This window comes from Streptomyces sp. NPDC001068 (assembly GCF_042897315.1).
Classification (GTDB): Bacteria; Actinomycetota; Actinomycetes; order Streptomycetales; family Streptomycetaceae; genus Streptomyces.
Genome location: NZ_JBIAYD010000011.1, coordinates 1 through 57,671, shown reverse-complemented (window position 1 = coordinate 57,671; position 57,671 = coordinate 1). Strand labels below are relative to the sequence as shown.

Below are 57,671 nucleotides of genomic sequence, written 5' to 3'. Positions count from 1 at the left end.
GGTGGTACATCGCCAATGATATTGCTTCGCATAACTGCCGGTGCATCCTGCGCCTCCAGCGCGCCCCGGACCGCGCTGCCTCCGCCCGAGCGCTCCACCAGCAGGGCATCCTGGCGGCTGGCAGCCTCCCGGACACGGCCCGCGCCCTGGGCCTGGAATCCCTCGCCAACTACCTCGCCGCAACCGCAGGATCTCAGGCGCCCGCCGAGGCGACGTCTTGCGATCCACGGCGAGAGGTCACCGCGGCGGCGACCGAGCACACCGGCGCCATGATCGCGCTCGTGCCCAGCCAGGCCGACATCGAGCGCCTGGCCCTGGAAGACGGAGAGGCCGCCGAGGAGCTGCACTGCACCCTGTGGTTCCTCGGCAAGGCCGCCGACTGGGGCGAGGACCAGCGCCGGGAGCTGATCGACGGCGTCCGCGCCCGCGCCTCCGCCCTGTCCGGGCCGGTCCAGGCCGTGGCGTTCGGCGTCAACCACTGGAACCCCGCCTCCGAGGACCCCGCCTGGGTGTGGGCGGTCGGCGATGACCCCGACGCCGACGAGGACGCCCCCACCCTGCAGGCGGCCCGCGCGGTCGCCCAGGACTCCCTGGAGGACGGCCACAACAACCCGGACCTGCCCCGCCAGCACACCCCGTGGGTCGCCCATGCAACCGGCGCCTACACGCCCGAGACGTGGCCCCTTGAGGCCATGATCGACCGCCTCGGCCCGCTCACCTTCGACCGTGTCCGCGTCGCGTTCGCCGGCGAGGCCACGGACATTCCACTCGGCCCCCAGGAGGAGCCACCTATGGACAACGCCACCGACGAGGAACTGACGGCCGCGATCCCCGTACGCACCTGGTCCACCCCGGACGGCTCGGCCCTGGCCTACGAGAACACCGAGACCGGCGACGGCCGGATCTTCGCGCCCGGCTCCCTGTACTGGGAGGGCGGCCCCTGGCCCCTCCAGTACGCGGAGGAGATGGGCATGGGCCACGAGGGCGCCGAACTGGCCGGTGCCATCGAGAAGTACGGCCGCGACGGCGACCGCCTCACCGGCTCCGGCGTGCTCTACCTCTCCCAGCGCGCCGGGTATGACGCCGTGACCCTGCTGGAGCAGGAGGCGCCCCTGGGCGTCAGCGTCGACCTGGACAGCGTCGACGTCGAGTTCGTGGACCGCACCCTGGAGGAGGACGAGGACGGGTTCCTCGTGCTCGCCGCGTCCATCCCGGCCATGAGCGTGCTCCGCCTCGCGGACGGCGGCTGGATGTTCACCGCCCAGCGCACCGCAGCCTGGACGGCCTCCGGCGTCACCCTCACCCGCCACCAGCACGTCGCACAGTTCCTCACCGCCGCCGACGGCACCGTGACCGCCGACGCCCTGCGCCGCGCGTTCGCCGGCACCGGCATCCTCACCGCGGCCGCCGGCGACCCGGACACCGACGACGGGGTGATCCTGCACTCCGAGCAGGCCGGTGACTTCGTGGTGCGCATCACCAAGGCCCGCGTGCGCGGCGCCACCCTGGTGTCCATGCCCGCCTACGACCAGGCGCGCATCGTCCTGGACCCGCCCGAGACGAGCGAGGACGCCGCCGCGGCGATCAACGCCGCGGTCACGGCCGCCGCGTCGGCGCCGGGGGAGACCCGCCAGCGCGTCATCCGCTACGTGCGCACCTGCCCGGACCCCGTGGGCGCGGGTGAAGTCGCCAGGGCCCTGGGCCTCACCGTGGACACCGCACGCAAGCATCTGCGCGCCGCCTCCAAGGACGGCCACCTGGTGCGCCTCGCCGCCGGCCTGTACGTCGGCGCGTCCACCATCCCGGAAGGCCTGGACGTCACCGTGGCCGCCTCCGCCGCGGACGGCGAAGACCCCGCCCTGACCGAGCTGGTGGCCTCCGCCTGGACCGCCATGCGCGACCTGCCGCCGATGCCCGCCGCCTGGTTCGCGGAGCCCACCCCGGAGGAACTGCCCCCAGGCTCCGGGGGCGTGCACTACGCGGACGGCCGGATCTACGGGTGGGTGGCCCAGGCCGGAGAGCCACACGCCGGGTTCGCCAACCGCACGCTGACCATCGAGAGCCTGGGCGACATCGACCTCACGCACTTCCTGCGCGCCCGGTTCCGTCTCGACAACGGGCAGACCGTCAAGGCCGGCGCCTTCACCATGAACGCCCCCCACTCCCGGGACGGCGCGGAGTGCAACGACGTGGCGTGCCAGTTCGATGACACGCGCACTGTCGCCGGGGTGATCACCTGCGGCATGAACGAGCGCGGCATGTGGTTCTCCGGCGCCGCCGCCCCGTGGCTGTCGGACTGGGACCGCACCGTGTTCATGGGGTGCCAGCCCAGCTACCACATGAAGAAGGGCGGGGACGGGCGCTGGCAGCTTCGGGCCGTGCTGTCCGTCCCCGTGCCCGGGCACTCCTCGCCGCTGCTCGCCGCCGCCGTGGAGCGCGGCAACCTTGCCCTGGCCGCCTCCGTCGCCGCGGTCCTGGACAGCCCGGACACGCTGCCCGGACAGCGTCCGGACACGTCCTCACCGCTGCGCACCCTGGGGGCGCACGCGACCGCCGGGATGCTGTCCGGCCTGCGCGGACACCGTCCGGACGACACGGCCGGACACGTCCCGGACAGCCCGGCCGCCCTGCTCGACGACCCGGCGTTCCTGGACGGCCTTTCCGCCGCCCTGGCCCGCCGGGACACCGAACGCCGGCAGGAGGTAGCGGCCCTGTCCGCTGCCGTCCTCGGCACCACCGACACCAACCCGAAGGGGGACCAGTAGCCATGGGATGCGCCTGCAACCAGCGCGGCCGCACGCAGTTCGAGGTGACCATGGAGGCCGGCCGTGGCCGCGTCGCCTTCACCAGCGGATCCAAGCCGACCGCCACCACCGTGGCCGCCCGCTACAAGGGCAGCGCCGTCCGCATCAAGGGCACCGACGAACTCGTGCACCACACCGAGACGTACGAGGTCGCCACCGCCGCCGGGGCCGTCGTCTTCGCCCACTCCGACCTGGACCAGGCCCTGGCCCACGCGGACACCGTGGACGGCGCGGTCGTCCGGGAACGGGAGACCGGCACCCTCGTCCAGCCCGTCCCCGCCGCCGACCTCACCAAGACCGACGAGACGGCCCAGGCGCCAGCGTAGGTACTGCGGCCGCCCCGGGCCTTGCAGCGGACCGGGGCGGCCGACCCCGCCCACCGGCACACGCACCGGTGCTCGGAATGCTCAGAATCTCCTCAGAAGGGAGACGAACTGAGAGCCAGTCAGTGATGCTTCCCCTCCAGCGTCCAAACGGATGCCGCAACAGGGGGGACTTCGTGGCACAGCCGGACAACGTCGCGCGGATCATTGCGGCAGGAAGTGCACTCGTCGCAGCGGCGAACATGCTTGTCTCGTACTTCGCGTACAGGCGCAAGCGTCCAAAGATCAAAGCTCGTGCCCGCCTTAGCTGGGCACCTCGCGAATACGGGGGATCAGTCCGCAGCTTCGCTGTCTGGCTGGACAACCACGGCGAGATGCCAGTCACCGTCACAGCGGCGGAAGTTCTGTTCCGCACACCTGAGACCGCCGATCCGCCCACGTGGGGGTACTCGCCGGGTGAGCCGTTTCCGTATCCCAGTCGGCGCTATCACTGCGAGACTCGCATGGACCTAGACACCGTTCACGAGGGTGACGTTGGGGGCATCCTCCTGCAGCCTTTCGGTAGAGCTGACGAACTGCTCAACACGGGGGAATGCACGAACAATGTTCATAAGCTCCGGCCAGTGAAGGCCAGACTCCTCCTGCATCTCTCCAACGGGCATGTGGCCCGTACCAGATGGATCAGGCTCCGGCGTGGCACCTTTTTCTGTCACTGCGGCGGCTGCGGGAAGCGGGGGCGACTGGCCGCCTAGCCGCTTGTGACCCGCCTCTAGCACCACTCCAAGACACCACCGTCGCGCGGAAGCTACTATTCCGTTTGATCGCTGGTTTAGGGCCGGATCTCCACCGCACACCGCTGGAGATCCGATCATGGATTTCGACATCCCTGAGGACGTCACCGCTCTCGATGACGAGGCCCTGGCCCAGGCCCTTGACGGGGCCCGCGCCGCGTTCGCCGCCCTCTCCGGTCAGGACGTCATCGAAGGCGACGCCATGACCCGCATGCGCGCCCTGGCCGCCTGCGTCGAGGGCATCCGCACCGAGCAGACCGCCCGCGTGGAGGCCGCCACCCAGGCCGCCGCGGAGATCGAGGCCCTGGCCGCGCAGGTCCGTGGCGAGGAGCCCACCGCCCCGGCCGCCCCGGAAGGCGAGACGCCGGCGGAGCCGACCGCCGCCGCCACCCAGGAGCCCGCCGCCCCCGCCGCGCCAGCAGCACCGGACGCCACCGCGTCCGCCGCGGTCGTACCGCAGCGCCCGGCCCTCAACCTGTCCGCCGTCCGCCGGGCGCAGCCCCGCGTACTGCCGGACGCACCGCCGCCGGGCACCACCATCACCGCCGCCGTGGACGTCCCCGGCTACACCCCGGGCTCCGCCCTGGACTTCGACGACGTGGTCAAGGGCATCAACACCCGCGCCACCGCCCTCAAGACGGCCGGCGGCGGCGTCGGCCAGGTCATCAGCTACCACCACCCCTTCCCGGCGGACAGCATCGTCACGGACTCCTCGTCCGCGCCGGAAGGCACCACGGTCGCCATGACCGCCTCCACCCAGTCCCGGCTGCCCCAGGGCGACCTGGTGGCCTCCGGCGGCTGGTGCGCCCCGTCCGAGACGCTCTACGAGCTGACCGACACCAGCTGCCCGGACATGCTGTGGGACGCCCCGGAAATCCAGCTCGCGCGCGGCGGCCTGCGCTACTACAAGCCGCTCTCCCTGGACGTCTCCGCCCTCACCTGGGTGCACACCGAGGCCGACGACATCGCCGGCAACACCAAGCCGTGCTACAAGATCCCGTGCCCGTCGCCGGTCGAGGTGCGCTGTGACGCGGTCGGCGTCTGCCTGGAGTCCGGGATCCTGACCGCCCGTCACTTCCCGGAGCTCATCGCCTGGTACCTGCGCAACAGCATGGTGGCCCACGAGATCCGGCTGCGGCAGGTGCTGTTCGCCAAGGCGCTGGCCACCGCCACCCCGGTGACCATGCTGGAGTCCATGGGCGCTCTGTCGGCCGTGTTCGGGGCCGTCGCGCTCCAGGCAGCCGACATGATCGAGCGTCACAGCCTGTGCGAGACCACGGCCCTTGAGGTCGTGTTCCCCTGGTGGAGCCGCAATCTCTTCCTCTCGGACCTGGCGCGCCGCAACGGCGTCGGCGTCAATGAGGTCTCCGTCGCGGACGTGCAGGCCCTGTTCTCGCCGCTCGGGGTGCGTATCCAGTGGGCGCGCGGCCTGGCCCCGGCCGTGCCCACCGACATCGGCGGCGTCAACCCCGCGACCGCCTGGCCGGACAGCATCAACTTCATGATCTACCCGGCGGGCAGCCTGGTCATCGGCCGTGGCGAGGACATCAACCTGGGAGTGATTCACGATTCAACAAAGTTCAGTGTGAACGACTACACCGCGCTTTTCGCTGAAGAGTGCGTGAGTCTCGTTGACCGCTCGGTCGACACCAGGATCGTGACCGTTCCGGTCTGCGCCTCGGGTGAGACCGGCGCTCAGACGCTGGTCGCCTGCCCGGCCGCCTGATCCCTCCCCGGCCCGAGACGGCGGCGGGCCCGTGACCAAACACGGGCCCGCCGCCCCCCCACCGAGGAGGTGAGGCTGTGCTACTCAACCTGCTTCCAAGTCTTCCGGGTGACGACCTGATGGATCGTTCCCTGGCTCACGTTGAACCGCCGGGCGAGTGCCCGCTGGCTCCAGTCGCCCGTGGCGTGCAGGGCCCGCATCTCGTGCACCAGGGGTTCGGTGAGTTCGGCGTTCCCATTCGTCTCACCGCGCGCCTGCCGCTCGGCTTCCGTCATGTCCTGCATGTTCTGGGCGTGGTCGCCCAGGTACAGGTGGCGGATGCTGATACAGCCGCCATCCCCTCGGTGGCAGGTGTGCAGCACCTGGCGGTCACCGGGGTCGTTCCCGGTCGCCTCCCACCACACGGCCCGGGTGGCACCCATCGGTTCCTTGCGGTACGTGACGCTGGGGCGGCTCCGCTCGCACGGCGCCAGCACGCAGTCATCGCCGGTGAAGCGCGCGGCGGCGCGAACCAGCGCCTGCATTTCGCCGTTCGAGCGGCGGCGCTTACGCAGGTCCCCGTGCTTCCATTCACGCTGCCAGTGGCGGTTGCACTTGCCCTTGGCCAGGTGCGGCAACGTGCAGCGCTTGCCGTCCTCAACGGCCGTGCAGAGGCCATCCGCTGGGGGTGGCTGAAGTCGGCGCCGTTTCGGGCTCTCTGGGTCCTCGCCGCCGTTGCGGCTGGACCACGTCCAGCACGTGTCGCACAGCCCGCTGGCCGTGTACTTCCTGACGTCCCGGGTGCACCAGCTCACTCGGCACTCTCTAGCCTGGCTCATCGCCGGACTCCTTCGGGCCTCAGTTCCCAGGGGTCATCGGTCAGGGGCGGCGGTGTTTGCGGCACCGTCGCCTCACCCGCCAGGTTCAACGTTCGAATGATGGGTGCGGTTGCACCTGGTGGGGGTGAAAATGCCTGCTGGCCTGCGTCAATCCGTTGAGGGTATCCAGGGGGCGCCGCTCCCTCATGGCCTGCTCAACGCCGCGTGTTCGAATGTCACTGACGTCTCTGAGGACCGCATCCATGAGTTGAACGGTGTGGAGTGGCTGGCGCTGGGCTGCTGTCCGGCGAGGGACTGGCCGGACCCGTGCGAGGACCCCGTGCCCGGGGACCCGACCGCCAAGGAGTTCTGCCGCCCGGGCACCGAGGTGGCCACCCCCATCACCGTGTACGCCGGCGCGGAGTGCAGCGCGCCCGGCTTCTCCTACGAGGACGCCCGCACGCAGGCCCTGGCGGCGCTCACGCTCGGCGAGCAGCACGCCATCGAGGCCGGGTTCATGCGGACCAAGCTGTCCGTGGACGCCACTGACCTGACCCCGGCGGAGGGGCCGCTGGCGATCGCCCAGGGCGTGGCCGTGCTGGAGGGCTGCCTGGCGGAGTCCTACGGCGGCGTGGGCACCCTGCACATCCCCGCGGGCGTGGCCGCCCTCCTCGGCTGCTGCAACGTGCTCCGGGAGGACCCGGCCACCGGCGCCCTCACCACGCTGGCAGGGAACTGCGCCGTCATCGGCGCGGGCTACTCCTTCCTCAACCTGGGCCCCGGCGGCGTCCCCGCCGACCCGGGCGCGGCCTGGCTCTACATCACAGGCCCCGTGGTCGTACGCCGCGGCCCGGTCGACGTGATCCCGGATCGCAACCGCGCCTCCGCGTCCGTGAACATCCGAAACAACGACAGGCGCGTTTTGGCTGAGCGATCGGTCGTTGTGGGCACTACGTGTACCGTCTGTGCGGTTCAGGTGATGGCATGTCCCTGAGCCTCCTTGGCGTCCAGCCAGCCCCAGGTGTCGCCGCGCACCACGTCCATGATGGTGCGCTCACTGACGCCGTACTCGGTGGCGAGCTGGGCACGGTTGCCTCGGTTGTGCCATCTGCTACCTCGGACGTAGCGGCGGCGGATGCTGCGCGCGTCGGCCTCTGTCAGCTTGGCCACGGTGATGCGTTCGCCTCGTGCGCTCGCCTTGGGCACGGGCCCCTGCGCGCCGCCCCAGGTGCGGCCGTGGAGCACGTGGGCGATGGCCTGTCGGCTGACGCCGAACTCGGCGGCAAGGGCGTCTTGGGTCATGGTCCCGGCCAACTCCCGGATTCGGGCTACCTGCTTGGCGGTCAGCTTGGCGTGACCGTTCCGCTCGCCCACTGCATGGCGTCCGGCGTTCACCGTGTCGGCCACGTTCTGCTGCTGGGTGCCCAAGTAGAGGTGGCGGACATTGATGCAGCCCTCTTGCCCCCGGTGGCAGGTGTGGAGCACGTACTGGTCCCCGGGGTCGCCGTGGACGAGGATCCAGACGGCCCGGGAGGCGGTCATGCCCACCCCGTTCAGGCGGACGGTAGGACGCCCGTAGGAGGCCGGGAGCATCACGCACTCGTGCGTGACGGCGGCCGTACCGGCGCCCAGGAGAGCGCGCGTCGACCGGATGAGCGGGTCGCCGTACAGCCGTTCCCGGCGGCGGTGCTTGCTGCACATGTCGTGAGTGGGGTGGTGCTCGTCGCAGCGCCGTCCGCTCTCGATGACCTTGCAGCGGATGCCTGGGCGTGCGGGGCGCCGCGACCTCGGCCGGGGGATGCGCACGAAGGAGCGCCCGGCCGCCACGCGGTCCCGGTGGTTGTCGGCGTCGTCGCCCAGGCGAAGGTGCCTGATGTTGAGGCATCCCTCGATGCCCCTGTGGCAGGTGTGCAGCACGTGCAGGTCGCCCGGGTCGCCGTAGGCGAGGATCCAGACCGCGCGCGACGCCCACATGCCCTTGCCGTTGAGGCGGACGACAGGGCGTCCGGCGTACCCGGTGAGGTCGATGCACTCGTCGGTCGTGGCCCGGGCGGCTGCCTTGAGGAAGGGCAGCACCGTGTTCTTGGAGCGCTGCGGGGTGCGGCCGTTGGGGTCCACCCAGCCATGACGGCGGGTCCACGAGTAGCAGGCGGAACACCACTTCGATCCGCGGTACGGCGCTCGCGTGCACCCGGTGCCGTCCGCGAACACAACGACACACGTAATCTGGACCATGGCGACTCCTATGCAGTCGTCGGAGCCCCGGGCGGACAGGCGCCAACCGACGCCCGGGGTTCATTGCGCCCTCACGCTAACCGGCGTTGCTCCAGGTCAGCGCCGCTTCTGGGGGTGCTTCACACGCATGCGTGACCACATCCGTATCAAGCCCGACCGGTCCCGGCTGCGGGAGTTCGCCCAGTGGGCGACCGCCCAGACACCGAAGATCGGCACCATCGGCCTGGCCGAGTTCGGCGTCCCGGCGGACCAGTTCGTCCAGGCGCCGGAGGAAGTCCTGGTGGGCGCCCTGGTGGACGGACACCGCTACGTGTCCCCGGCCGAGGACGCCGACAACGGGCTACCGGAGCCCGGCCACCAGGAGCTGCTCGGCGTCGCCACCCCGCAAGGCCTCACCCCGCCCGTGCCTGTGGGCGACCCGGAGGCGGACGCCGCCGCGATGGTGGCCGCCACCAGCCCGGCCACGGTCCAGGCCGCCATGGACGCCGTCTTGCTCGCCACCGAGCTGGCCGCCTCCAACGCCGCCAGCGGACGAGCCGAGGAGGGCGAGCCTGCCCGGGCGGCCGACTTCGCGCCGCTGGAGGACGCCCTCGCCGACGAGGAAGCCGACCAGGGCGAGGGCCTGCGCACGATGTACGGCTGCCCGCTGTGCCCGCGTGACTTCGACACCGAGCGCGGCCGGGACTCCCACCGCCGCCAGGCCCACAGGGAGGACTGAGCCGTGCCGGTCGAACCGATTCCCTGCGGGCCGGACGGCGGCACTGGCACACCGGGCGCCTGTTCCTGCTCGCCGTCCATCGCCTCCGCCCCGCTGTGCCGGGCGGACGGCTCCCTGGTGCTGGTCGTCCTGCGCTCCGGCTGCGCGGACTGCGCCGCCACCCCGCAAGACCCCGCGGTCATCGGGTGGGTGGACCCGCTGACGGGCAACTTCACCGCTGGCGCCGTCCCACCGGACGCGGGCCCCTGCTCCATCGGCTGCTCGTGCTCGCCGTCCATCGCCACCAACCAGATGTGCCGCGCGGACGGCTCCACGGTCCTGGTCGTGGTGCGCTCGGACTGCGCGGACTGCGACACCCCGGCCGCCAACCCCGTCGTGGCCGGCTGGATCGACCCGCTCACCGGCGTGTTCACCCCCGGGGCCGCGCTGGCCGACGTCGGTCAGTGCGACACCGGCTGTGTGGACACCATCTGTCGGCAGCTGTGTGACGACACCGACGGCGACGGGCAGGCGGACGCCACCTACAGCGAGTTGTGGTGCATCAAGGCGGACGGCAGCGCCACGTTGGTGCTCACCTACCAGGACGACCCGTCCACGCCGTACGTGCCCACGGCGCCGGTGGACTGCACCTACGGCTGCGCCGACTCCGAGACGGTGACCCTGTGCGACGACAGCGGCCCCTTCCTGCGCCGGTACCAGTTCCTTGACGGCTCGGCGTCCTACGTGGACGTCGCTCTCGACGGGCAGACCCCGCACGTCGTCACCGGCACCGTCGGCGTCTGCACTGACGACTCCAGCAGCGGCACCCAGTGCGCCGAGCAGACCACCCCCGCCGCCACCCTCGGCCTCTGCCTCGCCGATGGCACACCCATCGCCGTGGTGGTCACCCGGGACTGCAACGGCACCGTCACACAGGACGGATGGCTCAACCTCACCACCGGAGCGTGGGCCGCCGGAGACCCGCCGACCGGGACACTCGCGTGCGGCGACTCCCGATCAATCCAGGTGAGCGGCACGTTCTGTGACGTCCTCCCGGACGGCACGATCGCTGGTCTGGTCCTCATCGAGTACCACTACGACGACGCCGGCGCGATCGACTCCGTGCGCCTGGTCGACGCCGTCACCGGCACCACCTACGTCCCCCAAGGCCAGGTGACCACCTGCCCGACCGGGGAGGCCCTGCCGGAGCGGGACCTGGTGCAGCTCTGCGACACCGCAGGCAGCGGCGCCGCCACCCCGTTCGTCCGCGACTACGCCCGCAACGACACCGGGGCGATCACCGGGCACACGGACTACCTCCTCGACGGCACCCCGTACACGCCCACCGGCACCGTGGGCATCTGCGCGCCGGACGCGGAACCGGGCGTCGACGTCGAGCTGCTGCCGATGTGCGTCATCGACAACACCAGCGGCGGCATCCTTCAGCGGATCCTCGCCGAGATCCGCTACGACACCGAGACCGGCACCCGCCTCTCGGTGAACTTCGTGGACCCGATCACCTGGGGCCCCGTCGCTCTCCCGGGCGGAACACACCTGGACGTGTGCCCACCGCCGGACACCGAGGAGTGCGCCACCCAGAACGTGCTCCAGGCGTGCCGCTGCGACGACGCCGACGGCGACGGCATCGCGGACACCGACTACGTCGAGCTGCTGGCCGTCGACTGCACCGGCGCCGTCACCTCCCTCGGCTCGTACACCGCCGACCTCTCCGCCCCGTACACCCCGGTTGCGCCGATCAGCTGCGATGAGACGGACGAGGGCGCGGACCCGGCTGTCGGCGTCCAGGCGCGCCGGGTGGAGCTTGCGGCCGGTGAGACGTGGGACGCCGCCACCTGGCCAACGCTCCAGTCCGTTACGGCCGTCGCGCACGGCGGCACCGGCACCGTCACCACCGAGGACGGCCCGAGCACCCTGCACACCGGCGAGGCGGCCACCTGGTCCGTCGGCCGCGACACGGACGCCCTCCTGACCGGTCCGCTCACCGTCACGGCGGACACCGGCACCGTCACCCTCTCGTACACGATCGGAGTCACCCTGTGAGTGGATGCTGCGGGCAGGGGCCCGTCATCGTGAGCGGCGCCGCCCCGACGCCCCGCGTCGACGTCGAAACGCTGCTCCTGTGCGACGTCCTCCCGGACGGCACGGTCGCCGGCCTCGCCCTGGTCGAGCCGGTCTACGACACCGTCTCGGGGGACCGGGTCGGTACGCGCATCGTCAGCCCGACGACCGGCGCCGCCTACACCCCGACCGGCACCCTGGGCCTGTGCTCGCCGCCGGACACGTGCACGCGGCAGATCAGCACCGTGCACCGCTGCGACGACACCGACGCCGACGGCGAGCCGGACACCCAGTTCACCGAGGTGTGGGCGCTGGACCCGTGCGACGGCGGGGCCCCGGTGCTGGTCGGGACGTTCGCGGCCGACGACTACAGCACGCCGTACACGCCTGTCGCCCCGGTCGACTGCCCGGACGCCACAGCGGACACCCCGGTCGTCCTCGGGCAGATCTGCTACGACGCGGGCGCCGGCGAGACGCGCACCGCGGCGGTCCTCAAGTGCGCGGCCTGCGGCGACCCCACGGTCACGTACCTGGACGTCGAGACCGGCGCCACCGTCACCGCGCCCACCGTGGTCCCCTGCGCCGCCCAGGAGAGCCGCGCGCAGCTCCTGTGCGACGTGGCCACGGACGGCACGTCGACGGCGTTCCTGCGGACGTACACGATCGCCCCGGACGGCGCGACCACGCACGCGGACACCGCCCTCGACGGGACCACCCCGTACACCGTGACCGGCACGGCCGGCGCCTGCCTGCCCGTCTCGGACTGCGCCTCGCCGACCACGCCCACAGCCACGGTCGGCCTGTGCCTCGCCGACGGCACACCGATCGCCGTCACCATCGTCCGGGACTGCGAAGGAGTCATCACCTCGTCCGGCTGGATCAACGCCCTCACCGGCGCCTACAGCGCGGGCGCACCCCCGGCCGGCGCCATGGCATGCGGCGAAAGCCAGTCCATCCAGCTGAGCGGCACTTTCTGTGACGTCCTCCCGGACGGCACGGTCGTCGGCCTGGTCCTGATCGAGTACAGCTACGACGCAGAGGGCGCGATCGACTCCGTCCGCCTGGTCGACGCCGTCACTGGCACCACCTACACCCCGACCGGCACCGTCACCGTGTGCCCGGCCGGAGTCGAGCAGCCGGAACGCGACCTGCTGCAGCTCTGCGACACCGCCGCCGACGGCACGGTCACCGCGTTCGTGCGGGACTACGGACGCGACGAGAACGGCACGATCACCGGCCACAGCGACTACCTGCTTGACGGCACCGCCTACACCCCGGTCGGCACCGTGGGGACGTGCACGCCGCCCTGCCTCACCTGCGAGACGATCGAGCTGTGCGACAGCGCCCCCGGCAGCTGCGCCCCGGTCACCGGCATCACCGACGTCCCGTACGCCCCGCGGTATGTGCTGTCCGGGGACGGTCTCCCCGGTAACCGGCGGAGCGTCCCCGGCGGAGGTGCCGGGTTCTGGTCCGGCGCAAGCACGATCTTCCCGAACCAGGCTTCGGACCCTGACCCCGGCAACTCCGGTTTCCACCTGGGCATCGTCGGTCTCGTGCAGGTTCCCGACGCCTGTCCGGCGTGCCTCCAGCCCGGCGACCAGGTGACCATCACCGCGAGCGGCCAGGCCACCAACAACGGTCCCGGCAACGGCATCATCACCGATGGCCGGTGGCGGATCATCCGCGACGGCGGCGAGGCGGACGGCTCCGTCCCGAACCTCGTGGTGGTCACCGACGCGAACCGGGCGGCGGGGACCACCTGGTCGTTCTCCGTCACCACGACCGTGCCATGGTCTGACGTCCTCGCGGGCCGCATCGGCCTGGCCCTGGACCTGGAGACCAAGAGCAACGGCCAGTTCAAGCAGTGGACAGCGCACAACTTCGTCCTGTGCATCGAGCCTGTGACGCCGCGCACCGGGTGCGGCACCACCTTCCGGCGCACCATCTGCCGGGACTGCACCGGCGACATCGTCTCCACCACCGACTACCAGGCGGACGGCGTCACCCCGTACACGCCGGTCGGCGCCGTCGGGCCGTGCCTGTCTTGCGACCTGGTGGCCTCCAGCCAGACCGAGCAGGACATCGCCGAGCTGTGCGACGTCCAGGCGGACGGCACGGTCGTCGCCTTCCTGCGGGACTACGAGCGCGACGACACGGGCGCGATCAGCGGGCACAGTGACTACACCGTGGACGGGGCGGCCTACACCCCGACCGGGGCCGTGGGCCGCTGCTGTGACACGACGGTCCTGGCCGAGTGCACCTACAGCCTCCCCGATACCAACACCGGGTTCGCTCTGACCGATCCGGCGTTCCCCGGATGCTGGGTCGGCACGGCGGGCACCCCGTCGTACCAGTTCGGGGACCGGGTCACGTCGTGGGAAGGCGTCTACCAGTCCGACACCGGTAGCGCCTCTGTCGTTCTGTTCTCCAGCCCGGACCTCGGCGGCTCGGTCAACTTCACGGCCTTCGCCCCGGCCTTGCCGGTCAACCCGGCCCAGTCCGCGGCCGGGTACGTGGGGACCGCCGTCATCAACGGCATCACGGTCACGCTGACCGCGACGGCCGGGAACGGCCTGGGCATCTGGCAGGCCAACCCCATCGGCCTGTACCTCAACGGCGGCGACGCGTTCCGGATCGAGTTCTCGGAGCCCGTGCGCCTGACCCTGGGCACCTCCGGGTTCGCCGACCCGCCGTCCCTCCACGAGCGGTTCTGCTCGGTCGAGTTCGCCACAGTGCCGTGGACGGCGCTCCGGCTCGCGGACTGCAACGGCAACGTCAGCCTCGTGGACGCGGACACCCGGGAGCCGCTCCCGGACGACGCGACGGTGCTGTGCCAGTCCTCGTCTGCCGGGGTCGACGTCGAGACGATCCCGCTGTGCGTCGTGGACAACGCGACGGGCGCGGTGGTCCAGGCGGTGCGCGCCGAGGTCGTCTACGACGCCGAGGGCGCCCGTACGGCCACCCGGTACGTGGACGCCGTCGACGGCTCCACGGTCGCCCTGCCGGGCGGCACGCGCCTCGCGGTGTGCCCCACGGTCACCTGCGCACGGCAGGTCATCGAGCGGTGCGGCTGCGACGACACCAACGGCGACGGCATCGCCGACGCCTCGTACACGGAGCTGTGGGCGGTCGACCCGTGCAACGGAGCCGACCCGGTCCTCCTCGGCACGTATCTCGACGGCGACCTCAGCCAGCCGTACACGCCGGCCGCGCCGGTGGACTGCATCGCTTCCGAGGTGCTGGCCGGGGAGCCGCTGCTCTTGTGCGACTCCGGCACGCCGTTCCTGCGGCACGTCCAGTACGCGGGCGACGGTAACCCGGTGAGCGCCGTGGACACGACGCTGGACGGCACAACGCCGTACACGGTCACCGGGACCGTGGGGAGCTGCACCGCGGCCTCGACGCCGGACGCCGTGGTGAGCACCGCCCTGTACCGGTACACGGGCGCAGGCGGCCACGACATCAAGGCTCTGCACCCGGGCCTCCAGTCGGTCACCCTGACCGTCCTTGTCGGGACCGTCGAGGTCACCACCGCGGCGGCCGCCGCCCAAGCGGTCCCGGCCGGGGTGACGCTCACCTGGTCCGTCACGGACACGGACGACTCCGTGCTCGACGTCTTCTCGGTCGCCTTGACGGCCGGGGACGACGTGCTGATCAACGCCACCTACAAGGCCAGCGCGGCCGGCTGACGGACGGACAGGAGACGACTGTGAGCGACCCCCAGCCCACCAGCGGCACCCGCTACTACCGCAACCCCCAGGGCGGCCTGTCGACGTACGACGGCCTTGACGATGATCAGGTCCTCATCGAGCACGGATACGAGGAGCTGACCGCCGAGGCCTACCAGGACGCCCTGGCCGCCCTCTCCGACCCGGCCGACACTCCGGAGGGCTGAGCGATGCCAGGGAAGTGCGGCAACACGTACCGCATCGCACCAAAGCTGTCCGCCGACCCCTGCAACGTCCTGGAGCAGCGCCCGTCCGGGCTCCTCGTCGCTCGCACGACGCTAGCGGGTGTTGCTCCGGGCAGTGCGGTGGGCACGGCCCGGTCGGTCGACGTCGACGTCCAGGCGCCGGACCCCGACGCCTGCCCGGCCGTGTGGACGATCGGGGCGCGCCTCACGCCGGTAGGCGGCGAGGTCATCCCGAGCGCCGCCCTCAACCTGCTGCCGCTCGCGGCCGGGGTGTGGGGCAACATCCCCGGCATGTCGTTCGTGGCGCCCGAGGCGGGGATCTACCTCATTACCGCGGACGTCTCGGGCGGCATGACGGCCGGCGCACAGTCCAGCTTCAACCGGCTGACCCAGACCCGGATGACCCTCAACGGCACGCCGATCAACGGGAGTCTGCGGCAGCTCCAACAGCTCGACTTCTTCCTGACGGCCGGACAGACGATGTCGGCCGGTGAGAACGCCTCCAACTCGGCGACGAAGCGGGTCACGCTCGCGGCCGGGGACGTCGTCGCGGTCCAGGCCGAATACCAGAGCACGACGGGGACGGCCGCCTCCCTGTCGGCCGGCAACCCGCTCGGGTCGCTGCTGACCTGGCAGAAGGTGTCCGACTGATGACCGGCACCGACGCCAGCCTGCGCGGGGCGGTGACGATCGACCCCGCGGCGTGCAACGGGCTGGAACTCACGCCGTCCGGGCTCCTCGTCCCCCGTGCCGTCGTCGCGGGCCTGGCCCCCGGCACGGTCGTCGGGACCACCCGCTCGGTCCGGATCGACGTCGACGCCCCCGCGGCCGGGGACTGCCCCGAGACGTGGACCGTCGGCGCCCGCCTAGCGTCCCCGACCGTCGAGGACGTCGCCTCCTCGACGGACCTCCTGCCCCTGGCCGACAACACCTATGGCCCGGTCTCGGGATCCGCGCTGCTGCTCCCGTCCGCCGGACGATGGGCGGTCACGATGGTTGCCCGAGGAGTCTTCAGCTTCACGGGCGTAGCGGGCACGTTCATGGTCGCCCGCATCTTCAACGTCACCGCGGGCGCCGTCGTCGCGAACAGCGAGACGTTCGTGACGCAGGTCCGGCAGAACGTCGCCGGGGCGGGCCAGACCACCGGCGACAACGACACGTCAACCATGATCAAGTACGTGACCGTGACCGCCCCCACCACCCTGCGCATGGAGGCCAAAACCGTGTTTCAGCTGGGGACTCAGCCGACTCAGGCACAGATCGTGTCCGACACGAACGGCCGCTCACTGCTCGCCGCGCACAAGGTGTCCGACTGATGGCGGGCGCCTGCTGCGGCGGCAGCCTGATGCCCGGCATCGACCCGAGCCCCTGCAACGGCCTCGTACGGGCGGCCGGTGGGCTCCTCGTGCCGCGTACGGCGATCGAGGTTGGGCCGGGCCTGACCCTGGACGCGCCGGCCGCCGGGGACTGCCCGCAGACGTGGACGCTCGGCGTGGACGGCTCGTGGGCACAGACCACGTGGGGAGCGGGCGGCTCCCGGACGCTCAGCGCGGCGGACCGGGTGTGGGAGGAGGTCACCGAGGTTGCTCCGCTGGTGGCCCCCCGCTCCGGGGTGTGGGAGGTCACCTATCACGTGCGCGGGGGCGTCCAGCTACCCGCCAACCTGGCCATCGCTCAGTACGTGGTGGCGTCACTGTTCCGGAACGGCACGCTGATCGGCGGCTCGGAGGTGATGGTCGTCGGCCTCTCGCGCGGCCAGGCGTCCGGATCCGCGGCGGGCGCGCAGAACACCGGCACCGCGAGCTTCATGATCAACCTCACGGCGGGGGACCAGATCACCCTTCACGCCTACCAGATCGGCCAGTCCGGGGTGTCCTCCGTCGTCAGCAACCAGGACGGCCGCACCCGCGTGACGGCCCGCTGGACCGGGCCGGTCGGGGACACGCCGTGACCGGCACCGGCGCGAGCACGCGCCTCACCGAACACGGCATCGCGAGCCTGGCCACGGTCCTGGACCTCGTCTCGTCGGCGAGCGGGGCGTGGCTGGCGACAGGCCTGTCCGTGCTGCTCCCCGCGGCCGGAACGTACCAACTGGACGCGACGGTCCGGGCCTCCGTCGCGGCCGTCGACCCGTCCAACGTCTGGGTCAGCGCCCGCCTCTTCGACGTGACGGCCGGGATCGTCGTCCCCGACAGCGAGGTGCTGATCGCGCAGGTCAACGTCAACAGCTCGAACGCGGCCGTGAGCAGCGGCCACAACTGCACGAGTCCGATTCAGGTCGAGTACACGGTCATCCAGCCCACGACGATCCGCGTCGAGGGGGCACGCACCAACAACACGGGGACGGCCACGACGGCGTCCATCCTCGCCAACGCCAACGGGCGCACGACCCTGCGCTACCGGCGTATCGCGTAACTCACAAAGGAGCCAGCCTTGTCCGGGACCAGCGGAAGCGTCTCCGCCGCGGCGGCGGTGGACGCCGAGTACGAGATCCTGTGCGACACCCAGCCGGACGGGAGCAGTACGCCGTTCCTGCGGCACTACACCACCACCGGCACCGGCGCCCCTGCCGTGTCGGACACCACCCTGGACGGCACCACCGCCTACGTGGCCACGGGCACGGTCGTACGGTGCGGCGTCACCCCGACCCCCCAGATCGACAGCAAGGCCCAGAGGCAGACCGGCGCGGGCAACGTCACCATCACGGCCGGCGCGAGGAGTGTGACGCTGATCGTGTTCGCGGGCGCGCCGACCGTGGCCATCGGCGGGGACCCGGCCGTTCCCTTCCCGGCGGGCTCCTCGGGCACCTGGTCCGTCGACCAGGGCGGCAAGAACGGCGAGCGCCTGGCCGACGCGTTCGTATTCACCGGGATCGCCGGGGGCGACTTCCTCGTCCTGTCCACCCGCGAGATCTGACCGGGACGGTCCTGGAGATGGCGACCAGCGGCGACTACACGCCCACCTCGGGCCGCGTCGAGCGTCAGACCGTGGTGACCGACGCCAGCGGCAACGCGGTGTTCACGTGGCCCGCTGGGGCGTTCTCCGTGCCTCCGGTCGTCACCGTGGGCGTCCAGGGCACCAGCGCGTTCCGCTCCCACACGATCACCGCGAACTCGGCCGCGGCGACGACGGTGAACGTCCAGGCGGCGGCCGGTATCACGCTCCTCGGGATCGGGGTCCTGGCCGTCGGTGCCCCCGCCGCCGGCGTCACCGTCCACGCCCACGCCGCAGCCCCCTAGGCCCGGATCAACGCACCCGTACGCAGCGGCCCGGCTACTCACCACGGCCACCGCTAAACTGACACCGTCGCTGGCTTCGGGCCGGACACACGTCGCTGGTTGAGGGCCGGACTTCCTGAATGTAGGAGGTCACGGCATGTCTTGCCCGCTCATCGCGAACGCGGACACCATGCGGATCACCCGGGTTGACCAGTGTGGCAACCCCATCGCCGGCCCGGAAAACGGATACGTCTTCGACTGCTTCTCGTCCCTGGCGATGAACAACAACAGCGACGACGGCGACGACATCGAGTACAAGGCGGCCAACGGGCGCGTCTGCGGCTTCAAGAAGGGCTGCCCCACCTTCAGGGGCTTCGACCTCGAGCTGAACGTCTTCTCCGTCTCCCCGGAGCTGATCGAGATCCTCACCGGCCAGCCGGTGGTGCTCGGCTGGGACGGCAAGCCGATCGGGTTCGACACCTGCTCGGTGAAGTGCGACACGGGTTTCGCCGTGGAGCTGTGGGCGGAAGTCCTCGGCGAGGCGTGCGTGGCCGGCGCTACCGGCCAGTGGATCTACTTCCTGCTGCCGTGGGTCAGCAACGGCGTGCTGGGCGACCTGGAGATCGGCAGCGAGGCGGTCACCCTCCAGGTCACCGGCTCAACCAAGACCGGCGGTAACTGGGGCGTCGGCCCGTACGACGTGGTCGCCGCCGACGCCGCCAACACACCGGGGCCGCTCCTCACCCCGCTGGACGCGGACTGCCACCGCCGCACGTTCATCACCACCATCGAGCCGCCGGCGCCGTCGTGTGACTACGTCGCCGTTCCGGCCTGACCTGGTAACCACCGAGCAGCCGCGCGGCGCCCAACCGCGCGGCTGCCGCGTACCTGACGCCCAGGAGGTGGGCAATGCCGCTGCAGACGACCGCGTGTGACCCGTGGCCGGTTGACCTGTGCTGCGACGTGGAGGGCGTGGACCCGGACAAGGTGGAGCGGTGGCAGCGCGTGGCCACACAGATCCTGTGGCGCCTGTCCGGTCGCCGTATCGGCCTGTGCGAGGTGACCGTACGGCCGTGCCGCCAGGCGTGCCTGGACTTCGCCCCGGTCTCGTTCCAGGCCGGGGCGGGCCTGGGCCCGTGGGTGCCGTACATCGGCGTTGACGGCCAGTGGCGCAACGCGTCGGCGTGCGGCTGCCGCCCCAGGGGCTGCTCCTGCTCGGAGCTGTGCGAGGTGAAGCTGGGCGGGCCCGTCCACTCCGTGGTGCGGGTCAACGTGGACGGCCAGGACCTGGTGCCCGGGGTGGAGTACCGGGTGGACGCGCCGAGCCTGCTCGTGCGCCTGGGCGGGGAGTGCTGGCCGAAGTGCCAGCAGCTCACCGAACCGGAGGGCACCGAGGGCACGTTCACCGTCACCTACCGGTGGGGCATCGAGCCGGACGACTCCGCGATCGCGGCCGTCTCGGCCATGACGTGTCACCTGTTGAAGGGGTGCGGGGGGAACGGCTCGTGTGGATGCCGCGCGAACAACAAGATCACCAGACTTCAGCGGCAGGGCGTCGAGATGGAGATGCCCGACCCCACGGTGTTTTACAGCAGCGGCCTGACCGGGGTTCAGGAGGTGGACCTGTGGCTGATGACGGTGAACCCGGGACGGCTTACCCGTCCGTCCCGGGTGTACTCCGTGGATTACCAGCGCCCCCGGAAGACGACATGGCCGTGACGTCAGCTGAGGAGCGCCCAGTTACCGCCGTTCGCCGCCTCGCGGATGGTGGAGTGGTGCACGCCGTACTGCTCGCCGAGGGACCTGGAGCTGTGCGGGCTCGGGTAGCGGGCGCCCGAGCGGTACGCCTCGCGGATCGCCTTTACCTGGTCCGGCGTCAGCTTCGCCGTGTTGACCTGCGTCCCCCACGCCTGGCGCGACTTCGCGACCTTGTCGCCCTGGTTGGCGGCCGACGTGCCCTCGAACAGGTGGGACGGCTCGCAGCACGCCGGAGTGTCGCAGGTGTGGCACGCCTCCAGTCCCGGACCGATGGGGCGGCCCAGCGCCTGCTCCAGCATCAGCCGGTGGACGCGGACGCGCTTGTTGCCCATGCTCACCTGCGGGTACCCCCCGCGCGCGGTCGCGAAGACACCGGTGGTGATGCGGCAACCGTTGGCGTTCGCCGGGATCGCCAGGGCCCGGGCCACCACGTCCTCCACGCTCTGGGGAGGGCGGCCCGGCTGGAGCACGCCGAGCGGGTCGCCGGTCCGACGCCAGCGGATGTAATGCCGGTTACACAAGCCCTGCGCCCTCGGCGTTGCGGCGCATCTGGCGCCGTCCTCGACCACGGTACAGCGCGTACTCTCGGACATGTCGACTCCTTGTCAGTCGGCGATGCCCCCGGGGCGGCGCCCACCGCTGTCCTGGGGGTCTGCTATGTCGGATTCGACCGTAACGGGAAGGTCTGACAATGGCTTTGCAGCTCAACGCCGTCCAAGAGGCGGCGGAGGCCGTGCTGGCGTGTGTCTGCGCGGCTCTCCAGGATGCAGCCGGGCAGGTGGACGGTCAGCCCGGATGCCCCTGTCGGAGCTGTCTGGTGCCCGGCACGGCCGCGTGGGACTCCTGCGATGACCCGTGCAACGAGAGCCCCGGGGGCGGGGCCGGCGGGCAGCTGACGGTCAACGTGGCGCGGCTGTACCCGTCCACGGAGTTCCCCACCGTGGACCGCACACTGCCCGCGGCCGCCGCCCGGGGCCGGACCCTGTGCACGCCGCCGGCCGCCATGGCCGTGGAACTCGTGGTCACCCTGCTGCGCTGCGCCCCATCCTTCGACGAGGGCGGCTGTCCGCCGCCCTGCGATGCGCTGGGGGAGGCGGCCCGCGTCCTGCACATCGACATGGTGGTCGTGCGCAACGCCCTGGAGTGCTGCCTGCCCACGACAGGCGACCAGCGGCGCGGCCGGGTGGTGTTCGTCGGCGAGCAGCGCACCGTGGGCCCGCAGGGCGGGTGCGTGGGCCTGGAGCAGCGCGTCACGGTGGCGCTGCCGGGCTGTCTGTGCCCCTCGGAGATCACGCCGTGAGCGTGGAGGTACGCCTGGACCAGGGCGCCCTGGCACGGCTGCTGCGGGCTCGTGGTGGGATCGCCCGGCGCAAGCTGGAGCAGCGCGTGGAGCGGGTGGCCCGGATCGCCAGGGCGGAGGCCCCGGACAGCATGGGCGAGTTCATCAGCACCGACATCCAGGAGGGGCCGCGTGGCCTCCAGGGCGTCATCATCTGCGATCACCCCAAGGTGCGCCTGGTCCTGGACGGCACCCGCCCGCACCTGATCAGACCCCGCCGCCGCAACTTCCTGCGGTTCGAGGTGGGCGGGGACGTCGTGTTCACCAAGCTGGTGCGTCACCCGGGCACCCGCCCCAACAACTTCCTAGCCGAGGCGCTCCACCTGGGGCGGTAGCGACGACTGCACTGCTGAGTTGAGGTGCTGTCGGGTCGCCAACTAGGGCACCGGAGCCATGGGCGCGTGGGCAGACGCGATTTCTAGTTGGGGTGCCCGCCGACACGCCTATCGCTTTACCTCTAATTTTCTTCCAATTTGTCATTTCCTGGTTTTGGCTTGAGGGTACACCCTCTCTTTGTGGGCGGAGATTTCCATTTGATGACCAGTTGATCTCTGTTTCTTTTGGCTAAATTTTCCCCTCTTTGCCTCAAGGTGGCGTGCGGTTCGGGCGTCGTGCGTGGATTCGGCGAAATCTGCTCAGTCTGCATGTGGTTGACAGGTGAAATCTGCTGGGTTTTGATCTTGCGGCTGTGGAAATCGTGTGACTGCGGAGTGGGGGACATGAGGTCAACTCGGATGCTTTGCCGTGCTGTTAGGGGACGACGTGCCGAGCGGGTGCGAGGGCGCCGGGTCTGGCTGGCGGCATCCGTGCTCATCGTTCAGTTGGTCGGTACCGTCGGCGTGCAGGCGGCTGCTGCGCAGGCGACGACCGGTGACGCGCCGTCGGCTGTCGACAGTGACCTGTCGCCCGAGGCGGCCGCGTCGCAAAAGGCGGCGCTGTCGGGTTTGTCCGTTCCGGTTGATGCCGAGACGACGCCCACGCAACTGGTCATGGCGCAGCCGGACGGCACATTCACCGTTGAGTTCGACGCCGAAGCGGTGCGCGTGCGGCAGGCATCGGGCTGGGTGCCCGTCGACACCGATCTCGCGACGACCTCCTCCGGCGAGCTTGTGCCGAAGGCCGTCCCCGTGGACATCTCCTTCTCCGGGGGCGGTGCCCACTACCCCCTGGCGCGCATCACGAAGGACGGCAAGACCTACAGTGTCGGCTCGCCCTGGACGTTGCCACCGCCCACGCTCTCCGGTTCCACGGCCACGTATCCAGATGTCATGCCCGGTACAGACCTGGTGGTCAAGGCGACGGCGGACGGCTTCAGCGAGAACCTGGTCGTCAAGTCCCGCGAGGCAGCATCCGATCCGGATCTGGCGAGCGTCCGCTTCCCCGTCTCGGTCGACGGCGTTTCCGCGTACGACACCCACTCCGGGGGCGCGGCCTTCGTCGACGCCGGGGGACAGCCAGTGTTCACCACAGGCAGCGCGCTGATGTACGACTCCTCGACGTCCGCCACCACCTCCGGGACCTCGGCGGCGGCCACGACGGCGTCGCGCACTTCGTACGCGGTGTCGACCGCCGCCCTGCGTACGGCCGTTGCCGAAGCCGGTGCCCTCGACGGACCCCTCCCCGGCGCCCGCGCGACCGCCATGGACGTGACCGCCTCGGACGACGCGCTGACGTTCAAGCCGGACCAGGCTTTCCTCGACGACCCGGACACCACCTACCCCGTGGTGCTCGACCCCCAGACGACCAGTGCGTCGCTGTCGGGGTGGACCACGGTGTGGACGAGCTCGCCGGACACCTCGTTCTGGAAGACCTCGCACGCGCTGGGTGTCGGCTACGACGCGTGGGTGGACAACAAGAAGGCGCGTTCGCTGTATCAGTTCGACACACACACCCTTGGCGGCAAGAAAATCCTCTCGGCGACATTCACGGCGCTTGAGGTGTGGTCGGCGAACTGCACCGACAAGGCCGTGCAACTGTGGCGTACGGGAACCATCTCCTCCAGCACCAAGTGGTCGGCACAGCCGGCCTGGTCCGCCCAGGTGGACTCCGTCAGCACCGCCAAGGGTTACTCATCCTCCTGCCCCGGTGGGAATGTCGACTTCGATGCCACAGACGCCGTGAGCTACACCGCTGGGCAGTCGTCCTCGACCACCACACTCGGGCTAAGAGCCGCCGACGAAGGCGACGACATTGCCTGGAAGCAGTTCGCCTCCCCGTCGGACCACAAGCCCACCCTGTCGGTGACCTTCGTGTCCAAGCCGTCCGCACCGACGGGGGTGAAGCTGTCCAACCCGAACCTGGCGTGTGCGACGACCCGCGCCACGGCCGCCGTGATCCGGGACACGACGCCCACGCTGGGTGCGGCGCCGAAGTCGGCGGACGGTTCGCAGTCGACGCTGCGGCCCAACTTCGAGGTGTACAAGTACGACGCCGACGCCACCGACCCGCTGGCCGGCTCGGGCAGCCCATCGGCCTACACGACCTCCGGGACGACCAGCACCTGGACAACCCCGGCGCTGACGAACGGGCAGACATACTGGTTCCGCGCCCGCAGCCAGTACAAGTACTCCTTCGACGGCATCACCGGTTACATGTACTCGGGCTGGACCGCCGGCTGCTGGTTCCGGATCGACTCCTTGGCGCCGGTGCAGCCGGACGTCGACTCCACGACGTACCAGGAGTGCGCAAGCCCGGACAACCCGGACGACTGCACGGCCTACGGCGGCGTGGGCGCGCCCGCGCCATTCACGCTCAAGGCCAACGGGGCTTCGGACGTGGTCAAGTACACGTACCAGCTCAACGACAACCCGGTGCGGACCAAGACCTTCACCACCGCGACCACCAGCTACGCGGTGTCCCTGGCGCCGGATGTGCGAGGCGTGAACACCCTGACCGTCCAGACCTGGGACGCAGCGGGCAACGGGTCGCTCAGCTACACCTACTCCTTCAAGGTGGCGCCGGGCGCCGGTCCGGTCGATCAGTGGTCGATGGACGAGGGCACCGGGTCCACTGCGGCTGACTCCGTGAACGGCAAGAACGCGACCCTGAAGAGTGGAGCAACCTGGAGCGACAAGGCCCGGCTCGGCAAAGCCCTTCAGGGCGATGGCGCGGCCGCATACGCAACGACGGACTCCTCTGCTCTGGACACGACGAAGAGCTTCACGGTGGCTGCCTGGGTCCGCCTGACCGGCAACGCCCACAATGCTGTGGCCGTCGCGCAGTCGGGAGTCAACGGGTCAGCATTCGCGCTGTACTACTCGACCTCTTATCAGGCGTGGATCTTCAACCGGTACACCTCGGACGTTGCGTCGCCGACCATCGTCCGTTCCATCTCGACGATGACCCCGGCGGTCGGAGTCTGGACGCATCTGATGGGTGTGTACGACGCGCAGGAGCAGACCATCCAGCTCTTTGTCAACGGCGTGCCACAAGGCGATCCGGTCGCTTTCACCACTCCCTGGCAGGCCACCGGCGGGCTGCAGATCGCCCGCGGTCAGGCAGGAGGGACCTTCACCGACTACTTCCCGGGACAGGTGGACGAGGTGACCGCCTGGAACCGGATCCTGTCCGAGGAGGAGATCGCCGACCTCCAGGCGATGACGAACGCGAGCACGGGCCACGCACAGCCGGCTCTCGCTGCGGACTGGGGCATGGGGGAGACCTCAGGCACGACGGCCTCGGACTCCTCGGGATACGGCCACACCGCCACCGTCGCCTCCGGCGGAACCTGGACCACGGACACCGACGGCGGTAAAGGCAACGTGCTGTCCCTGAACGGCACTTCGACGGCCAATGCCACGGCCTCCGGCCCGATCGTGGACTCCCAGGGCGACTTCACCGTGGCGGCCTGGGCCAACCTCGACACGGGTGCCCTGTCCGACACGAGCGTGGCCCATCACATGAGGATCGCCACCCAGTCCGGCGGCGTACGCGACTCCTGGGGCCTGTGGTACGACCAGGCGGCGGGCTCCACTCAGGGCATGTGGGTGTTCGGCCGCACCAGCGCCGACACCACCAGCGCCTCGGTCGTCAAGGTGCCCGCCGATATCGCATCCGCCCAACTCGTGGACCCGGGTTCCTGGACGCTCTTGACCGGCGTCTACGACGGTGCCCACCACCAGCTGTTCCTCTACGTCAATGGAGTCCGGCAAGGGGCTCAGGGCGACACCGACACCGACGACAGCACTGGGGACGGCGTCGTCTTCGACACGCCCTGGCAAGCCACCGGCACCTTCAACATCGGCCGCGGTCGGATCAGCACCGGCGCGTACAGCGACTACGCGCACAGCCTCGTGGACGACGTACGGGTGTGGACCGGCGTCATGTCCGACACCGACATCGACCAGATGTACAACACCGAAGCGCCCATCCCGCTGTAGCACCATCCCGCCGACACGGCGGGCGTGACCGAACCTCAGCGGACTTTCACACGAAACGGGAGAGCAGTCATGGATGGGCTACGGCGGACACGGCTGTGGGTCGTCGCTGTCACCACGAGCGCCCTGGTGGCCACGGGACTGGGCACCGCCCCGGCGGTGTGGGCAACCCAGCCACACGGGCACCACACGGTGCACGCACCGGATGTCAAGAACGGCACCGCGGTGCCCTTCAAGGCCAAGAAGGCCACGAGGAAGGACCCGGCCAAAGCGGCCGCCACCCGTACCGCGAGGCAGATTTCGCAGCCGGCACACTGGCCGACCGCGTCCGCTGTCACGGTGCCCGTGGCAGCCGAGAAGACCCGTGCCCAGGCCACTTCGGTGGGCGGCATGCGGGTCCAGGTGAGCGCGCCGACCACCGGCGCAGCCCCGGCGAAGGTGGCAGTCAAGGTGGCTGCACACCGCACCGCAGCCGCCCTCGGCATCAACGGCACCGTACTGTCTCTCGCCCGCGCCGACGGGAGCCAGAGAACAGGCAAGACCCGGGTGACCCTGGACTACTCCGGCTTCGCCCACGCCTACGGCGGCGACTACGCCTCCCGGCTGACCCTGATGCGTCTGCCCGCCTGCGCGCTCACCACCCCCAGCGTCAAGAAGTGCCAGGCCACGACCCCGATTGCTACCCAGAACGACGTCACACACCACACCCTCACGGCCACCACCGCCGTCAGTGCCTCCGCTGTGACGGCCCTCGCCGCGACCGCCGCCGCCAAGTCCGGAACGGGCTCCTTCCAGGCGACCCCCCTCAACCCGTCCGCCTCCTGGAGCGCGGGCGGCTCCAGCGGTGACTTCACCTGGTCGTACCCGCTTCCGGTACCCCCGTCTAACGGCGGTCCGTCCCCCAACCTGGCTCTCACCTACGACGCGCAGAGCGTCGACGGGCGGCTGCCGTCCACCAACAACCAGCCGTCCTGGGTCGGCGAAGGCTTCGACCTCACCACCGGATACATCGAACGCTCATACGACTCCTGCGACGACGACGGACAGACCGGCAAGAACGACGAGTGCTGGGCAAACGACAACGCCACCCTGGTCCTCGGCGGCAAGTCCAGCCCGCTCATCAAGGACAAGACCACCGGCGACTGGCACGCCAAGACCGACGACGGCGAGCGGGTGGTGCGTTCCACCGGTGCCACGAACGGTGACAACGACGGCGAGTTCTGGACGGTCACCACCCCGGACGGCACCCAGTACGTCTTCGGCAAGAACCGCCTGCCGGGCTGGGCCACCGGCAACCCCCTCACGAATTCCGTCGACACCGTTCCCGTGTTCGGCGACGACTCCGGTGAACCCGGCTACGACCAGGGCACCAGCTTCTCCGGACGGGCACTCACCCAGGCCTGGCGCTGGAACCTGGACTACGTCGTAGACCCGCACGGCAACGCGATGTCGTACTGGTACACCAAGGAGACCAACTACTACGCCGAGAACGGCACCACCACCGGCAACGGGACGGTGTACGACCGCGCCAGCTATCTCAGCCGGATCGACTACGGCATCACCTCCTCCACCGTGTTCGGCACCGCACCCGAGAAAGTTTCCTTCACCACCGCCGAACGGTGCCTGGTGACCAGCAGCGAAAACTGCTCCTCACTCACCTCCACCACCGCCGCACACTGGCCGGACGTCCCCTACGACCAGATCTGTGCCTCGGGCAAAGTGTGCTCGGCGACCGGACCGACGTTCTTCTCCCGCAAGCGCTTGACCGGCGTCACCACCAGCATCTGGGACGCGAGCCAAACCCCACCCGCCTACCGGGACGCCGACACCTGGGCTCTTGACCAGTCCTTCCCCGACCCCGGCGACGGCACCTCCGCAGGCCTGTGGCTGAAGTCCATCACCCGCACCGGCAAAGACGGCTCCACCACGGCCATGCCGCCGGTCACCTTCGCCGGCGTCCAACTGTTCAACCGGGTCGACACCACCCACGACGACATCGCCGCGCTGGTCAAGTGGCGGGTGCGGACGATCACCTCCGAGACCGGCTCGGTCCTCACCGTCAACTACTCCAACCCACAGTGCGTCGCCGGCACGACCATGCCCAGCAGCCCGGACTCCGACACCCTGCGCTGCTTCCCCACATACTGGCAGCCGCCATTCACGCCTGATCCTCAACTGGACTGGTTCCACAAGTACGTCGTCACCCAGATCACGGAGTCCGACCCGACCGGCGGAGCACCGCTGAAGGAGACCGACTACACCTACAACGGCCCGGCAGCCTGGCACTACGACACCGACAACGTCACCGCCCCCGCCAAGCGCAAGACCTGGTCGCAGTGGCGCGGCTACGGCAGCGTCACCACGACCACGGGCGACGCACAGTCCACACGGACGAAGACCGAAGCCACCTACTTCCGCGGCATGGACGGCGACAAGCAGTCCGACGGAACCACACGCAGCGCCAAGGTCACCGACTCCACCAAGACCTCGGTGACCGACGACGATCCGCTCGCCGGAAACGTCCGCGAGTCGATCACCTACAACGGCTCCGCCGAGGTGTCCGGCACCATCACCGACCAGTGGATCCACCAGACAGCAACGGACGGCACCCGCAGCAGCTACTTCACCCGCCCTGCGGCCGTGCACTCCCGTACTGATCTGTCCTCCGGCGACCCCCGCAACACGCTGGTCTCGACGACGTACGACCCGACGACCGGTGCGGCACTGACAGTCGACGACCAGGGCGACACGGCCGCCCAAGGCGACGAGCAATGCACCCGCACCACGATCGCCAACAACACCACCGACTGGCTGATGGCCTTCCCCACCCGGGTCGAGACCGTCGACGTGCCCTGCGACGCCAACACCACCCGCCCCGACGACGTGATCTCCGACGTCCGCACCCTCTACGACAGCCAGACCTACGGCACCGCCCCGACCCTCGGCGACGAAACGTCGACACAGCGCCTGTCCTCGTACAGCAACGGCAGCCCCGTCTACCAGACCGTCTCCACCAGCCACTACGACACCCAGGGCCGAGTCGACTCCGTCCAAGACGCGGACGGGACGACGGTCAGCAAAACCACCTACACCCCGACCACCGGCGGCCCGCTGACCAGCACGGTCACGCAGGACGCGAAGCTCTACTCGACCACCACCACCTTCGACCCTGCACGCGGCCTCGCCACCTCGGTCGTCGACCCCAACAACAAGCGCACCGACTACGCATATGACGGCCTCGGCCGCCTGACCAGCCTGTGGCTGGCCAACCGCAACAAGTCCTCTGGGCAGTCCGCCAGCCTGGTGTACACGTACTCGATCTCCAACACCGCTGCCTCCGCGGTCTCAACCGGCAAGCTGAACAACGACGGCTCGACCTACGACACGACGTACGCCCTCTACGACGCGCTGCTGCGCCCCCGCCAGACCCAGACTCCGGCACCGGGCGGCGGGCGGGTCATCGCCGAGACCAAGTACGACAGCCGCGGCCTGCCAGTCGAGGCGGACACCGACTACACCGACAACACCTCCCCGTCCGGAACCCTGGCGAACATCACCTCCGCAGTCCCGTCCCAGACCCTAACCACCTACGACGGCGCGGGCCGCGCCACGGCGGCCGACTTCTACGCCCCTGGTGACAAGCACTGGACGACGTCGACGACGTACGGCGGCGACCGCGTCACGGTCACCCCGCCCCAGGGCGGCATCGCGACGACGACCCTCACGGACACCCTCGGGCGCACCACCGAGACCCGGCAGTACGATGACGGCACCCCGACCGGGACCTACACGTCCATCAAGTACCACTACGACGCGAAGAGCCGGCTCAAGGAGGTCGTCGACGACGACGGCAACACCTGGTCGTACGGCTACGACCTGATGGGCCGCAAGACGACGTCGACGGACCCCGACGCGGGTACGACGCAGACGACGTACGACGAACTGGACCGGGTCGCCACGACCACGACGGCGCTCGGTACGGCCGACGAGAAGACGCTCAGCTACAGCTACGACATTCTCGGCCGCAAGACCGACATGTACGACGGCAAGACGAAGGACGCAGCGCACGAACTGGCCAAGTGGACTTACGACTCGGTGGCCAAGGGGCAGCCGACGTCGGCGATCCGGTACGTCGGCGGCTCGTCCGGCAGTGCGTACATCAGCCAGATCGGCGCCTACGACTCCCTCTACCGGCCGACCCTGACCCGCGTCACCATCCCCTCGGTCACCGGTGAGGAGGCACTGGCCGGTCAGTACACGTCGACGACCGGCTACAACCTCGACGGCACCATCCAGGTCACCTCCGACCCGGCGGCCGGCGGACTGCCCGCCGAGTCCTTGGAGTACGGCTACAACGACCTGAGCATGCCGACGACGCTGAATGGCGCCACCGGCTACGTCCAGAACACCGACTACACCAAGCTGAGCGACATCAGCCAGATCACGCTGGGGGTTTCCTCCTCGGACACCGCCAAGTGGCTCCAGATCAGCAACACGTACGAGGACGGCACCCGCCGCCTCCGGCGTGAACTGGTCACGGATGATGTGCAGAGCGCCCCCGTCCAGGACACGATGTACACCTACGACGACGCGGGCAACCCGACCAAGGTCGCAACGCACGCCGACAGCACCGACGACGTGCAGTGCTACCGCTACGACGGCCACGACCGGCTCACCGAGGCCTGGACTGCCACCGACGGCTGTGCCGCCGCCGCGTCCACGGCGGTCCTCGGCGGCCCGGCGCCGTACTGGCACAAGTACGACTACGACGACCTGGGCAATCGCAAGACCGACGTTGACCACGCGACCACAGCGGGCGGTTCCGACACCTCGACGTCGTACGGGTATCCGCCGAAGGGCGATGCCCAGCCGCACACCCTGTCGTCGTCGACGACAACCACGGGCTCCACGACGACCAAGAACAGCTACTCGTACGACGGCGCGGGCAACACCCACACCCGCACGCTGAACGGCAAGACCCAGATATTGGACTGGGACAGCGAAGGCCACCTCGCGAAGGTGACGAACGTGGACGGGACGGCGGCCTCGTACCTGTACGACGCTGACGGCAACCGCCTCCTCTTGCGTGACGACTCGGGAACCACGCTGTATCTGGGGGACACGGAGGTCCACCTCGCCAAGGGGGCGACGACGACCACGGGTACGCGCTACTACTCCTGGGCGGGACAGACAGTGGCGGTGCGCACGAGCTCCGGCGGCCTGCAATGGCAGGTCACGGACGTGCACAACACGGCCGAGACTTCTGTGGACGCCACGACACAGGCAATCACCCGGCGCCGCCTGGACCCGTTCGGCAACCCGCGCGGTACACAACCGGCTGCGGGATCGTGGCTCGGCGACACGGGCTTCGTGAACGGGGTGGTGGACGCCACGACCGGGCTCACCCACCTCGGCGCCCGTGAGTACGACCCGACGATCGGCCGCTTCGTCTCGGACGATCCAGTCCTGGAGCTGGCCGACGCCCAGCAGATCGACGGCTACACCTACGCTGCCGATAACCCGCTCACCGGCAGCGACCCCAGCGGGCTGACGCTTGACGGGGGTGGCAACTGCGCTCTCGACCCGGGCGGCTGCAACACGGGCGGCAACGACACCTCCGGAACCTCCTTCCTCGACAACGACAACGGCGGTGGTGGCGGCGGTGGTGGCGGCGGTGGCGGCGGCGGTGGCGGCGGAAGCTCCCACCACAGCTGCGGCTGGTCGCTCTCCTGCCACGCATCCAGCTTCGTCCACAAGGCGTACCACGCGGTCGAGCGGCACCCGGTACTTGCGGCCGTAGTCGCAACTGCGGTGGTCGTCGGCGCGGTCGCCTGCGTGGCGGCGACGGCCGGCGTGTGCGGCGCCGTCCTGGTGGCAGGCGCCGAGGGCTTCACGGCCGGGGCCGAGATCGGGGGCCTTGGAGCCGCGGTAACGGGAGCGGCGGCCGGAGTGATCGGTGAAGGCGGGGCCGTGATCGCGGGCGCTGCGGGCGCCGCTGGGCTGGGTGTTGCGGCCGTGGTCAAGGGGGCGAAGACGGCTGTCAGATCCGAGGCGGCAGAATCGTCTGGTGCGGCTGCCGCCAGCTCGGACGCGGCGTCGACGGCCAGCAACGGTGTCCGTACAGCGGGCGCGTACCGAGGGAGCTCCCAGAAGGCGCCCGGCGGTCAGAAGGGGGGCGTGAGCGTCAAGCACGTCAAGATGGCGTTGGGGCGAGTCGGCATGAGCGTGGACCACTTCGACATCGTGCATGTCCCAGAGATCACGACGCCGGACGGCCTGGTCGCGTACGGCTACAGCCCGCACCCGGGAGGTGCGCCGGAACTGGGCCCCCGGGGGCGACCGGTGATCCAGATCTCGGACGCGGGCCTCGCCGACATGGACACCGCCGTCCTCACGATCTTCCACGAGGCTTATCATCACCAGAGCTTTGTCTCGATGGGTACGGCCGACTTCGGTGGCAAGGAATCTGCCGCAGAGGCATACGGACTGAGAATGCTTGAACTCTTCAACAGGAAATCAGGCCGGTGAAGCGATCCAGGACAGGTGAGGGCGACCCGTGAAATCTTATGACTGGAGGCACGTCCAGGCACTGGGCGTCGGGCCGCGGTTCATCGACGAGCCGAGGGAACGGGTGTGCCCAGTCTGCGGAAACACTGCGGTTCGGACTTATATGTACGCCTCCGACCGCGGACCTGGCCGGGAGACCGTCATCAGCTACACGTGGTGTGCCGCCTGTCGGCACTTCAGTGGAAACACGGGCCCGAGACCGACAGGGTTGCTTTTCACGGATCCCCTGGCCGCGCTGTCCCGCGCGGAGAGGATCGACATGGAATCCGACAGCGATCTTTTCTTCGGAAGGCTCGATCGTATGTGGGACTCCGGCGAACTGCCGCAGCGGTTCGAGCGCGCGTAGCGAACGAACAGAATTGTTACGGCAGATCGATCAGCGTTTCCGCGAGCACATGACCCAGGAGGTGAGCAATGGCGTACTACAAGGACCTCAGCCCGTACGAGGACTCGGCCGACCAGGATGAGACGGGCCAGCGCGCCGGGTCCGGAGCGTCTTTGCTGAACGTGGGGTGGCTTGCCGAGGGACACGAGTTCCCCCGGGGTGACGTCCCCGAGGGATTTGTGGAGGCCCTCCTAGAGCTAGCCAAGGACAAGGTGAACGTCTACCGGGGCATGCATATCTGCGACTTCTGCCCGACCTTTGAGGAAGCGCGGAAGAACGTCCGGTTCCGAGACGAGTTCATCGGCAGCGGAGAGGTCCACGTGTGGGGCGGTGAAGGCTGTGTCTACGCCGCCCCGGCACTGGTTATTCATTATGCGGCGGACCACGGCTACCAGCCGCCGCGGGAATTCGTAGACGCGGTCCTGGCGACGTGGGAGGGAAAGTGACGGGCTCGCGCGCGGAACGACGTTCCGCCGGTACCGAGACCTTGGTGGACGTGCTGCTGCGCTGGGCGCGGATCCGGCGCCGCACACCCGCGGGGGACATCGCGGACTTCGAGGCCGGCCAGCCGCTACGGATTGTTGGGTTCACAAAGAGCATCGGCGGGACGGTCAGGGTCTCGGTCGGTAAGGGCAAGGAGATCGCGAGGCTGAGGCAGGGCTACCTTCGGGTCGCTGCCGGTGAGGCGCCGGTCTGGAACGACGCGCGAGGAGGCCGGAGTGCGACCCTTCAGGAACCGTTCCGGTTGAAGCCGGCGGCCGGGAAGGTACGCCTGGCCCGGAAGTTCGAGCGATACGAACTCATTACGGGCGCTGGGACGTATGACCTGGCGGTGCCCAGGAAGGACGGGGAGCTGATACGGCACGCGCTGGGCGGCGTTGTTGGGACTTGCTGTTGATTCTCGGCAAGCCCCAGCAATTCGCTAATCACTTCGGCTTCCACGGCAAGGCATCATGTCGCACGGAGCTTAGTCCCTTGAACACCGTCGGGCCGACGGCTGGTATGTAGTCGAGGGAGGTCCTGCACCAACGGCTACCCTGATCCTCACGCCGACTGGTTGAGGGCCGGGCGAGGCGCGGGAGACAAGGACACGCCCCGTGGCAAGCAAGAACTTCTCGTTCAACACCGAACCCCACGTCGCCACCGTCAACGGCACGGAACTCCGCTTCGAGCCCGAGGTCATGGGCGACGAGTTCATGGACGCGTTCGGCAGCCTGCGCGATGCGCAGATGGCCGCCCAGGGCATCGACCTGGAGGACCTGTCGACGCTGGACCCGAAGAAGCTGCGCGGCGCCGCCCGGGGCCTGCGCGGGTTCCTCGCCCAGTTGATGCTCCAGGAGGACGCCCAGCGGTTCATGGCCCTGGAAGTCGTCAAGGACGGCGTGGTGCTGAGCACCCACCAGGACGAGAGCGAGGCGGAGCAGGCCGCGGGCCAGGCGGACGGGGCGCGGGTGAAGTGGGCCATGCCGATGCCGGACCGCATCCTGGTGCAGCTCATGGAGTGGGTCACCGAGCTGTACGGAGGTGGCGCGGACGCCCGCCCTACTGGGTCGTCTGGCGGCTCTGCGAAAGCATCGCAGCGGGCTGGGAGGGGTGGACCGGCGCGCTCGCGCTCGAAGGGGTAGACGCCCACACCTGGCGCCTGCGCACGATGCTCGCCGCCGCCGAGGCCTCCATGGACAGCGCCGCCAAGGACGACGGGGAACGCGCCCGCAACCGGGCCACGCTGTACGCCCCGCCCGCGAGCGCGCGCCGCGCCGGAGCCACGACGGGCCGGCCAGCCGCGCGGGGGATGCGCCTGGACCAGGCCCAGGCCCTCATGGCCGCAGTGACCGCCGAAGACGCCCAGGTCACCGGCGGCCGTAACGGATAATCTGGACTCAGGCCGGGCCGCGCGCCCTGGCCGCTCGCCGACTGGTTAAGGGCCGGGCAACGCTCACTTCGTGAGGTTGCCCGGTGGCTGGCGAGGAAGAGGACTACGGCTCAGCCCGCATCACGATCGACCTGGACGACACGTCTGCGGTCGCTGACGCCCAGGAGCTCGGGCAGCGGATCCAGAACGCCCTGGAACGCGCGACCCGCAACATCGGCCAGCAGATCCGCCGGAACATCCAGCGGGGCCTGACTGCCGCGATCTCCGTACGGGTGGAACCGGATACCGCCCGGTTCCAGGCACAGCTCCAGCGGGCGTTGCGTGGCCTGTCGGCCACCGTCGACGTCTCCCCGAACGCGACCCGTCTTCAGGTCCGCGTCCAGCGGGCGTTGCGCGGCCTGGTCGCCACCGTCGATCTCGCCCCGGACGCGACCCGCCTGCAGGCGCGGATTCAGCAGGCGCTCCGCGGCCTGGTCGCCACGGTCGACGTCTCCCCGGACCTGGCCGAGTTCCAGACCCGGGTCACCCAGGCGCTCCGCGGCCTGGTCGCCACGGTCGATCTCGCCCCGGACGTCACCCGCTTCGAGACGCGGCTCCAGCGGGCCCTGCGTCGCCTGTCGGCCACGGTCGATGTCTCCCCGGACACGACCCGGTTCCAGGCCCGGCTCAACCGGGCGCTGCGCGGCCTGGTCGCCCAGGTGCGGGTGGAGCCGGACACAACCCGTCTCGCTGCCCAACTCCGCCGGGACCTGCGGGCGCTCGGCGCGGTCACCGTACCGGCCCAGGCGGACGCCGCCCGGTTCCGCGCCCTCCTGGAGCGCGCGCTGCGGCGACTGCCGCCCATCAGCATCCGGGTCGACCCGGACCTGACCCGGCTCAACGCCGCGCTGCGCACCCACCACGCGCCGCCGGTACGCATCCCGATCGACGTCGACCGGGACCAGCTCCAACGCACCCTCACCGGTCTGTCCGGCCTGGCCGGCAAGGTGGGCGGCGTCCTCGTCAAGGCGCTGAAGTTCGGCGCCTTCGCCATCGCGGCGGCCGGCGCCGCCACGGCGGTCGGCAAGTTCGTCGCCGCACTCGCCCCGGCGGCCGGTCTCCTCGCGGCCGTCCCCGCGGCCGTCATCGGGTTCCAGGCCGCCCTGGGCGCTCTCAAGCTCGCCACGCTCGGCGTCGGCGACGCCTTCCAGTCCGCGCTCACGGACGACGCGGACGACTTCGCGGCCTCCCTGGACGCGCTGAGCCCCAAGGCCCAGGCCGCCGCCCGCGAGGTCCGCGCGCTCAAGCCAGCGTTCGAGCAGCTGCGCAACAGCGTCCAAGACGCCTTTTTCACCCAGTTCCAGGGGCAGATCACCGCCACGGCCAAGGCCCTGAACGGGCCCCTCAAGACCGGGCTGGCACAGATCGCCCGCGGCTGGGGGTCGGCGGCGCGCGGCGTCCTCGGCTACATCCAGGGCTCGCAGGGCGTCGCCAACGTCCGGACCATCCTCACCGCCACGGGCTCCGCCGTCACCGGCCTGGCCCAGACGACGAACAAGCTGACGGCCGGCCTGCTCCAGGTCGCCTCCGTCGTCGCCGAGCAGTTCGGCCCGGAGCTCGGCGGCGGCATCGCCAACCTGGGGCAGAAGTTCGGGGACTGGCTCCAGACCATCGCCCAGGGCGGCCAGGCCGTCTCCTGGGTGGACGGCGCGGTCAACACCCTGGCGCGGCTCGGGGACATCGCCGGGAACGTCAAAGGCATCTTCTCGGGCCTGTTCGCCGCCAGCGACGGCGCCGGGGCGGGGGTCCTCAACAACCTCCAGACCGTCACCAAGGCCGTCTCTGACCTGGTGAACTCCGCCCAGGGGCAGACCGCCCTGGGCAACATCTTCACCACGGTCGGCCAGGTCGCCCAGCAACTCGGCCCGATCATCTCGGCCCTGGTGGGCAACGTCGGCAAGATCGCGCCCGCCCTGGCGCCGATCGTGACCGGCCTGGGCCCGGTCCTCGTCGAGCTGATCAACCAGCTCGGCACCGCCGTGCAGGGCGGGCTGCCGCAGCTCGCGGTCGTCTTCCAGGACATCGGCACCGCCGTCATCGCGCTGGCCCCCGCCCTGCCTCCGCTGGCGGTAGCGGCTGCCTCCCTGGTTCGGTCCGCCGCTGACCTGCTCGTCCCGCTGGCCCCCGTGGTCGCGCTGCTCGCCCAACTGGTCGGGCCCGTCGTCAGTCTGGCGGCGCCGCTCATAGTCACCGGCGTGGCCGTGTTCGGCCTGGTCAAGGCCGTCAACGCCGCCGTCGCCATCTTCCAGTTGGTACGCGGGGCCTGGATCGCGCTCAACCTGGCGTTCGCAGCCTCGCCGATCGGCGCCATCATCGTGGGCGTCGTCGCCCTGGTCGCAGCGATCTACCTGCTGTACCAGCGGTTCGCGATCGTCCGCACCGTGGTGGACGCCGTGGGCCGCGCCTTGCGGGACGCATTCCTGGCCACGGTCTCGGCCGTGAAGTCCGCGGCCTCCGGCATCGGTCACTTCTTCGTCAGCGCGTTCGAGACAGCCAAGTCGGCCGTGTCGACCGGGATCGACGCCGTGGTCGGCTTCTTCACCGGCCTGCCAGGCAAGATCACTTCCGGGCTGTCGTCGCTGGGCTCCAGCATCGGCCAGTTCTTCGTTGACGCGTTCGAGACCGCGAAGTCCGGACTGACGACCGCCGTCCAGTCCGTCATCGACTTCTTCGTCGCGCTGCCGGGCCAGATCGTGGCCGGCCTGAAGGCCCTGCCCGGGCTGCTCGTCCAGGCCTTCACCAGCGCCGTCGCGCTCCTGATCATCGTCGCGCTGACCGAGATCGCCGCGCTCGTCTTCATCTTCACGGAACTGCCGGTCCGGATCTACAACGGGCTCGTCTCCCTGGGCCAGTTCCTGCTGTCCGCCTTCGTCGCCGGGTTCAACGCGGTGACGTCGACCGTGTCCGGCTGGATCTCGTCCACCGCTGCGTTCTTCCAGGCGCTACCGGGCCGGATCTTGTCCGCCCTGTCGTCCCTGGGCTCGTTCCTGCTCAACGCCTTCCGATCCGGGTTCAACTCGGTGACGTCCACGGTGTCCGGCTGGATCTCCGCCACGGTGTCGTTCTTCCGGGGCCTGCCGGGCAAGATCGTCTCCGCCCTGTCGTCGCTGGGCTCCTTCCTGCTGCGGAACTTCACCAGCGCCTTCAACTCCGCCCGCTCCGGGATCACCGGGTTCATCTCCACGGCCGTCTCGTTCTTCCGGGGCCTGCCCGGCAAGATCGTCTCCGCCCTGTCGGCCCTGCCGGGCAAGATCGCCAACGCCTTCTCCAGCGCCACCAACCGGGTGCGGTCCGCCGTGTCCGGGCTGATCTCGGGCGTGGTGTCGCTGTTCTCCGGCCTGCCCGGCAAGATCCTCGGCGCGATCGGCAACATCGGCGCCCAGATCATGTCCAAGGTCAAGGCCGGCATCCCGAGCAGCGTCCGCAAGTACCTGCCGTTCGCCAAGGGCGGCATCGTCCTCGGCCCCACCCACGCCCTCATCGGCGAGGCCGGCCCCGAGGTGGTCATCCCACTGACGGACCCGCGACGGGCCGTGCAACTCGCCCACCAGTCCGGCCTGGTGGGCATCCTCGCCGGACAGGCCCGCACCCTGGCCGCCTCCGCGACCGCGGCGACGAGCAGCAGCGGCGCCGCCGTGAGCGGCAGCCTGTCCACCCTGCGCTCCCTGCTCGCCGGTATCGGCAGCCTGCTGGACAACGTGGGCGCGGACGTGGTGCAGGGCATGGTGGACGGCATCCGTACCAACGCCGGCCTGGTGGCGGCCGCCGCCGCGGACATGGCCGACGGCGCCACCGGAGCCGCCCGCAACGCGCTGGAGACACACAGCCCGTCCAAGGTGTTCGCGCGCATCGGAACGGACGTCGGCCGCGGCTTCATCGACGGCCTGACCGGCACCGCCGCCAAGATCAAGGCCACCACGGACAAGCTGGCCAAGGACATCATCAGCGCGTTCTCGGGCAAGAAGACCCGGCTCGATGACCGCCTCGTGGCCCTGGTGGACGCCGGGAACAAGCGCCTGCAGAGCCTGGCCGCCCAGCGGGACAGCCTGGCCCAGCGGATCGCGGACGCCCAGAAGTTCGCCACCGACACGGCCAACCAGGCGCTCCAGTCCTTCAGCCTGCAGAACCTGGCACAGAGCCTCCAGGACGGGGCGGCGCTCACCACCAGGAGCCTTACGGCAGGCCTCCAGGGCGCCGTGGACCAGGTCAAGAAGTTCTCTTCCCAGCTCGCCACACTCCAGCGGCGGGGCCTGGGCAAGGACCTGCTGGAGCAGATCGTGGGCCTGGGCCCGCAGCAGGGCGCCCAGCTCGCCACGGCCCTGTCCACCGCCAACCGGGACCAGATCAAGCGGATCAACAGCCTCCAGTCCCAACTGGCCACGGCCTCCACCAAGCTGGGAGACACCAGCGCCGACGTGCTGTTCGACGCCGGACAGCAGGCAGGGCGCGGGTTCCTCACCGGCCTCCAGGCGCAGCGCAAGAACATCGAAAAGCTGATGCTGGACATCGCCAAGGGGATGCAGACCGCCATCCGTACGGCGCTCAAGATCCACAGCCCGTCCCTGGTGATGAGGCGCCTCGGCGACCACACAGGCGCGGGCCTTGAGCTCGGCCTGGTCGACCGGATCGCCGGCATCATGCGCGCCTCCTCGGCAGCGGCCCGTGCGGTCGTTGACGCCGTGTCCAGCCAGTTCGACCTGCTGCCTGGCCGCATGCCCTCCAGCCTCGGCACCGTCGGCGGGAATGTGGTGCCGCTGACCCGCGCGCAGCGCGCCCGCCAGGACGCCCCCGGAGCAGGGGCGGCATCGGGCGGCACGGGCGGCTCGGTCGTGCACAACCACCACTGGGAGATCCGGGAAGTCGGCGACGCGCACGTAACCGCCCAGCGCGTCATCAACCGCTTCGTGTACGCGGCGGGGATGTGAGGGGCTGATGACGGCCGAGTGGTACATGGAGTACGGCGGCGTGGAGGTGGTGAACCATGCACGCCTGGACCAGTACCTGAAGACGGTGGGGTCCCCGCTGGACTCCGGCGGTGGCTGCGGCTGCCCCACCTTCACCCACGAGGTCCTGGAGCAACTGCCCTACACGACCCCGGACAGCGCAGACAACCCGGCGCCCTGGTACGACCCGGACGTACCGGAGTCCACCGAGTTCACCGGCGTCATGGTGCTGGACGTGGCCGGCATGGACGACTACCCCGTCCAGCGCACCGTCACCGGCGGGATCGCCGGCGGCGGAGCCATCGGCCCCGCACGCGTCCTGCCGCGCACCATCACGGTGACCGCCATCCTGCTCGGCGCCACCTGCTGCGGCGTGGAGTACGGCTACCAGTTCCTCACCCAGGCGTTGCAGGGCTGCGCCTCCGGTGACTGCGACGGGGACTGTCTCGTCGTGTACTCCTGCTGTCCTGGCGACGGACTCACCTCGGCGGAGTTCAACGCCAGGCACCGGCGCACCCTGCGCCGCGTCGCCCTGGTGGACGGCCCCCGGATCACCGCCCGGGCCGGGACCGGCTGCACCACCGGCACCTGCCAGACCGGCGCGGACATCCTCACCGTGGAATGGGTGATGACCGCCGCGGTGCCCTGGCTGTGGACGGACCCGGTCCCGGTGCTGGAGGTCACCCCGCCCATGGACCTTGACGGCACCTGCGTGGACTGGTGCCTGCACCCGGCGGGGGACACCGGCTGCCCGGGCGGCTGCCGATTCGCCGCCTGCACGGACCCCGCCGCGGCCTGCTCGGACACCCGCTGCCTGCCGGAGGCCCCGCCCCTTCCCGGCGCTCCGCTGGCCACCTGCTACTGCCTGCCCCTGGCGGTGGAGCGCGCCTGCTATCCCATGGACCTCACCGACCGCCCCAACTGGTCCAATGACGTACCGGTCATCACCGTGCGCTCCGGCTCCTCCGACCTGCGCAACCTCACCATCGCGATCTACGAGAGCGGCGAACCAGGCATGACCTGCGAGGAGGTTGCCGACTTCAAGCGGTGCGACCCCCACAGCTTCTGGCACATCGCCTACGTTCCCGCCGGCGGCGCGGTCACCCTGGACGGCCAGACCGGCCGGGCCACCGTGGAATGCGGCGGCACCTGCGAGTCCAGCCCCGACGTATACGGCCAGGACGGCATGCCCACCACGTACAGCACCCTGGACTGCGCAACATATTGCCTGTGCCTCGAAACGGATATCGAGAGCCCCCCGGCACCGGACGCCATTGTGACTGTCAACGTGTCTGGCCGGGGCCGCTGATGGAGCGTCAAGACTGCCTCTGACCTGCCGCGACGGTAGAATCAGGCCCACAACTGACTGGCCCCGGCAGGAGGGTAGGAGCTCCACGCCGGGGCCCGCCGACTGAATGGGAGTCGACGTGAGAACCGAGCGTACGTGCTCAGTGCGCGACTGTGGAAAGCGTCATAAGGCCCGCGGCTACTGCGGCGGCCACTACAAGCAGTGGAGCCTGTACGGCGATCCGCTGGCGATATCCCGGCGGGGGCGCGGGGCGGTACTACGCGAACTGGAGGCCGCAGCAACGGCGGAGACTGATGAGTGCATCATCCTGACCGGGTACCAGGGGCGACCGAACGTCCAGTATCAGGGCACGTGGATGAACGCCTCTCGCGCGGTGTGGATCATCGCTGAAGGTGACCCAGGCGACCAGTACGTCCTCCACACGTGCAACGACGGATCGGGGAGCCATGGGTGCATCAACCGGGGGCACTTGGCGCTGGGTGACCACCACGAGAACATGAGGCACCGGGACGCTGCCGGGCGCATCCCCATCGGCCGGACGGACGTGGTCGGGGAGGACAACCCGCGCGCCGTCCTCACCGAGGGAGCCGTGGCGGACATCCGGCGCCGGTACGTGCGATACGCGCGGGCGAACCATCCAGGCTCGGCCGCCGCGCTGGCCCTCGAGTACGGAGTGGATCGAAGCACCGTCTACAACGTGACGCTGGGGCGTGCCTGGGCCACGGTCTAACCTAGCTGCTAGACAGTCGACTGGTTCAGGGCCGGGCTCCATCTCGTACGAGAGGGGCCCGGCCTTGGCCGTAGCAGGGTGCGGCACCCACCAGGCGGTCATCCTTGACCGCGCCGGTGCCACCGTGGCCGTCGCCAACGTGCTGACCGAGATTGAGTGGACCAGGACCCTGGACGAGGTCAGCACGGCCCGCGCCGTGATCATGCCGGACGGCGACTGCTGCGGACGGCTCGGCCGGATCAGCACCTGGCGGTGCCGCCTGGTGGTGTTCCGCGACGGCCGATACTGCTGGGACGGCCCCATCACCGGCATCACCTGGTCCCTGGGCCAGGTGGAGATCCGCGCCCAGGACGTGCTGGCGTGGCTCGGGAACCGAGTGCCCCACGCCGACAAGACGTTCACCGGCGCGGACCTCACCGAGATCGCCGAGTGGCTGATCGAGGACGGCTACGCACCGGACGACCCGGGCCACACCGTGGACGTGGTGGACCGGGCCGGTATCAGCGGCAGCCGCGTCTACAGCACCAGCATCGGCCAGACCCTGGACCACCTGGCGCAGCTCGCCGAGGCAGGCCTGGACTACACGGCCATCGGCTCCAAGATCTTGCTGCTCCCGGAGACCCACCTGGTCCCGGTGGGCCGCCTGTCGGACACCGACCTGCCGGACGGCCTGGAGGTGAGCGAGAACGGATCCTCCCTCGCCACCCGCTGGCTCGTGGCGGGCAGCGACAGCAGCGGGGTCATCGGCGAAGCCGGCGGGGTGGATCCGTACTACGGGCTGCACGAGCGGTACGTGGAGCAGACGGAGATCACCGACCAGACGTCAGCGGACGAGGCGGCCCGGGCGCGCGGCAGGGCGAGCGTGCCGGTGCCGGTGGTCATCGACACCCAGTCCGTGACGATCAGCCCCGAGGCGGCGATCGACGTGCCGTCCCTGGTGCCCGGCTGGTGTCTGGACATCACTTCGGCCTCCACCTGCCGCACGGTGCGCCAGCGGCTGAAGATCACCGGAGTAACTGTGCAGGAGACCGGCGGAGACGACGACAAGCCGGGGTCCGAGAGCGTCAAGGTGCAGGTAGCGGCAAGCGGAGCGGAGACACCCTGATGGTCATTCGTACGTCCCCGGCCCGGAGCATGCCTGGCAACCCCTTGGGCGGGGTGCTGCGCCACCTGGACACCCGCGCCCGGATCGCCGGCCGCACCCGGACCAGCGGCCCGGGTGTGCAGGACGCCCCACCGGCCACCCCGGCCGCGCCCGTGCGGGTGGCTGCTGGGCCTGCTGCGGCCGTGCTGACCACCGGTGAGGATGGGCGGGCCCGGTGGGAGTTCCCGGCGCCGTACGCGGCTGCTCCGGCGGTCCAGGCTGTGGCCGTTGACCCCGAGCCCGAGGACGAGGACCGCACGGTGCTCGTCGCGCTGGAGGAGGTCACCACCTGGTACGTGGTGGTGAGGGTGTGGCGTACCCGGGCCAGGCGCGGGCAGGGCGTGGCCGCGCCGGCCGGGCCGGGCGTGCGCGTGCACCTGGCCGCCGTCGATGTCGCCGGGCCCTAGTAGGGCTTGGTCAGGTTCGTAGTGGTGTGGGTATGTCGCGGTGGCAGGTGGGGCAGGCGCCGGTCCAGGTGGCGAGGAGGGTCTGCAGTTTGCGGACCACTTGGTAGAGGCTCAGTCCTGCGCCGCGCCTTTTGGGTCTTGTGCCAGTCGTCGCAGGGTGCAGAAGGCGTGGGCGGCGGAGACGAGGGTGACGTGGTGGTGCCAGCCGCTCCAGGTGCGGCCCTCGAAGTGGGCCAGTCCCAGGGCCTGTTTCATCTCGCGGTAGTCGTGCTCGATGCGCCAGCGCAGCTTGGCGAGCCGCACCAAAGTGGCCAGCGGTATGCCGGAGGGCAGGTTCGCCAGCCAGAACTGCACCGGTTCGGGTTCGGTGGCGGGCCACTCGGCCAGGAGCCATCGCTCGGGCAGCTCCGGCCCGTCGGTGGCCTGGCGGATAGCGCGTCCGGCTGGGCGCACGCGCAGGGCGACGAACCGCGAGTGCATGCGTTTGAAGCCGCTTCGGCTCTTGCCCGGCCGGGAGCCTTCCCGCCAGGACACCGGCCTCGCAGCCGCTCGTCCGGCCGCGATGACCAGGTCTTTCATGGTCTGAGCAGGCTCGGGATACTGCATTTTCGGTGGCCGGCCGGTGCCCGCGTAGGCGGGCTGGACGGGCTGGGAGTCGGCCGGATGAGCGGTGTGACGAGACGAAACTCCCACCGCGTAGGGCAGGTTGCGTTCTTCCAGGCCGTGGCGGAAGGCGCCGGCATCCCCGTATCCGGCGTCCGCGACGACCAAGGGGATGTCGATGCCCCACGACCGGGTCTCGTCGATCATGTCCAGGGCCAGCTGCCACTTCTCCACATGCCCCACCTGGGCGGGAATGCCGCAGCGGCCCCGGCGGGCGACCTTGTCCGAGTCTGCCTCCCGGGAGGCAGGGTCCCAGGATGCGGGCACGAACAGCCGCCAGTTCACCGCGGCCGAGGCATGATCCCGGGCCAGATGCAGCGACACCCCGACCTGGCATTTGGTGACCTTGCCCGCGGTCCCGGTGTACTGCCGGGACACACACGCCGAGGCGTCCCCGTCCTTCAAGAAGCCGGTGTCATCAATGATCAGCGCTTCGGCCCCGATCACGTCCTGCATCCTCCAGGCCAGGCGGGCCCGCACATGCGAGGGATCCCACGGGCTGGAGGTGATGAAGTGCGCCAGCGCCTGACGGTTGCCGTCCTCACCGAGGCGGGCCGCCATCGGCTCCACCGACTTGCGCCGCCCCTCCAGCAACAGCCCGCGCACATACGCCTGCCCCCACCGCCGCTGATCCGCACGGAAGAACCCGTCGAACAACTCCGCAGCGAATGCCTCCAGGTCCTCCCGGACCCCGGCCATCTCCTCAGGTGTCACACCACCCCAACGACACCCAGGCATCAACAGACACGCCACTCAAAGATGAAGATGACCAAGCCCTACTAGGCCTGTGACGGTGTGATCCCGTGCACAGCGGCGCTCTCCTTCCCACCGATATGCCGGCAGGGCGCTCGTATGGGTGGAACCGCAGTCGGCCGCTAGCTATCTACTCCGTGTCCTCGGCGCGCCTTGCAACGATCACCACGTCGGTCTGAACAGGGGCCGACGCACCACGCGCGAAGGGAACAGCACGGATGGATGCAGCCAGGCTCTACGAGGGCAAGGACCACTCGGGCAAGGTTGTCGAGGTGGCTCATGAGGGAGACGGACCGACTGCCTACTCCCTCAGCCACCTCGGCATCAGCAGGCTTGCCTCGCTGAAGGCCCCCAAGCACATCCACGAGGGCATGACCGTTGAGGACCAGCACTGGGCGACCGAGATCACGGTGTGGGCAGAGAAGCCGAAGTCACGGTACTTCCACGCCGGTCAGGAGTACGCGACGTTCGAGGAGGACGCAGCGGACCTGGGTGAGTGGGCGGACAAGGCCAAGTACGTGCGCGTGGAGCGGGTGCTTCGCGACCCGTCGGACGATCAAGGCGGCTTCATGGCGATGTCCGAGAACGAGGACACGTCGATCAAGGTGATCGAGTAAGCACGCAAGAGACAGATGCCTGCGGAGGGGCGTTGAGCAGCGTGAACGCCCCCCGCTGCAGAGCCCTCTGATCGGTGCCGCGGACGCGCCGCACCGCTGGGTACCCTGCTGCCCGTCGCTGGTTCAGGGCCGGACGCCTATCGAGCACGGCAAGGGGTGTGCCTGGCATGGCGTCAGTGTGCGTGGATTCTGACTACTTCGAGGTGGGCGACGACGGCCGGCTGACGCTGGTGCCCGGCAGCATGGGCGTCCGGCAGATGGTCTATTTCAAGGGTGCCGGCACCTACACGTTCAAGAAGGCCGATTATCCGTGGCTGTCGCGGCTGTTCGTCCAGGTGCAGGCGGGGGGCGGAGGCTCGGCGGGCGCGCGGTCCAGCGCCGGGCAGCTGGCCGCCTCCGGTGGTGGCGCGGGCGGCGGGTACAGCGAGGCCCTGGTGCAGGTGGCCGCGCTCGGCGCCACGGAGTCCGTGGTGGTCGGCGGAGGCGGCACGGCCGGTGGCGCCAACACGGACGGCGGCAACGGGGGCGCCTCCTCGTTCGGCGGGTTCGCCACGGCCAACGGCGGGGCGGGCAGCCAGGTGGTCATGACGTCCGGGACCACCGCGTCCTGCTTCTCGGGGACGCCGGGCCCGCTCGCCGGCACGGGGGACTTCGCGCAGGGCGGCGGCTCCGGTGGCGGTCCCATCCGGCTGAGCGGCGGTGAGGGCCAGTCCGGGGAAGGCGGGGAGTCCCGCCTGGGCCACGGCGGCTACCAGCGCGCGTCCACGGGTGGCGGCGGCAACGGCCGCGGCAACGGCGCCGGTGGCGGTGGTTCCGTCGCCCGGGACGGCGACACCACCACGGGCACCCCGGGTGCGGAAGGCGTCGTCATCGTCTGGCTGTACGGCTGACCCCGAGGGGCGTCCGGACAGGGGCCCGGACGTGTCCGGGGACACGTGCCCGGACAGTGTCCGCGCAGGTCATGACCGGTGTCCTCCTCGTGTCCGGGCGCGTGTCCGTCGCGCGTCCGGACACGCGTCCCGGACACCTGCGGACAGGGCGCGGATAGACTCGACGGTGCGCCGCTGGTTTAGGTCCGGGCCCCGAACGACCCTCCGAGGACGGTGGGACAGTGGCGCGCTGTGGGTGTGCTGGGGGCCTGTGCAACTGCACGGTGCAGGCCGGAACGAACATTGCCGTGAGCGGGTCCGGCTCGCCGGCCAACCCGTACGTGGTGAGCGCCGAGGTGCCATGCAGTGACGTACGGGCCTGTCTGTCCGGCGGCCCCGGGATCAACTACAACGCGGCCACCGGCCAGATCTCCGCCAAGCTGTCGGCCAGTGCCGGGAACAACCTCGTCGCCAATGCGGACGGTCTGTTCGTGCCCACGGGTGCGGCCACCGTCACCGCAGGGGCCGGACTCACTGGCAACGGGGCTGCCGCCAACCCTCTGAAGGCCAACGTGGGTACCTGGCCGTACACGTGCCCCGTGAACACCGCTGGCGGCGTGGTCGTGGTCGACAGCACGGGCAAGCTACGCGGAGAGCCCCGCGGCTCCGCCTCCTTCACGTCGTTCTTCGACGACCGCACATACAACGACGTAGCGGTGCCGGACCCCACCACCGTGGTGGACACGTTCAGCGCCACCCTGACCAACCCGAGCAGCTGCCTGCCCTGCCTGGCCGTCGTGGAGCAGGAGGTGGACATCTACCTCGTGCTTCCGGCCGGAGCCGGGGCAGCAACCGGGTTCGACGGTGACGAGATGTACTACACGCGCAACACCGGCACGAGCAGCATCGTGGGTGCGCACAGCCAGGGCACCAAGGTGCTGTCCCGTGGCGTGATCGCTGCGGGCGCCACGCTGGCCGTCAGCTTCGGCGCCCAGGTGGGCCGTGGCTCGGCCGGCGCCTACTACTACCGGATCCAGTACACCCTGCGTGCGCTGCTGCTCGCCCTGTGAGGAGGACCAGACATGATCGATGAACTCCCGTGGCCCTGGCCGGACGACGGCCTGGAGGACGACCAGCCCGCCCCCCAACCGGTGGTGTCCTACGTCCAGTACGAGGACGGCACGCTGGCCCGCATGACCACAGGACCCGGCGTCGAGGCCGGGCTCTCACGGCCCGGGCGCCTGATCACCGAGGCCGAATACGACAAGTTGCGCGGGGAGATGGACGACGCCCACCACGCGGCCGTGGACGCCCTCAAGGTCGCCGACCAGGAGCGGCAGGCAAGGGCCTTCCAGGACCTGGTGGGCGCCGGCATCCCGGAGGCGACCGCGCGCACCCTGTCCGGCTACGAGGGATCCACCGCGCTGGCCTGACGACCCGCCAGCGCGCAGGGCTAAACTCCATAGTGCCGCCGCTGGTTTAGGTCCGGGCGAGGAACTCCACTCCGGGAGTGATCTCCTTGTCCGACTGCGGATGCAGCCGGCGGTGCTCCTGCACCGTCACAGCCGGGCCCGGCGTCACCGTCGACGGCAACGGCTCCCCAGCCCACCCGTACGTCATCAGTGCGGGCGCGGCCGTACCCACCGAGGTCACGGCCGCCGACACCCCCACCGTGGACACCACAGTGAGCGGGAGTGGCGGTGCCGCTGACCCGTACGTGGTGAGCGCCGCCGTCATCCTGGACCCCACCCCGCCTGGTGGTGGCAGCAACCTGGCCCACGCGGGCCCGGACGGGGTCTACGTCGAGTGCGCGGACGTCCGTCAGTGCCTGAGCGCCGGGGACGGCATCGCCTACGACGCGGCCACGGGCGAGATCGCCGCACGCCCGTCGGCCGACGCGGGCAACGCCCTGGCCCTCGGCACCGACGGCGGCCTGCTCGTGCCGGAACCGGCCGCGCTCGTCACCGGATGCGGGCTCACCGGCGACGGGAGCGCAGCCACGCCACTGGCTGCCGCCGTGAGCGCCTGGCCGTACGTGTGCGACGCCGACGACAACGGCGGCGTCATCGTCTGCGGCGGGGACGGAGTGCTCCGCGGCGAGCCCAGGAGCCACGCGCAGTTCTTCTCCCAGTTCTACGACGAGGACTTCGCCAACGTGCCGGTGCCCGCCGGCTCCAACGTCTTCGTGCGCCGGATGGAGTTCCCGTTCACCAACCCGGACCCCTGCAACGCCGCCCAGGTCGTGGTGTGCCAGGAGATGGAGGTGGAGCTGACCCTGCCCGCGGGCGCCGGCGCCGAGTACGGCTTTGACGGCCCGGACGAGATGATCTACTACCGCAACACGGGCACATCGACGGCAACCGGCATCCACTTCCAGGTGACCAAGGTCCGCGGCGGCGGCATCATCCTGCCTGGTCAGACCGTCACTCTCGGTTTCGACATCCTCATGGGCCGCGGCACGGCCGGAGCCACCTACACCCACATTCAGGGCATCCTGCGCGCCCTCTTCGTCACGCGGTAAGGAGAGGCCATGACCATGCCGGTTGATGACTCAACGACCCAATTCGTCATCTACGACAGCGGATCCGTCGCCAAGTGGACGTACGACGGCGAGACGCCCCCGGAGCTGCCCGAGCCCGGCCGCATCGTGACCGAGGCGGAGTACACGACCGCCCGGGACGAGATCCGCGCGGCCATCGAGCAGACCCGCGCCGAGGAGGAGGCCGCGGCGGAAGCGATGCGCCTGCAGGCGTACCAGGCCCTCATTGGCGCCGGTATCCCGGACGGCCCGGCGCGGCAGCTGTCCGGCTATACCGGCGAGGCCCCGGAGGCGTGACGTGTCGGTACCTATGACCCCAGATGAGTGGAGGGTGGCCCTCACAGCGGAGGGCGTGCCGTTCACGGAGTACAGCGGCTGGACCACCCGCGGCCGAGACGGTGCCACGGGCGAGCCGTTCGGCGAAGTCCACGGCATCCTCAACCACCACACCGCCGGCTCGAACAGCCTGCGCGCCGTCGCGGTCGACGGAGCACCGGCGCTCCCGGCCCCGCTGGCCCACACGTTCCTGCCCAAGTCCGGCGTGGCCGTGCTGGTGTCCTGCCACCGGGCCAACCATGCAGGCCTGGCCGCGCTCAACAGCTACACGGCCATCGTCAACGAGACGGCCATTCCTAAGCCGTCCAAGGCCTCCGGGACCGTGGACGGCAATGATCGGCTGTACGGGATCGAGGTGGAGAACCTCGGCGACGACCGGGACACGTACACCCGCGCCCAGTACGACACGTGGGTCCGGTGGAATGCGGCCCTGTGCCGTCACCACGGGTGGGGCGCCGGGAGCTGCGCCGGCCACCTGGAGACGAGCGTGGAAGGCAAGGTGGACCCCCGGGGGCCGGTGGAGGGGTACGGCCGCCGGGGGCGCTTCACCTTCACCACGGCCCAGCTGCGGGCCGACGTCCACGAGCGCCTGGAGCACCCGGCGAGCTGGAGCCCCGACCAGGCGAGCACCCCGCCCAAGGAGATCACCATGACGGGACCCGCATACCTCAACCTCGGCATCACCGGGTACGAGCTCGCGCCTGACCTGTGGGACGACGTGGAGTTCACCGCCGAGTGGACCGACGAGACCGGCGACCACGCCGCCAACAGCGCCGTGTTCATCAAGGGCCCGGCCCGCTTCAGCGGGAGCCTGTCCCTGCGCCTGGACCACCTGCCCGTCGGCGACAGCGTCCAGGTCCGCATGACGGAGTACGACGGCGACACCGTCGTCCAGGACCACCCGATCCACGAGGTGATCGGCACCCCCGGCGGCACCTACAGCATCGTGTCGCTGGTCAAGCGGCTCGGGGCAGGCCGCAGCATGCGCGTCCGGCTGCTCAACCAGAGCACCGACGGGATCGAGGTAGCGAGCGCGGTCCTCTCCGCCCTCGCCTGGAAGGAGTCCTGACCTCATGACCATCCACGGCTTCGAGCTCCCCGACGGCGACGCGATCGTGCGCACCGCCGAGACCTACGCCCGGGACCTGTTCGAGCGGGTCACCACCACCGCGGCGTTCGGCTTCGTCGCCGCGTTCATCCCGGCCCAGGCCACCGACGCCAGCATGTGGTACGCCGCCGGCGGCGCCGGAATCGGCGCGGTGCTTTCGCTCCTCAAGGGGATGGTGGCCCGGGCATTCGGCGACGAGAACAGCGCGAGCCTGTCACGGAAGGTGTAGATGAACCCGCCCGACTCGGCCGCCACCGTTGCCGTCGAGCTAGAGCGCCTACGAGGCACCGTCGCAACCGGCTTCGCTGAGGTCAAGGGCTCGCTGGCCGTCCTCATGGAACGATCCGCGCGCACCGAGCAGGACCTTGAACGGCTCCGCGAGGAGACGGGCAAGGACATCGACCAACTCAAGGCGGAGGTGGAGGCGCTGAAAGCCCGGCGGTGGCCGCTGGGAGTCCTCGGCGCCGTCGCCGGCGTCGCTGGCGACGCAACGGGTATCGCCTCCCTGTTCATGCACTGACCGGCATGAGGCACGCCCTCACCCAGGAGGACAACGTGGCAGAACCTCTCCACCTCGCTCAGGTCGCCTACGCCGCATACGGCCAGTCGACCGACAACCAGAACTTCCTGGGCGACCCCATGCCGGACTGGAAAGACCTCCCGGAGGCCATCCAGACAGCGTGGGCCGCGGCCGCCACCGCCGTGGCCCAGGAGGTCACCGAGACCGGGCCGTAGGAGCCCGGCCTGGCTCTCCCTGAGCGGGCGCCCACCCCTCTCCGTGTCCGGAGGGGCGGGCGCTCTTTTATGCCATCATGTCCGGCCCAGTGAGCCGGAGGCAGTGGTGAGCGAACAGGAAACAGTGGACCGGATCAACGCCATGCTGGCCGAGCTGCCCTCGGCGACGGCCGCGCAACTGGTCTGGCAATGGCAGCAGGACGCCGCCCGCTTGGCCGCCGAGCAACTGGAACCCCTACCCCTGATGCGCGGCCCGGAGTTCCCCTGGGGACTGCGCGGGCCCAACGCCACGGTGACCGGCTGGGCCTGCCGTCAGCCCGGCTGCCCGATGGCCTACCTGGAAGACGTGGACGAGCTGCCGGGACCGATGACGCTGCCGGTGAACTTCACGGCCGATGACCTGTCGGCGGCCATCAGCGCCCAGGCCAGCGCGCGTCACCAGGCACGGCTGGACCGCATACAGCGGGCGTTCAGAGACCACTACCGCACCGACCACCCCGAAGCGCTGGAGGAGATCCATGGGACACCGACCCCGGCCGCGCGTTGACCGCGCCCGCCACCAGATCGAGCGGGCGACGGACCTGCACCCCTGCTCGTGGTGCACCCACCCGCTCCAGTCCCACGACATCCAGGCCGGACAGCGCGTGTGCACGCGCGGCCACGAGGAGCCAGCCTGCCGGGACTGCCGGACCATCCGGGACAACCTGATCGCTCCAGCCGCGGCGCTGTGGAACTTCGCGCGGATCATGGCGAATCCGCCCCACGTGAAGGTGGCACCGCTGGCGTTCGGCCGACCTGTGCATTCAGCGGTGACGGCCGCCAGCACACAGGCCGCTCGGGACGGTGGAGCTGCTCGCGGTTGATGGTGAGGACCCGGGCAAGGGGGAGTGTCAGACCCCGCCCGTAATGTGAAGGTGTCCATCGGCTGCGCGTGCCGCTCGGACGTATGTGAGGCGCCCCGCCCCGGCGTGGAAAACCGGAGCGGGGCGCACCCATGTTCAGGCGGCGGTGGTAGTCCAGTTGCCATGGGCCCGGCGGCACGCGGGGGCCCAGAGCTCCAGCAGCCGCTGGTACTCCTCAGCGCGGGTCTGGTCGGCAGGCTGGGACATCAGGCGCCGGATCGCCTCATTGACGGCGTCCGCAGACATGCAGGCGTGCCCGCAGCACGGGACAGGGGTGGGCATACCGTCACGTTATGGGCTGGGTCTGACATCCGGACCGCCCGGGTCATGTTTTATGCTGCCTTCGAGGCGGCGGGTGGTCGTCGCCGACAACGGACACTGTGATGAGTACCCCGCCGCCCCCGATCACTGAGCCTGACGCCTCCGCCCTGACCTGCCCCGGCGACGCGGTGGGGCCGTGCGCGTCCTGTCATCGCACGACCCATAAATACGGGACGGGATCGAGCGGACCGCTGCGTAAGTGGTGCCGGGAGGCGGCCCAGGCCGAATGGGGGACTGGTGTACGGCAGCGCGCCTAGATTCGTGCGCCGGGATTTTCTTAACAGTCACGAGGGGCGGCTTGTCGGCTGGCGCAGGTCTTTCAGGTTGTCGCCAATTCCTTGAGGGCGTCGAGAAGAGCTTGCGGATCTCGCGAATGCTGGTCTATCGCGAGGATTTGAATTCGGTTACCAAACCTGGCTGCCCGTGCAATCTCTCTTTCCTGCGTGTGGCTAGGAATTGAAACGTTGGAAACTAGTAGTCCGGTAGAATAGTCCGAATCCAAGAGCTGCTGTACCTTGTTCTTGAATAGCGGGTAAGATACGGTATCCCGCTGGGAGTAAAGCCACTCGATGGCTATTTCCTGGCCCGAATAGGTCACGGCAAAATCTACTGAAGCGCCCAGGCTGGATCGCGGGTGTACTTTGAGGCTATCTCCATATTCTGAATCCAGGACGCTTCCTATCCAGCTATCGAAATTTCTCCGCTCTTGCCTATCCTGTTCAATTCGCCGAACAGTGGTGCTTCGAGTTGATCCAGGGTCGTACGCTTCCATGACGGCGATAGCTGGAGCCACTTCCTCCGGTTCAGAGGCTGCGATTCTTGCCACGGCTTCGCGTCGGGCAGCTAGGGTGACCTCATTATCGCCAAACTTGGCGCGCGTGATGGGTGATCCGGTCACGGACATTACGAGGAGAACTGCGCCGATTGCTATTAGTGCGGTGGGTCCTGCTTCCACATCCCGCATAAAAACGGCAGTAGCCCCCACTCCAGCCATGAGGAAACCGAAGAGCCCGGCTGTGAATCTTTCCCAAGGTGTAAGCGGCCTACTCGGGCGTTGGGGCTCTGATTCGGATTCTCTATCCGCTGTTCCTGCTTCTTCGTTACTCACGCGCCGATAGTACGTGCGGCGCGACAGGCCTCGGGGCGTTACCGCAACTATCGAGGGATTTCCGGTGCAGGAGGATGGGGGGCTGTCTCGATGTCCCGGACCATGCACTCATACAGCGGGGCGTCCGCCCACGGGTGGGAGATCCCGAGCCTGCTGTATCCCCACGCCAGGTAGGCGGAGCGGGCGGGGTCGGCCTCCGGCTCCGGGCGCACTGTGAGCGTCACCCGCTCCGCGTTCAGGCCGTCCAGCAGGCTGTCATGGAGGCCGGCGGCGATACCGCGGCGGCGCCATGCCTTGCGTACCGCTAGCTCCAGGATCGCGAAGGACCGGTGGCCGTCTTCCCGCGTGTACTCCTCGGGCAGTGTGACGTCCTGGAGGTTGTGCCACCAGCGGGTTTCCGGGGCGAGGAAGTAGCCGTACGTGAAGCCGGCCACGTCCTGGCCGTCCTGGGCGATGACCAGGCGCATGCCGGGCCGCTGGACGTGTACTTGGTAGTGGTCAATGAACTCCGCGACGTCGCGCGGGCCTTCCAGGTAGGGCGGTTCGGCGTAGACCTCTTCGTACGCCGGCAGGAAGACGTCGAGCTGCTCGGCGGCGGCGGCCGATCCCTCGTATCGGCGGAACGTCACGTCGGACATCAGGCGGCTCCTCGCTCGTAGATGTACTCACTGAGTTCCTGCGTGGCGTCCCGGGCGCTGCTGGCGTCTCGTCCGTCGAGGAGGTCGACCACCTCGGTCAGGCGCCGCATCACGCGGCCGGATTCGACCTCTTCCAGGTGCCCGAGGCTGTCCACGGCCTGTGCGGCGCCCTCGTCGACGTCGTCGGCGTTGACCAGGCTGCGGGAGAGGGTGAGCCGGTACAGGGCGCGGTTGCGGCCGTAGGTGCGGTCCTGGTGGTCCAGGGCGGCGCGGAGGAACTGGACGGCGCGGTCGTGGTGGCCACTCTCGGTGTAGAGCAGGCCCTGGGCGTAGTCCAGCTCGGCGGCGCCGTGGAACGCTGCCCACTCCGGGGAGGGGCGGCCGCGGCCTCCGCGCTCGGACAGGCGCATGGAGTCCGCGAGGCTGCGGCGGGCGGCGGTGTCATCGCCGAGCAGGGACAGCGCGCGGGCCTCACGGGAGGCGAGCAGGGATTGCAGCACGGGGGAGCCGAAGCGGACGGCGCGTTCCTTGGCGGCGCGGGCGAGGTCGTAGCCGTCCCGGGGCCGCCCCTCGTAGCTGGCCTGCATACTCAGGGACGCGAGGACGAGGATTTCCAGGGAGGCGTCCCGCAGCATGGTGGCGGTGGTCAAGGCCTCGCCCCAGTAGCGGCGTGCGGCCTCCTGGTCGTCGGCGTCGTAGTACAGCCATGCGCAGTGTTCGGCGGTTTCGCCGGCCAGGAGCTGGAGCTGCCGGCCAATGGTCTCCGGGTACTTGCTGGTGTTGATGACGCGCCGGATCCGCCGCAGGTGGCGGACGGCGAGAGAGCGGACGTCGCCCCCGCCGTACGCGTTGTCGAGGTGGTAGAGGGAGCGCAGTCCCTCGCGGAGTTCGATTAGGTGGGCGGTGCCGATGGCGCCCTGTCTGCCGGACGGCGAGAGTGCAGAGACCGGCGCCGGGAGACCAGCAGCTGCCGCAATCCCGATTGAGTCGGCGAAAAACGCCCGACGGTCCACGCTGGTGCCTTCCTGTGCGAGGAGTGGTGCACTCCCCACGGTGACACCGGGCGGCGGGTTGAGGAAACCCAACTCGATCGGATCTACGCCGAGCATGGCATGGATGACGCGCCAGGCACGGGCGCGCGGTGTGGGTGGCGGGATGTCCCGCCACCAGCGCCGGACGTGACGCGTGGTCACCGTGGCCGGCTCACTGAGTAACTCCGCCGTGCCCTCGAACCGGCGGATGAATTTCGACGGAGAGTCCAAGCCCTGGGCGATGCAGGCCCGTTCGAACAGCGTCATCTCGTCGGCCACGCCGTACCTCCGGTGTTCCGCCTGTGTACCGACCGTAGCGGCTGGACCGGACATGGAATGTCCGCTCGCTTCAAATGTCCGCCCAAAGGTCCGCCCTGATGTCACCGGTGTCCCGATGAAAGGGCGTTGGCTCGTATCGGAAGCGCACGGAGGGAGTTCGACCGTGAAGACTCAGGCCATCCAGGGCGACGTCACGACGGGCGCTGAGCGAGCCCTGGCCGTCGAGCACTGGCTGTTGATGGCGGCCGATGACTGGGGGCGGGCACGGCAGGAGTGGCGGCGGGACGGCATCGCTCTCCTGCGCTGCGGTGGCCTGTTCGGCGTCGTCCGCATCACCGCGCACGTCGTCCACGCGGCAGCGGGAAGCACAGACCACGCCGCCGTGGACCGCTACCTGTCGGACGCCCTCATCGGCGGCCCCGTGTTCATGGACACGGAAACCCTGCGGTACTACGTCCTCGTCGGCGCCATGACCGGGTGCCAGCCGGAATGGGGCCGGGCGCGGGACGACGCCGAGTTCATGGGCCACGGGTACTACCTGGGCGTACCGGCCTTGGACGCCACCAGTCCGGACCGACGCTGCTACTGGTGCGTCGAGATGGACAGCGCCGGCGACCTCGCTCCGGCTGACGCCGTGGCCCAGCTCGTTCACACGGGTCGCTTCCGGCTCGCCAGGCGCGAGAGGCAGCACGGTGGCTGAGCCGATGCTCAAGAGACGTCATGACCGGATCGGCCGCCACATGGTCGCCGAGGACGGCGCACCCGTCGTCACCGAAGTTCTCGCGCGGGAGCCCGCGTCGGTGCCCGCCGCCCGCCGGCTCGTACGGCACACGCTCGCGGACTGGCACCTGCCGGAGCTCGCGGACGCGGCCGAGCTGGTCGTCACCGAGCTGAGCACCAACGCCGTTCAGCACGCCCGGCACGCCATGTTCCGCGTGACGCTCCGTCGGATCGCCCCGGACCGGGTGCGCGTGGCCGTCACCGACAAGAGCCACACAGCGCCGGTCCTGTGGCCCCTGGACCAGGGCGCGGAGGGAGGCCGCGGCCTGGCCTTGGTCGCCGCTCTCGCGAGCGAGTGGGGGACGGACCCGCTGGCCTGGGGCAAGCGGGTGTGGGCGGACCTGGCGCCTAACGCGGACGAGAGGCCGCGGCGGGGCGAAGAGGTCCCGATGTACGGCACCTGCTGGGCCCAACTGGTCTACGTCGTCATAGTCGTGGCGCTCGGCGCGTCGATTGCGGCAGCTGTCGTCTCCGCCACGCCGTGAGAGCGGTGTGGTTCACCGGCGACTGCTGGCGCTGCGACGCCGACGCCACCCCCGTGACCTGGGTGGGCCCCGCACAGTCCGAAGGACAGAGCGCCCCCATCCACCTGTGCGCTCCGTGCCTGGACGCGGTGGAGCGCAGGTTCTGGAAGCACGTCATGGACCAGACCCACCGGCCAGCTCCACCGCCTGCCGGCGGTCCGCCCAGCACCAGCCGAAACCGCCCCCGAAGGAGTGCCATGAACCAGCCTCATCCCACCGCCCCGCCGGTCCAGGTCGTGGCCCTGTCGTTCACCGGCCTGGGCGTCCGCGCCACCGCCAACGGTAGGACCGGCCGCGAGGCGTGGCGGATCATCCGCGAGCGCCACCCGCGCGTGGCGCTCGCGGCCGGCGCGTACGCCGTCCTGCTGACCGGCATCGCCGCCGCGGCGGTCCTCCGCCTGCTGTAGCGCACCCGACCGCCCACCCCTGGTGGGCTACCGCGTCCCGTCTGGCCCTCCGTGGGGGAGTGACGGCAGACGGGACCGGGCCCCAGCCGATCTTCCTTCTCGGTCGGCCGGGGCCGCACCCCCAGACTCCCGCCCCAGATCGAGGGCGGGCCAACAGCGGGGACGGATCCCCGCCTGAGAAACACGAGGAGTTCTCATGGACCAGGACCTCTACGCACTGCCGCTCGACGGGGCCACGTTCACCGCCCTGTGCGGCGGCAACCAGGGCGGCGACAACGAGCAGTGCCTGGAGATCGCCGCCATCCCCGGCGTGGAGGACGCGTTCGCGCTCCGCGACAACAAGGTGAAGAACGGGCCGGTGCTGCGGTTCACCGGCTCCGAACTGCGCACCGCGCTCGCCCAGGCCGGGCCGATCGTCGGCGCGTAACGCCGGTATCCCGGCGTTGTCAGTGCCGGGCCCTACAGTCTGAGGCCGCCAAGCCTCGGAGCGTTTCAGGCGGGCCCCCGCTCCCTGCTTGAGTTCTAGTGGTCGTTGCAACACCCCAGCTCAGGGGATGCAATGGACTTCGAGATCCGGGAGAACCGGGGGCCCGGAGGCGGGCGAAGGA

The 57,671-nt window shown here is 70.0% G+C and carries 52 protein-coding genes; 44 read left to right on the top strand and 8 right to left on the bottom strand.

What is annotated here, in order from left to right:
* Positions 1-281 precede the first annotated feature (281 nt).
* From ACFY3I_RS29130 to ACFY3I_RS29120, 3 genes are all read left to right on the top strand, one after another.
* Complete coding sequence (locus ACFY3I_RS29130) at positions 282-2,765, top strand: hypothetical protein (RefSeq protein ID WP_390863949.1); 2,484 nt, start codon at positions 282-284, stop codon at positions 2,763-2,765.
* 2 nt (positions 2,766-2,767) lie between these two features.
* Positions 2,768-3,130, top strand: a complete 363-nt coding sequence (locus ACFY3I_RS29125) for a hypothetical protein (protein WP_390863948.1) — start codon at positions 2,768-2,770, stop codon at positions 3,128-3,130.
* Positions 3,131-3,997: 867 nt separating this feature from the next.
* Positions 3,998-5,644 carry a major capsid protein gene (locus tag ACFY3I_RS29120; protein ID WP_390863946.1) on the top strand — a complete coding sequence of 549 codons (1,647 nt, stop codon included), beginning with the start codon at positions 3,998-4,000 and terminating at the stop codon, positions 5,642-5,644.
* An 80-nt stretch (positions 5,645-5,724) separates the two neighbouring features.
* On the opposite strand, the gene ACFY3I_RS29115 is transcribed toward ACFY3I_RS29120, so the two are convergent.
* On the bottom strand, positions 5,725-6,438 hold the full coding sequence (locus ACFY3I_RS29115) for a hypothetical protein (RefSeq protein ID WP_390863945.1): 714 nt from the start codon (positions 6,436-6,438) through the stop codon (positions 5,725-5,727).
* A 280-nt stretch (positions 6,439-6,718) separates the two neighbouring features.
* Here ACFY3I_RS29115 and ACFY3I_RS29110 point away from each other — a divergent pair, with 280 nt between their 5' ends.
* Entirely contained in the window at positions 6,719-7,435 is a 717-nt protein-coding gene (locus ACFY3I_RS29110; protein ID WP_390864396.1) for a cupin, read from the top strand.
* Here the strand turns inward: ACFY3I_RS29110 and ACFY3I_RS29105 are convergent.
* A complete protein-coding gene (locus ACFY3I_RS29105; protein WP_390863943.1) occupies positions 7,414-8,559 on the bottom strand; it encodes a hypothetical protein in 1,146 nt (381 codons plus the stop codon). The genes ACFY3I_RS29110 and ACFY3I_RS29105 overlap by 22 nt on opposite strands.
* Positions 8,560-8,803: 244 nt before the next feature.
* Here ACFY3I_RS29105 and ACFY3I_RS29100 point away from each other — a divergent pair, with 244 nt between their 5' ends.
* The 12 genes from ACFY3I_RS29100 to ACFY3I_RS29045 all read left to right on the top strand — a co-directional run bounded on the left by ACFY3I_RS29100 (position 8,804) and on the right by ACFY3I_RS29045 (position 20,302).
* Positions 8,804-9,394 carry a hypothetical protein gene (locus tag ACFY3I_RS29100; protein WP_390863942.1) on the top strand — a complete coding sequence of 197 codons (591 nt, stop codon included), beginning with the start codon at positions 8,804-8,806 and terminating at the stop codon, positions 9,392-9,394.
* Positions 9,395-9,397: 3 nt separating this feature from the next.
* Positions 9,398-11,434 carry a hypothetical protein gene (locus ACFY3I_RS29095; RefSeq protein WP_390863940.1) on the top strand — a complete coding sequence of 679 codons (2,037 nt, stop codon included), beginning with the start codon at positions 9,398-9,400 and terminating at the stop codon, positions 11,432-11,434.
* 29 nt (positions 11,435-11,463) lie between these two features.
* On the top strand, positions 11,464-15,141 hold the full coding sequence (locus ACFY3I_RS29090; protein ID WP_390863938.1) for a hypothetical protein: 3,678 nt from the start codon (positions 11,464-11,466) through the stop codon (positions 15,139-15,141).
* A gap of 20 nt (positions 15,142-15,161) precedes the next feature.
* Positions 15,162-15,347, top strand: coding sequence for a hypothetical protein (locus tag ACFY3I_RS29085; protein ID WP_390863935.1), 186 nt, complete (start codon positions 15,162-15,164; stop codon positions 15,345-15,347).
* Positions 15,348-15,350: 3 nt separating this feature from the next.
* The gene (locus ACFY3I_RS29080; protein ID WP_390863933.1) at positions 15,351-16,016 is read left to right on the top strand and encodes a hypothetical protein; all 666 of its coding nucleotides are present in this window, start codon (positions 15,351-15,353) and stop codon (positions 16,014-16,016) included.
* The gene (locus tag ACFY3I_RS29075; RefSeq protein ID WP_390863931.1) at positions 16,016-16,681 is read left to right on the top strand and encodes a hypothetical protein; all 666 of its coding nucleotides are present in this window, start codon (positions 16,016-16,018) and stop codon (positions 16,679-16,681) included. The genes ACFY3I_RS29080 and ACFY3I_RS29075 overlap by 1 nt, the downstream gene beginning before the upstream one ends.
* Positions 16,681-17,316: a hypothetical protein gene (locus ACFY3I_RS29070; protein WP_390863929.1), complete on the top strand. Its 636-nt coding sequence runs from the start codon at positions 16,681-16,683 to the stop codon at positions 17,314-17,316. The genes ACFY3I_RS29075 and ACFY3I_RS29070 overlap by 1 nt, the downstream gene beginning before the upstream one ends.
* Positions 17,313-17,780: a hypothetical protein gene (locus ACFY3I_RS29065; RefSeq protein ID WP_390863927.1), complete on the top strand. Its 468-nt coding sequence runs from the start codon at positions 17,313-17,315 to the stop codon at positions 17,778-17,780. The genes ACFY3I_RS29070 and ACFY3I_RS29065 overlap by 4 nt, the downstream gene beginning before the upstream one ends.
* An 18-nt stretch (positions 17,781-17,798) precedes the next feature.
* Positions 17,799-18,281: a hypothetical protein gene (locus ACFY3I_RS29060; protein ID WP_390863926.1), complete on the top strand. Its 483-nt coding sequence runs from the start codon at positions 17,799-17,801 to the stop codon at positions 18,279-18,281.
* Positions 18,282-18,298: 17 nt separating this feature from the next.
* Complete coding sequence (locus ACFY3I_RS29055) at positions 18,299-18,604, top strand: hypothetical protein (protein ID WP_390863924.1); 306 nt, start codon at positions 18,299-18,301, stop codon at positions 18,602-18,604.
* A 136-nt stretch (positions 18,605-18,740) separates the two neighbouring features.
* Positions 18,741-19,418, top strand: a complete 678-nt coding sequence (locus ACFY3I_RS29050; RefSeq protein WP_390863922.1) for a hypothetical protein — start codon at positions 18,741-18,743, stop codon at positions 19,416-19,418.
* A gap of 74 nt (positions 19,419-19,492) precedes the next feature.
* A complete protein-coding gene (locus ACFY3I_RS29045; RefSeq protein ID WP_390863920.1) occupies positions 19,493-20,302 on the top strand; it encodes a hypothetical protein in 810 nt (269 codons plus the stop codon).
* 2 nt (positions 20,303-20,304) lie between these two features.
* Here ACFY3I_RS29045 and ACFY3I_RS29040 read toward each other — a convergent pair whose 3' ends face one another.
* The gene (locus tag ACFY3I_RS29040) at positions 20,305-20,862 is read right to left on the bottom strand and encodes a hypothetical protein (RefSeq protein WP_390863919.1); all 558 of its coding nucleotides are present in this window, start codon (positions 20,860-20,862) and stop codon (positions 20,305-20,307) included.
* Between the two features lie 170 nt (positions 20,863-21,032).
* On the opposite strand from ACFY3I_RS29040, the gene ACFY3I_RS29035 reads away from it, so the two are divergent.
* The 13 genes from ACFY3I_RS29035 to ACFY3I_RS28975 all read left to right on the top strand — a co-directional run bounded on the left by ACFY3I_RS29035 (position 21,033) and on the right by ACFY3I_RS28975 (position 43,453).
* Complete coding sequence (locus ACFY3I_RS29035; protein WP_390863917.1) at positions 21,033-21,641, top strand: hypothetical protein; 609 nt, start codon at positions 21,033-21,035, stop codon at positions 21,639-21,641.
* On the top strand, positions 21,638-22,015 hold the full coding sequence (locus ACFY3I_RS29030; RefSeq protein WP_390863915.1) for a hypothetical protein: 378 nt from the start codon (positions 21,638-21,640) through the stop codon (positions 22,013-22,015). Before ACFY3I_RS29035 ends, ACFY3I_RS29030 begins: the two co-directional genes overlap by 4 nt.
* A 399-nt stretch (positions 22,016-22,414) precedes the next feature.
* Positions 22,415-26,059: a LamG-like jellyroll fold domain-containing protein gene (locus tag ACFY3I_RS29025; RefSeq protein WP_390863914.1), complete on the top strand. Its 3,645-nt coding sequence runs from the start codon at positions 22,415-22,417 to the stop codon at positions 26,057-26,059.
* Positions 26,060-26,128: 69 nt separating this feature from the next.
* Positions 26,129-32,584, top strand: coding sequence for an RHS repeat-associated core domain-containing protein (locus ACFY3I_RS29020; protein ID WP_390863912.1), 6,456 nt, complete (start codon positions 26,129-26,131; stop codon positions 32,582-32,584).
* Positions 32,585-33,037: 453 nt separating this feature from the next.
* A complete protein-coding gene (locus ACFY3I_RS29015) occupies positions 33,038-33,454 on the top strand; it encodes a hypothetical protein (protein WP_390863910.1) in 417 nt (138 codons plus the stop codon).
* Between the two features lie 44 nt (positions 33,455-33,498).
* A complete protein-coding gene (locus ACFY3I_RS29010) occupies positions 33,499-33,906 on the top strand; it encodes a hypothetical protein (RefSeq protein ID WP_390863908.1) in 408 nt (135 codons plus the stop codon).
* Positions 33,907-34,105: 199 nt separating this feature from the next.
* On the top strand, positions 34,106-34,633 hold the full coding sequence (locus tag ACFY3I_RS29005; RefSeq protein ID WP_390863907.1) for a hypothetical protein: 528 nt from the start codon (positions 34,106-34,108) through the stop codon (positions 34,631-34,633).
* 26 nt (positions 34,634-34,659) lie between these two features.
* The gene (locus ACFY3I_RS29000) at positions 34,660-34,881 is read left to right on the top strand and encodes a hypothetical protein (protein ID WP_390863905.1); all 222 of its coding nucleotides are present in this window, start codon (positions 34,660-34,662) and stop codon (positions 34,879-34,881) included.
* 83 nt (positions 34,882-34,964) lie between these two features.
* Complete coding sequence (locus ACFY3I_RS28995) at positions 34,965-39,845, top strand: hypothetical protein (protein ID WP_390863903.1); 4,881 nt, start codon at positions 34,965-34,967, stop codon at positions 39,843-39,845.
* A gap of 7 nt (positions 39,846-39,852) precedes the next feature.
* Positions 39,853-41,172 carry a hypothetical protein gene (locus ACFY3I_RS28990; protein ID WP_390863902.1) on the top strand — a complete coding sequence of 440 codons (1,320 nt, stop codon included), beginning with the start codon at positions 39,853-39,855 and terminating at the stop codon, positions 41,170-41,172.
* 118 nt (positions 41,173-41,290) lie between these two features.
* On the top strand, positions 41,291-41,902 hold the full coding sequence (locus ACFY3I_RS28985) for a hypothetical protein (protein ID WP_390863900.1): 612 nt from the start codon (positions 41,291-41,293) through the stop codon (positions 41,900-41,902).
* Between the two features lie 64 nt (positions 41,903-41,966).
* The gene (locus tag ACFY3I_RS28980) at positions 41,967-43,007 is read left to right on the top strand and encodes a hypothetical protein (protein WP_390863899.1); all 1,041 of its coding nucleotides are present in this window, start codon (positions 41,967-41,969) and stop codon (positions 43,005-43,007) included.
* A 29-nt stretch (positions 43,008-43,036) separates the two neighbouring features.
* The gene (locus ACFY3I_RS28975; protein WP_390863897.1) at positions 43,037-43,453 is read left to right on the top strand and encodes a hypothetical protein; all 417 of its coding nucleotides are present in this window, start codon (positions 43,037-43,039) and stop codon (positions 43,451-43,453) included.
* 111 nt (positions 43,454-43,564) lie between these two features.
* On the opposite strand, the gene ACFY3I_RS28970 is transcribed toward ACFY3I_RS28975, so the two are convergent.
* On the bottom strand, positions 43,565-44,830 hold the full coding sequence (locus ACFY3I_RS28970) for an IS701 family transposase (RefSeq protein WP_390863895.1): 1,266 nt from the start codon (positions 44,828-44,830) through the stop codon (positions 43,565-43,567).
* A gap of 257 nt (positions 44,831-45,087) precedes the next feature.
* Between ACFY3I_RS28970 and ACFY3I_RS28965 the strand changes: the two genes are divergently transcribed.
* The 11 genes from ACFY3I_RS28965 to ACFY3I_RS28915 all read left to right on the top strand — a co-directional run bounded on the left by ACFY3I_RS28965 (position 45,088) and on the right by ACFY3I_RS28915 (position 51,620).
* Positions 45,088-45,486: a hypothetical protein gene (locus ACFY3I_RS28965; protein ID WP_390863893.1), complete on the top strand. Its 399-nt coding sequence runs from the start codon at positions 45,088-45,090 to the stop codon at positions 45,484-45,486.
* 182 nt (positions 45,487-45,668) lie between these two features.
* Positions 45,669-46,376 (top strand): hypothetical protein, encoded by a 708-nt coding sequence (locus ACFY3I_RS28960; RefSeq protein WP_390863892.1) that lies wholly within the window; start codon positions 45,669-45,671, stop codon positions 46,374-46,376.
* 287 nt (positions 46,377-46,663) lie between these two features.
* The gene (locus tag ACFY3I_RS28955) at positions 46,664-47,425 is read left to right on the top strand and encodes a hypothetical protein (RefSeq protein WP_390863890.1); all 762 of its coding nucleotides are present in this window, start codon (positions 46,664-46,666) and stop codon (positions 47,423-47,425) included.
* 12 nt (positions 47,426-47,437) lie between these two features.
* Entirely contained in the window at positions 47,438-47,788 is a 351-nt protein-coding gene (locus tag ACFY3I_RS28950) for a hypothetical protein (RefSeq protein WP_390863888.1), read from the top strand.
* Positions 47,789-47,865: 77 nt separating this feature from the next.
* The gene (locus tag ACFY3I_RS28945; RefSeq protein ID WP_390863886.1) at positions 47,866-48,876 is read left to right on the top strand and encodes a hypothetical protein; all 1,011 of its coding nucleotides are present in this window, start codon (positions 47,866-47,868) and stop codon (positions 48,874-48,876) included.
* Positions 48,877-48,885: 9 nt separating this feature from the next.
* Positions 48,886-49,191, top strand: a complete 306-nt coding sequence (locus tag ACFY3I_RS28940) for a hypothetical protein (RefSeq protein ID WP_390863884.1) — start codon at positions 48,886-48,888, stop codon at positions 49,189-49,191.
* Positions 49,192-49,225: 34 nt separating this feature from the next.
* Complete coding sequence (locus tag ACFY3I_RS28935; RefSeq protein WP_390863883.1) at positions 49,226-50,299, top strand: N-acetylmuramoyl-L-alanine amidase; 1,074 nt, start codon at positions 49,226-49,228, stop codon at positions 50,297-50,299.
* Between the two features lie 4 nt (positions 50,300-50,303).
* Entirely contained in the window at positions 50,304-50,567 is a 264-nt protein-coding gene (locus ACFY3I_RS28930; RefSeq protein ID WP_390863881.1) for a hypothetical protein, read from the top strand.
* Complete coding sequence (locus ACFY3I_RS28925; protein ID WP_390863879.1) at positions 50,568-50,858, top strand: hypothetical protein; 291 nt, start codon at positions 50,568-50,570, stop codon at positions 50,856-50,858. It abuts the gene before it with no gap.
* Positions 50,859-50,893: 35 nt separating this feature from the next.
* The gene (locus ACFY3I_RS28920) at positions 50,894-51,073 is read left to right on the top strand and encodes a hypothetical protein (protein WP_390863877.1); all 180 of its coding nucleotides are present in this window, start codon (positions 50,894-50,896) and stop codon (positions 51,071-51,073) included.
* 106 nt (positions 51,074-51,179) lie between these two features.
* Complete coding sequence (locus ACFY3I_RS28915) at positions 51,180-51,620, top strand: hypothetical protein (RefSeq protein WP_390863876.1); 441 nt, start codon at positions 51,180-51,182, stop codon at positions 51,618-51,620.
* Between the two features lie 451 nt (positions 51,621-52,071).
* On the opposite strand, the gene ACFY3I_RS28910 is transcribed toward ACFY3I_RS28915, so the two are convergent.
* The 4 genes from ACFY3I_RS28910 to ACFY3I_RS28895 form a co-directional block, all read right to left on the bottom strand.
* Positions 52,072-52,257 (bottom strand): hypothetical protein, encoded by a 186-nt coding sequence (locus ACFY3I_RS28910; RefSeq protein ID WP_390863874.1) that lies wholly within the window; start codon positions 52,255-52,257, stop codon positions 52,072-52,074.
* A 358-nt stretch (positions 52,258-52,615) separates the two neighbouring features.
* Positions 52,616-53,404 carry a hypothetical protein gene (locus ACFY3I_RS28905; RefSeq protein WP_390863872.1) on the bottom strand — a complete coding sequence of 263 codons (789 nt, stop codon included), beginning with the start codon at positions 53,402-53,404 and terminating at the stop codon, positions 52,616-52,618.
* A 47-nt stretch (positions 53,405-53,451) separates the two neighbouring features.
* The gene (locus tag ACFY3I_RS28900) at positions 53,452-54,042 is read right to left on the bottom strand and encodes a GNAT family N-acetyltransferase (RefSeq protein WP_390863870.1); all 591 of its coding nucleotides are present in this window, start codon (positions 54,040-54,042) and stop codon (positions 53,452-53,454) included.
* Positions 54,042-55,352: a hypothetical protein gene (locus ACFY3I_RS28895; RefSeq protein ID WP_390863868.1), complete on the bottom strand. Its 1,311-nt coding sequence runs from the start codon at positions 55,350-55,352 to the stop codon at positions 54,042-54,044. Before ACFY3I_RS28895 ends, ACFY3I_RS28900 begins: the two co-directional genes overlap by 1 nt.
* Before the next feature lie 163 nt (positions 55,353-55,515).
* On the opposite strand from ACFY3I_RS28895, the gene ACFY3I_RS28890 reads away from it, so the two are divergent.
* From ACFY3I_RS28890 to ACFY3I_RS28875, 4 genes are all read left to right on the top strand, one after another.
* On the top strand, positions 55,516-56,052 hold the full coding sequence (locus ACFY3I_RS28890) for a hypothetical protein (RefSeq protein WP_390863867.1): 537 nt from the start codon (positions 55,516-55,518) through the stop codon (positions 56,050-56,052).
* A gap of 4 nt (positions 56,053-56,056) precedes the next feature.
* Complete coding sequence (locus ACFY3I_RS28885; protein WP_390863865.1) at positions 56,057-56,617, top strand: ATP-binding protein; 561 nt, start codon at positions 56,057-56,059, stop codon at positions 56,615-56,617.
* Positions 56,618-56,853: 236 nt separating this feature from the next.
* Positions 56,854-57,063, top strand: coding sequence for a hypothetical protein (locus ACFY3I_RS28880; RefSeq protein ID WP_390863863.1), 210 nt, complete (start codon positions 56,854-56,856; stop codon positions 57,061-57,063).
* 196 nt (positions 57,064-57,259) lie between these two features.
* Positions 57,260-57,490, top strand: coding sequence for a DUF397 domain-containing protein (locus ACFY3I_RS28875; protein ID WP_390863861.1), 231 nt, complete (start codon positions 57,260-57,262; stop codon positions 57,488-57,490).
* Positions 57,491-57,671: the final 181 nt, after the last annotated feature.

Coding starts and splice junctions, on each gene's coding strand:
- ACFY3I_RS29125 (WP_390863948.1), top strand. CDS start 2,768: ATGGGATGCGCCTGCAACCAGCGCGGCCGCACGCAGTTCGAGGTGACC.
- ACFY3I_RS29120 (WP_390863946.1), top strand. CDS start 3,998: ATGGATTTCGACATCCCTGAGGACGTCACCGCTCTCGATGACGAGGCC.
- ACFY3I_RS29100 (WP_390863942.1), top strand. CDS start 8,804: ATGCGTGACCACATCCGTATCAAGCCCGACCGGTCCCGGCTGCGGGAG.
- ACFY3I_RS29080 (WP_390863933.1), top strand. CDS start 15,351: ATGCCAGGGAAGTGCGGCAACACGTACCGCATCGCACCAAAGCTGTCC.
- ACFY3I_RS29075 (WP_390863931.1), top strand. CDS start 16,016: ATGACCGGCACCGACGCCAGCCTGCGCGGGGCGGTGACGATCGACCCC.
- ACFY3I_RS29070 (WP_390863929.1), top strand. CDS start 16,681: ATGGCGGGCGCCTGCTGCGGCGGCAGCCTGATGCCCGGCATCGACCCG.
- ACFY3I_RS29055 (WP_390863924.1), top strand. CDS start 18,299: ATGGCGACCAGCGGCGACTACACGCCCACCTCGGGCCGCGTCGAGCGT.
- ACFY3I_RS29050 (WP_390863922.1), top strand. CDS start 18,741: ATGTCTTGCCCGCTCATCGCGAACGCGGACACCATGCGGATCACCCGG.
- ACFY3I_RS29045 (WP_390863920.1), top strand. CDS start 19,493: ATGCCGCTGCAGACGACCGCGTGTGACCCGTGGCCGGTTGACCTGTGC.
- ACFY3I_RS29035 (WP_390863917.1), top strand. CDS start 21,033: ATGGCTTTGCAGCTCAACGCCGTCCAAGAGGCGGCGGAGGCCGTGCTG.
- ACFY3I_RS29025 (WP_390863914.1), top strand. CDS start 22,415: ATGCTTTGCCGTGCTGTTAGGGGACGACGTGCCGAGCGGGTGCGAGGG.
- ACFY3I_RS29020 (WP_390863912.1), top strand. CDS start 26,129: ATGGATGGGCTACGGCGGACACGGCTGTGGGTCGTCGCTGTCACCACG.
- ACFY3I_RS29015 (WP_390863910.1), top strand. CDS start 33,038: ATGGCGTACTACAAGGACCTCAGCCCGTACGAGGACTCGGCCGACCAG.
- ACFY3I_RS29000 (WP_390863905.1), top strand. CDS start 34,660: ATGCTCGCCGCCGCCGAGGCCTCCATGGACAGCGCCGCCAAGGACGAC.
- ACFY3I_RS28990 (WP_390863902.1), top strand. CDS start 39,853: ATGACGGCCGAGTGGTACATGGAGTACGGCGGCGTGGAGGTGGTGAAC.
- ACFY3I_RS28975 (WP_390863897.1), top strand. CDS start 43,037: ATGCCTGGCAACCCCTTGGGCGGGGTGCTGCGCCACCTGGACACCCGC.
- ACFY3I_RS28965 (WP_390863893.1), top strand. CDS start 45,088: ATGGATGCAGCCAGGCTCTACGAGGGCAAGGACCACTCGGGCAAGGTT.
- ACFY3I_RS28950 (WP_390863888.1), top strand. CDS start 47,438: ATGATCGATGAACTCCCGTGGCCCTGGCCGGACGACGGCCTGGAGGAC.
- ACFY3I_RS28940 (WP_390863884.1), top strand. CDS start 48,886: ATGACCATGCCGGTTGATGACTCAACGACCCAATTCGTCATCTACGAC.
- ACFY3I_RS28930 (WP_390863881.1), top strand. CDS start 50,304: ATGACCATCCACGGCTTCGAGCTCCCCGACGGCGACGCGATCGTGCGC.
- ACFY3I_RS28925 (WP_390863879.1), top strand. CDS start 50,568: ATGAACCCGCCCGACTCGGCCGCCACCGTTGCCGTCGAGCTAGAGCGC.
- ACFY3I_RS28910 (WP_390863874.1), bottom strand. CDS start 52,257: ATGCCCACCCCTGTCCCGTGCTGCGGGCACGCCTGCATGTCTGCGGAC.
- ACFY3I_RS28900 (WP_390863870.1), bottom strand. CDS start 54,042: ATGTCCGACGTGACGTTCCGCCGATACGAGGGATCGGCCGCCGCCGCC.
- ACFY3I_RS28885 (WP_390863865.1), top strand. CDS start 56,057: ATGCTCAAGAGACGTCATGACCGGATCGGCCGCCACATGGTCGCCGAG.
- ACFY3I_RS28880 (WP_390863863.1), top strand. CDS start 56,854: ATGAACCAGCCTCATCCCACCGCCCCGCCGGTCCAGGTCGTGGCCCTG.
- ACFY3I_RS28875 (WP_390863861.1), top strand. CDS start 57,260: ATGGACCAGGACCTCTACGCACTGCCGCTCGACGGGGCCACGTTCACC.